This is a genomic window from Mesorhizobium sp. CA14 (assembly GCF_020165195.1).
Classification (GTDB): Bacteria; Pseudomonadota; Alphaproteobacteria; order Rhizobiales; family Rhizobiaceae; genus Mesorhizobium.
Map to the genome: position 1 here is coordinate 1 of NZ_JAIUHR010000038.1, position 41495 is coordinate 41495.

At 63.4% G+C, this 41495-nt stretch carries 52 protein-coding genes and 1 pseudogene; 29 read left to right on the forward strand and 24 right to left on the reverse strand.

Translation table 11 applies throughout. The annotated features are described in order from the left end of the window. Window positions 1–202 precede the first annotated feature (202 nt). On the forward strand, window positions 203–625 hold the full coding sequence (locus LB565_RS27375) for a DoxX family protein (RefSeq protein WP_224589211.1): 423 nt from the start codon (window positions 203–205) through the stop codon (window positions 623–625). 52 nt (window positions 626–677) lie between these two features. Here the strand turns inward: LB565_RS27375 and LB565_RS27380 are convergent, their stop codons facing one another. From LB565_RS27380 to LB565_RS27395, 4 genes are all read right to left on the reverse strand, one after another. Further along, complete coding sequence (locus LB565_RS27380; protein ID WP_224516117.1) at window positions 678–983, reverse strand: hypothetical protein; 306 nt, start codon at window positions 981–983, stop codon at window positions 678–680. A 74-nt stretch (window positions 984–1057) separates the two neighbouring features. Next, window positions 1058–1327 carry a hypothetical protein gene (locus LB565_RS27385; RefSeq protein ID WP_224589212.1) on the reverse strand — a complete coding sequence of 90 codons (270 nt, stop codon included), beginning with the start codon at window positions 1325–1327 and terminating at the stop codon, window positions 1058–1060. A 236-nt stretch (window positions 1328–1563) separates the two neighbouring features. Next, window positions 1564–2052 (reverse strand): hypothetical protein, encoded by a 489-nt coding sequence (locus LB565_RS27390; RefSeq protein WP_224589213.1) that lies wholly within the window; start codon window positions 2050–2052, stop codon window positions 1564–1566. Between the two features lie 141 nt (window positions 2053–2193). Beyond that, window positions 2194–2517: a hypothetical protein gene (locus LB565_RS27395; RefSeq protein ID WP_224589214.1), complete on the reverse strand. Its 324-nt coding sequence runs from the start codon at window positions 2515–2517 to the stop codon at window positions 2194–2196. Window positions 2518–2870: 353 nt separating this feature from the next. Between LB565_RS27395 and LB565_RS27400 the strand changes: the two genes are divergently transcribed. The 6 genes from LB565_RS27400 (at window position 2871) to msrA (ending at window position 7147) form a co-directional block, all read left to right on the forward strand. Further along, window positions 2871–3239 carry a hypothetical protein gene (locus LB565_RS27400; RefSeq protein ID WP_224589215.1) on the forward strand — a complete coding sequence of 123 codons (369 nt, stop codon included), beginning with the start codon at window positions 2871–2873 and terminating at the stop codon, window positions 3237–3239. Next, on the forward strand, window positions 3220–3648 hold the full coding sequence (locus LB565_RS27405; RefSeq protein WP_224589216.1) for a hypothetical protein: 429 nt from the start codon (window positions 3220–3222) through the stop codon (window positions 3646–3648). The genes LB565_RS27400 and LB565_RS27405 overlap by 20 nt, the downstream gene beginning before the upstream one ends. Further along, entirely contained in the window at window positions 3596–4336 is a 741-nt protein-coding gene (locus tag LB565_RS27410; protein ID WP_224589217.1) for a terminase large subunit domain-containing protein, read from the forward strand. The genes LB565_RS27405 and LB565_RS27410 overlap by 53 nt, the downstream gene beginning before the upstream one ends. 191 nt (window positions 4337–4527) lie before the next feature. Further along, a complete protein-coding gene (locus tag LB565_RS27415) occupies window positions 4528–4881 on the forward strand; it encodes a hypothetical protein (RefSeq protein WP_224589218.1) in 354 nt (117 codons plus the stop codon). 264 nt (window positions 4882–5145) lie between these two features. After that, the gene (locus tag LB565_RS27420) at window positions 5146–6144 is read left to right on the forward strand and encodes a bestrophin family protein (protein ID WP_224589219.1); all 999 of its coding nucleotides are present in this window, start codon (window positions 5146–5148) and stop codon (window positions 6142–6144) included. Window positions 6145–6625: 481 nt separating this feature from the next. Continuing rightward, complete coding sequence (gene msrA / locus LB565_RS27425; protein WP_224589220.1) at window positions 6626–7147, forward strand: peptide-methionine (S)-S-oxide reductase MsrA; 522 nt, start codon at window positions 6626–6628, stop codon at window positions 7145–7147. 105 nt (window positions 7148–7252) lie between these two features. Here msrA and LB565_RS27430 read toward each other — a convergent pair whose 3' ends face one another. Continuing rightward, complete coding sequence (locus LB565_RS27430; RefSeq protein ID WP_167498612.1) at window positions 7253–7429, reverse strand: hypothetical protein; 177 nt, start codon at window positions 7427–7429, stop codon at window positions 7253–7255. A gap of 187 nt (window positions 7430–7616) precedes the next feature. Between LB565_RS27430 and LB565_RS27435 the strand changes: the two genes are divergently transcribed. After that, entirely contained in the window at window positions 7617–7877 is a 261-nt protein-coding gene (locus LB565_RS27435; RefSeq protein ID WP_224589221.1) for a hypothetical protein, read from the forward strand. A gap of 26 nt (window positions 7878–7903) precedes the next feature. Here the strand turns inward: LB565_RS27435 and LB565_RS27440 are convergent, their stop codons facing one another. After that, window positions 7904–8470 carry a PAS domain-containing protein gene (locus LB565_RS27440; RefSeq protein WP_224589222.1) on the reverse strand — a complete coding sequence of 189 codons (567 nt, stop codon included), beginning with the start codon at window positions 8468–8470 and terminating at the stop codon, window positions 7904–7906. A 133-nt stretch (window positions 8471–8603) separates the two neighbouring features. On the opposite strand from LB565_RS27440, the gene LB565_RS27445 reads away from it, so the two are divergent. After that, a complete protein-coding gene (locus tag LB565_RS27445; protein WP_224589223.1) occupies window positions 8604–8744 on the forward strand; it encodes a hypothetical protein in 141 nt (46 codons plus the stop codon). A gap of 244 nt (window positions 8745–8988) precedes the next feature. On the opposite strand, the gene LB565_RS27450 is transcribed toward LB565_RS27445, so the two are convergent. From LB565_RS27450 to LB565_RS27460, 3 genes are all read right to left on the reverse strand, one after another. Beyond that, window positions 8989–9429, reverse strand: a complete 441-nt coding sequence (locus tag LB565_RS27450; protein WP_224589224.1) for a GFA family protein — start codon at window positions 9427–9429, stop codon at window positions 8989–8991. A 119-nt stretch (window positions 9430–9548) separates the two neighbouring features. Further along, window positions 9549–9752, reverse strand: a complete 204-nt coding sequence (locus LB565_RS27455) for a hypothetical protein (RefSeq protein WP_318012196.1) — start codon at window positions 9750–9752, stop codon at window positions 9549–9551. A gap of 146 nt (window positions 9753–9898) precedes the next feature. After that, window positions 9899–10066 carry a Thivi_2564 family membrane protein gene (locus tag LB565_RS27460; protein WP_224589226.1) on the reverse strand — a complete coding sequence of 56 codons (168 nt, stop codon included), beginning with the start codon at window positions 10064–10066 and terminating at the stop codon, window positions 9899–9901. 205 nt (window positions 10067–10271) lie between these two features. Between LB565_RS27460 and LB565_RS27465 the strand changes: the two genes are divergently transcribed. Continuing rightward, window positions 10272–10436 carry a DUF3309 family protein gene (locus LB565_RS27465; RefSeq protein ID WP_095768421.1) on the forward strand — a complete coding sequence of 55 codons (165 nt, stop codon included), beginning with the start codon at window positions 10272–10274 and terminating at the stop codon, window positions 10434–10436. A gap of 558 nt (window positions 10437–10994) precedes the next feature. Next, entirely contained in the window at window positions 10995–12218 is a 1224-nt protein-coding gene (locus LB565_RS27470) for an anion transporter (protein ID WP_224589227.1), read from the forward strand. Between the two features lie 214 nt (window positions 12219–12432). On the opposite strand, the gene LB565_RS27475 is transcribed toward LB565_RS27470, so the two are convergent. From LB565_RS27475 to LB565_RS27495, 5 genes are all read right to left on the reverse strand, one after another. Next, a complete protein-coding gene (locus tag LB565_RS27475; RefSeq protein ID WP_224589228.1) occupies window positions 12433–13512 on the reverse strand; it encodes an HPP family protein in 1080 nt (359 codons plus the stop codon). A gap of 321 nt (window positions 13513–13833) precedes the next feature. After that, window positions 13834–14142, reverse strand: coding sequence for a cupredoxin family copper-binding protein (locus tag LB565_RS27480; protein WP_224589229.1), 309 nt, complete (start codon window positions 14140–14142; stop codon window positions 13834–13836). Further along, complete coding sequence (locus LB565_RS27485; RefSeq protein ID WP_224589230.1) at window positions 14139–14663, reverse strand: DUF4142 domain-containing protein; 525 nt, start codon at window positions 14661–14663, stop codon at window positions 14139–14141. The genes LB565_RS27480 and LB565_RS27485 overlap by 4 nt, the downstream gene beginning before the upstream one ends. Window positions 14664–14771: 108 nt before the next feature. Then, window positions 14772–15470 (reverse strand): RNA polymerase sigma factor, encoded by a 699-nt coding sequence (locus LB565_RS27490; protein ID WP_224589231.1) that lies wholly within the window; start codon window positions 15468–15470, stop codon window positions 14772–14774. Between the two features lie 137 nt (window positions 15471–15607). Beyond that, entirely contained in the window at window positions 15608–16780 is a 1173-nt protein-coding gene (locus LB565_RS27495) for a cystathionine beta-lyase (protein ID WP_224589232.1), read from the reverse strand. 465 nt (window positions 16781–17245) lie between these two features. Here LB565_RS27495 and LB565_RS27500 point away from each other — a divergent pair, with 465 nt between their 5' ends. From LB565_RS27500 to LB565_RS27520, 5 genes are all read left to right on the forward strand, one after another. Then, window positions 17246–18274: an amino acid ABC transporter substrate-binding protein gene (locus tag LB565_RS27500; RefSeq protein WP_224589233.1), complete on the forward strand. Its 1029-nt coding sequence runs from the start codon at window positions 17246–17248 to the stop codon at window positions 18272–18274. 62 nt (window positions 18275–18336) lie between these two features. Beyond that, complete coding sequence (locus LB565_RS27505) at window positions 18337–19524, forward strand: amino acid ABC transporter permease (RefSeq protein WP_224589234.1); 1188 nt, start codon at window positions 18337–18339, stop codon at window positions 19522–19524. Window positions 19525–19528: 4 nt separating this feature from the next. Further along, window positions 19529–20686: an amino acid ABC transporter permease gene (locus LB565_RS27510; RefSeq protein WP_224589235.1), complete on the forward strand. Its 1158-nt coding sequence runs from the start codon at window positions 19529–19531 to the stop codon at window positions 20684–20686. Between the two features lie 131 nt (window positions 20687–20817). After that, entirely contained in the window at window positions 20818–21567 is a 750-nt protein-coding gene (locus LB565_RS27515; RefSeq protein WP_176477089.1) for an amino acid ABC transporter ATP-binding protein, read from the forward strand. 173 nt (window positions 21568–21740) lie between these two features. Continuing rightward, window positions 21741–22409 carry a TIGR02117 family protein gene (locus LB565_RS27520; protein ID WP_224589236.1) on the forward strand — a complete coding sequence of 223 codons (669 nt, stop codon included), beginning with the start codon at window positions 21741–21743 and terminating at the stop codon, window positions 22407–22409. Window positions 22410–22466: 57 nt separating this feature from the next. On the opposite strand, the gene LB565_RS27525 is transcribed toward LB565_RS27520, so the two are convergent. Together LB565_RS27525 and LB565_RS27530 are read right to left on the reverse strand one after the other, a co-directional pair. Further along, window positions 22467–23696 carry an FAD-dependent monooxygenase gene (locus LB565_RS27525; RefSeq protein WP_224589237.1) on the reverse strand — a complete coding sequence of 410 codons (1230 nt, stop codon included), beginning with the start codon at window positions 23694–23696 and terminating at the stop codon, window positions 22467–22469. A 15-nt stretch (window positions 23697–23711) separates the two neighbouring features. Further along, complete coding sequence (locus LB565_RS27530; RefSeq protein ID WP_224516141.1) at window positions 23712–23957, reverse strand: zinc-finger domain-containing protein; 246 nt, start codon at window positions 23955–23957, stop codon at window positions 23712–23714. A gap of 251 nt (window positions 23958–24208) precedes the next feature. On the opposite strand from LB565_RS27530, the gene LB565_RS27535 reads away from it, so the two are divergent. Then, window positions 24209–26404 (forward strand): RNA degradosome polyphosphate kinase, encoded by a 2196-nt coding sequence (locus tag LB565_RS27535; RefSeq protein ID WP_224589238.1) that lies wholly within the window; start codon window positions 24209–24211, stop codon window positions 26402–26404. Continuing rightward, complete coding sequence (gene ppx, locus LB565_RS27540; RefSeq protein ID WP_224589239.1) at window positions 26401–27936, forward strand: exopolyphosphatase; 1536 nt, start codon at window positions 26401–26403, stop codon at window positions 27934–27936. The genes LB565_RS27535 and ppx overlap by 4 nt, the downstream gene beginning before the upstream one ends. Window positions 27937–27943: 7 nt before the next feature. On the opposite strand, the gene LB565_RS27545 is transcribed toward ppx, so the two are convergent. The 4 genes from LB565_RS27545 to LB565_RS27560 form a co-directional block, all read right to left on the reverse strand. Further along, window positions 27944–28366, reverse strand: a complete 423-nt coding sequence (locus LB565_RS27545) for a DoxX family protein (RefSeq protein WP_224589240.1) — start codon at window positions 28364–28366, stop codon at window positions 27944–27946. Between the two features lie 139 nt (window positions 28367–28505). Next, the gene (locus LB565_RS27550; protein WP_224589241.1) at window positions 28506–28928 is read right to left on the reverse strand and encodes a DoxX family protein; all 423 of its coding nucleotides are present in this window, start codon (window positions 28926–28928) and stop codon (window positions 28506–28508) included. Between the two features lie 269 nt (window positions 28929–29197). Further along, complete coding sequence (gene fumC, locus LB565_RS27555) at window positions 29198–30595, reverse strand: class II fumarate hydratase (protein ID WP_224589242.1); 1398 nt, start codon at window positions 30593–30595, stop codon at window positions 29198–29200. 105 nt (window positions 30596–30700) lie between these two features. Further along, a complete protein-coding gene (locus LB565_RS27560) occupies window positions 30701–31180 on the reverse strand; it encodes a cupin domain-containing protein (RefSeq protein WP_224589243.1) in 480 nt (159 codons plus the stop codon). A 105-nt stretch (window positions 31181–31285) separates the two neighbouring features. On the opposite strand from LB565_RS27560, the gene LB565_RS27565 reads away from it, so the two are divergent. Further along, entirely contained in the window at window positions 31286–32257 is a 972-nt protein-coding gene (locus tag LB565_RS27565) for a LysR family transcriptional regulator (protein ID WP_224589244.1), read from the forward strand. Window positions 32258–32330: 73 nt separating this feature from the next. Here the strand turns inward: LB565_RS27565 and betI are convergent, their stop codons facing one another. Together betI and LB565_RS27575 are read right to left on the reverse strand one after the other, a co-directional pair. Continuing rightward, window positions 32331–32945, reverse strand: coding sequence for a transcriptional regulator BetI (betI, locus tag LB565_RS27570; protein WP_224589245.1), 615 nt, complete (start codon window positions 32943–32945; stop codon window positions 32331–32333). Window positions 32946–33063: 118 nt separating this feature from the next. Beyond that, the gene (locus LB565_RS27575; RefSeq protein WP_224589246.1) at window positions 33064–33816 is read right to left on the reverse strand and encodes an NIPSNAP family protein; all 753 of its coding nucleotides are present in this window, start codon (window positions 33814–33816) and stop codon (window positions 33064–33066) included. Between the two features lie 227 nt (window positions 33817–34043). Between LB565_RS27575 and LB565_RS27580 the strand changes: the two genes are divergently transcribed. Beyond that, a complete protein-coding gene (locus tag LB565_RS27580) occupies window positions 34044–34703 on the forward strand; it encodes a TetR/AcrR family transcriptional regulator (protein WP_224589247.1) in 660 nt (219 codons plus the stop codon). Between the two features lie 42 nt (window positions 34704–34745). Here the strand turns inward: LB565_RS27580 and LB565_RS27585 are convergent, their stop codons facing one another. Further along, window positions 34746–35366 carry a hypothetical protein gene (locus tag LB565_RS27585; protein WP_224589248.1) on the reverse strand — a complete coding sequence of 207 codons (621 nt, stop codon included), beginning with the start codon at window positions 35364–35366 and terminating at the stop codon, window positions 34746–34748. A 189-nt stretch (window positions 35367–35555) separates the two neighbouring features. Here LB565_RS27585 and LB565_RS27590 point away from each other — a divergent pair, with 189 nt between their 5' ends. Beyond that, complete coding sequence (locus LB565_RS27590; RefSeq protein WP_224589256.1) at window positions 35556–36686, forward strand: metallophosphoesterase; 1131 nt, start codon at window positions 35556–35558, stop codon at window positions 36684–36686. 52 nt (window positions 36687–36738) lie between these two features. On the opposite strand, the pseudogene LB565_RS27595 reads toward LB565_RS27590, so the two are convergent. After that, window positions 36739–36896, reverse strand: a pseudogene (locus LB565_RS27595) (CsbD family protein); the annotation flags it as partial. 163 nt (window positions 36897–37059) lie between these two features. On the opposite strand from LB565_RS27595, the gene LB565_RS27600 reads away from it, so the two are divergent. From LB565_RS27600 to LB565_RS27635, 8 genes are all read left to right on the forward strand, one after another. Next, entirely contained in the window at window positions 37060–37734 is a 675-nt protein-coding gene (locus tag LB565_RS27600; protein WP_224589249.1) for a glutathione S-transferase family protein, read from the forward strand. A gap of 104 nt (window positions 37735–37838) precedes the next feature. Then, window positions 37839–38594 carry an SDR family NAD(P)-dependent oxidoreductase gene (locus LB565_RS27605; RefSeq protein ID WP_224589250.1) on the forward strand — a complete coding sequence of 252 codons (756 nt, stop codon included), beginning with the start codon at window positions 37839–37841 and terminating at the stop codon, window positions 38592–38594. 70 nt (window positions 38595–38664) lie between these two features. Beyond that, window positions 38665–38985: an ArsR/SmtB family transcription factor gene (locus LB565_RS27610; RefSeq protein ID WP_224589251.1), complete on the forward strand. Its 321-nt coding sequence runs from the start codon at window positions 38665–38667 to the stop codon at window positions 38983–38985. Next, on the forward strand, window positions 38982–39764 hold the full coding sequence (locus LB565_RS27615) for an SRPBCC domain-containing protein (protein ID WP_224589252.1): 783 nt from the start codon (window positions 38982–38984) through the stop codon (window positions 39762–39764). Before LB565_RS27610 ends, LB565_RS27615 begins: the two co-directional genes overlap by 4 nt. A 441-nt stretch (window positions 39765–40205) precedes the next feature. Continuing rightward, entirely contained in the window at window positions 40206–40448 is a 243-nt protein-coding gene (locus LB565_RS27620) for a hypothetical protein (RefSeq protein WP_224589253.1), read from the forward strand. Further along, window positions 40448–40855: a hypothetical protein gene (locus LB565_RS27625; protein ID WP_224589254.1), complete on the forward strand. Its 408-nt coding sequence runs from the start codon at window positions 40448–40450 to the stop codon at window positions 40853–40855. Before LB565_RS27620 ends, LB565_RS27625 begins: the two co-directional genes overlap by 1 nt. 1 nt (window position 40856) lies before the next feature. After that, on the forward strand, window positions 40857–41027 hold the full coding sequence (locus LB565_RS27630; protein ID WP_224589255.1) for a hypothetical protein: 171 nt from the start codon (window positions 40857–40859) through the stop codon (window positions 41025–41027). Window positions 41028–41067: 40 nt separating this feature from the next. Continuing rightward, window positions 41068–41397 (forward strand): YkgJ family cysteine cluster protein, encoded by a 330-nt coding sequence (locus LB565_RS27635; RefSeq protein ID WP_224589257.1) that lies wholly within the window; start codon window positions 41068–41070, stop codon window positions 41395–41397. The last annotated feature ends 98 nt before the right edge of the window (window positions 41398–41495 follow it).

Below are 41495 nucleotides of genomic sequence, written 5' to 3' on the forward strand. Positions count from 1 at the left end.
GACGGAAAACCGCCGTCTTACGGGGCATGCGCATGTGGCATTTCGATTCACCCCTCTCTTTCCCCGGACAGCCCTGCACAACAAGGGGAGAAGGCGAGGCGCCGCGTCCTCGCCTCGAACAATTTTTCCACCGCCTGTCGGAACCTTCTCCCTACGTCCGTCCTTGGGGCATCGACCACTTCAACCATCCGGAGGGACACTCGTGGAAAACACTCAATCGACCTGGCAGACCGTCGCCATTCTCATTGCCCGCCTGATCCTCGCCGCCATGTTCGCGATGGCCGCCGCCTTCAAATTCATGGATATGGGCGCCACCGCCGGCTACATCGCCGCCGCAGGCTTTCCATCCCCGCTGTTTCTGGCCTGGTGCGCGGCGATCCTCGAGGCGCTGCTGGTGATATCCTTCCTCACCGGCGCTTATCTGACACCGTTGGCGCTGATCGGCGCCGTCTACGTCACCTTCCTTGGCTTCGCCTTCCACGGCCCGTCGCACTGGGCCGGAAACCAGGCCGAATTCGGCGCCTTCATGTCGCATTTCCCGTTCGCCGCCGGCCTGCTCTACGCCGCCGTCCACGGTCCGGGCAACGTGCTCGCGCTGCGCCAGCGCTGGCCGGGCCGGGTCTGAACCTTCCTTCTCCTTGTTCTACGGGGAGGGCGGCGCCTTCGAGGCGCCCGCCTCACATCTGATCGTTATACGGCTCCTTCATCTGCCCGACCATGCGCGCCAGCTTGGAGAAGGACGGCATGTCCGCTTCCGGCTGGCACTGGTTGGCGAGCTCAAGCAGCCGGATCGGGAAATTGATGGCGTCGCGGTTCGAGGCCGAGATCGCCTCCGAACGCTCCTCGCCGGTCTCGCCGGCTTCGGCCTTGCGCAGCGCGATGTCGATTTCCTCGACCGTGAGCACGCCTTTCTTGACGAGCACATGGTTGACCGCGGCGACGGCCATCAGCAGGCCCTCGAGTTGGAGATTGGCTACGTTCATGGCGTTCTCCCATTGACCTCGCCTCAAGAACGCATGAGCGGCGTTTCCGATCCGAGCGGGGATGCCGGCGCGGGCTAAGCCTCCATCCACCGCTGGCCATACTCGCTCCAGAGCTGCCTGATCTCGCGGTTGCCGAGCGGCGGCGTCTGACGGTCGCCATAGAAAACGGCGACGGCGCTGAGATCGTATTGGCCCTCGGCCTGGGCGATGAAACGGATCGCTTCGCCGAGTGGTCTCGAATGGAAAATCGGATCGGCCTGGCCCCGGCCCAGGCTGCGAACGCCCGAAATGCTTGCAGGCACATGCCGCATCCGAAAGACGGATGCCATGGCAGGTCTGTCCATGCTGCTCTCCGCGATTCCCTTAGGGAATGATTCCATAAGCTCCGGCTAATGACCAGCCCGGGACAATCGGACACAGCCGGAGGCAGGGAACAACACAACTTTGAACTGGAAAAGCCTGCCACGAAAAGAAGAAGGCCGGGCGCGATGGCCTGGCCTTTCCTTCCGGGTGGCCTCCGCAAGGCAGCCTGCGTGTAGCACCGTTCATCGGTTCGGCCACTGCGGCCGGACCGGAATGTCTATCTGTGCCAGCGGTGCAGCCAGTCCGGCTCGGGGTCGGCGTTTCGGCTGATCGCCATGCCGGCCAGCAATCCGACCAGGCCGCCGATCAGCATCGCCGTCGAGAAGGTGCCGGGATTCTGCTGCACGGTTTCCGAAACGCTATGCGCCTGGGTGCGCAACTGGCTCGCCGCGCGCGATGCGCGATCGGAGGCGCCGCTGTAGAGGGTCGAGGCTCGATCGGCCGCGCTTCGGTACCAGCCCTGCGCGGTCTCGGCAGCTTCCTCGGCCTGTTCGGACAGCGCGCGGTTCAGGCGATTCACCTCGCGCTTCAGCTCGGCGATCTGCTTCCTCATCGCGTCTTCGGAAGCCTTCGCGGTCCGCGTGTTGCCACGCGACGCGGCGCTGCCGCGCGACGCGCTGCTGCGCGATGCGCTGCTGCTGCGCGCGGCTGTGGTTTTCGCGTTGCCGTTGGCTGAATTGGCGGTGCTGGTGTCATTGTCTGCCATCGGTCTCTCCTTTTTGCCTCCTGGGAACGAACGGCCAGGCCGTGTCATTGTTCCCTGCGGTTCCCGCACGCGCGCCGCCAGACCAAAAGACGAGGGCCGCGGAGCACGCGCTCCACGGCCCTTGGTCCAAGCCCGATGCCCTTACTTGCCGCAGTTCTTGTCGTTCACATTCGGCTGAACCGTGGTGGCGGTGCTGTTGTTGGCATCGCCCATCGCGCCCTGCGGATTGTTCGCGCAGTTCTTGTCGGCGTTCGAATTCATGTCGCCGCCTGTGATGCTGCCGGTCGTGCCTGTGTCCGGCGGCCCCATCTGGTCAGGCGATGGCGTGGCCGGCGTCTTCGGCTCGACGGTAATGGTCTGGCCGCTACCCGCGCCGTCATTTCCGGCCGTGCCGGCGCTCTGGGCCATCGCCGCCGTGGCGAGGCCGATGGTCAGCGCCGAAGCTGCAAGAATCTTCGTAAGCATGATCTTTCTCCTCTATTGCGAGACGGTCGTCCGTCACGTTGCGACTAAGGGTGGAACCCGTCGGACCAAGGTTGGTTCCGACAAAATTTGCTGTAATCTGGCCTGGCGTTTCAATTTATGAGTGTGGCGAGCGGGCGCTCTGCCGCCGCAATTTTGAGAAATTTAGGAAAATGTACCTAGAAGCCATTGCCCGGTGAGGGCAGCTATGCTACTATTTTGTCCATGGTGCTGATTTGCGCCGACGACCCGCCGCCCGGCGGGTTTTTTGTTTTTCGCGCCATCCATTCTTTCGAAGCGCTGGCGGCACCCTCTCTGTCCCGCGGCGCTTTCAACATTTTTTGCCTGAGGCCCAGATGCCACGCTATGCCACTATCGTCACCGCCGATGACGGCGCCGAGATTGTCAGTGCCATCGGCGAATTCGAGAGCGCAAGCCTGCCGCACCGCTCGGGCCGCGTCGAGCAGGTCGCGCCCGGCGTGCGCATCGGCATGGTGCGTGGCGGCACGGTCGATGCCGTCGCCGGTTTCGGCTTTCCGCCCCGGGGCCTTGGCCCCTCGGCAGCCCGCGCCGCCGTCGCGACATTGAAGGCAATGGCCGCGCCGGCGGCCGACGGTGAGCGCGCCAAGCCGACACGTCCCAAGCCGCGCAGGAAACCTGCGCGCAAGCTGCGCAAGGCTAAGGCAGCAAAGGTCGCGCCATCCGATGCGGCTGCCCATGGCTGATGAAAACAAGGCCGTGCGGCGCAAGCCCGCTGGCGCGAAGCGGGCAGGGCGAAAGCCACAGGCTCCCCGTGTCGATGCCGCTTTGCCCAGCCGCCCGAAGCGCCCGCGAAAGACGCTCGTCGACGACTTCGCGACCGCCCTTCGCGCCGACTTCCGCGCCCATGGCGCCGGCGTCATCGCCGCGGTGCGGGCCGAAAAGCCCGAGCAGTATCTGAAGGTCGTGCTGACGCTGCTGCCCAAGGATTTCTCCGAAAGTGTCGATGCCAAGCAAACCAGTCTCGAGCAGTTGAGCGATGAGGAGATCCGCAGCCGCATCCGCAGCCTCGAAACGAGCCTCCGGCCCCTCCTCGACAGCGATGCAGGCCTATCTGGCGCTGCTCGAGGAGCTGGACCGGCGAACGCGCCGTAACCGTCTAGCCGACTACAGGCCGTACGACCGCCAGGCCGACTTTCACGCGGCAGGCGCGATCCACCGCGAGCGTCTGTTCATGGCCGGCAACCAGCTCGGCAAGACCAGGGCAGGGGGCGCGGAGTGGGCCATGCATCTCACCGGCCGCTATCCCGACTGGTGGGTGGGCAAAATTTTCGACCATCCCGTGCGGCTCTGGGCCGCCGGCGTCACCGGCGAGGGCACGCGCGACAATCCGCAGCGCGTGCTGGTCGGCCCGCCGCAGCAGCAAAGCGAGTGGGGCACCGGCATGATCCCGGCCAATGCCATCGCCGACACGGTGATGGGCCGCGGCGCGCCCGGAGCGCTGGACAGTATCGTCGTGCGCTGGGGCGGCGGCGGCGACGTGCAGGCCGGCGAAAGCGTGCTTTCATTCAAGAGTTACGAGAAGGGCCGCGAGAAATGGCAGGGCGAGACGCTGCACGGCGTCTGGTTCGACGAGGAACCGCCGCTGGATATCTATTCCGAAGGGCTGACGCGCACCAACGCGACCGACGGCATTACGATCGTGACATTCACGCCGCTGCTGGGGATGAGCGATGTGGTGCTGCGGTTTTTGAGCGCGGCGGCGGTTCAGGGTTTGGGTTCCTCGCCCCCGCAAGGCGAGGGAGAGGTGGCCGCGCAGCGGCCGGAGAGGAGGGATTCGTAGGGCGACTGCGTCTCCGAGTGATCTCGTGTCCGTTCATCCAGGTTGGCGCCGCCCCCGCTCCGTCGCGGCTTCGCCGCGCCACCTCTTCCCCACTCGCGTGGGGGCGAGGAACTGGGCTTCGGGAAACCGCGCCGAAACCATGATTTGCGATGTCGCTTTGGCCGCAACCGAAGGTCGAGTACGGAGCCGACATGCGCCCTATACCGAACCTGCTTCTTGCCTGGGCGCTGCTTTCGGCCTGCTCCGGCTCCAGCGGCGACTGGCGCGCCGATGCGATCGCTTCCGCCGAAGCCAGGATGCGCGGCCTGATCAACGACCCGGCGGCGAGTTTCTCGCATCTCGATCTCACCGGCGACAGCGCGACCGGCCAGACCTGCGGCGTCATCGCAAGCAAGGTCGGCATCTTCACCAAGGAAGCGCGCTTCATCGTCTATATCGATGGTGCCGGGCCTTATGTCGAACCGGGCCTCGGCTCGTCCATGTCGCAGGCCGACTTCGACTGGGCCTGGAAGAACGATTGCGTCAATGAGGGCTACAAGGGCTGAGCGCTGGTTCCTCGCCCCGCGCGAAGCGAGGGGAGAGGTGGCCGCGCAGCGGCCGGAGAGGGCTCTTCGCAGGGCGGCAGCATCTCCGAGTGATCTCGTATCCGTTCACCCAAGTAGGCGCCGTCCCCTCTCCGTCGCGGCTCCGCCGCGCCAGCTCTCCCCGCTCTCGCGGGGCGAGGAACTGGAGCTTTCAAAACGATTTCCACCCCTTATGGTGCGCGAATGCGCGGTCGCGCGATTTGCATGCTGTCAGGGATTTCGAGAATGTATGTAGGCCGTTCTTACAGGTTGCTGGACTTCGCGCTCTGGTCGCGGCGCAGCGTCATCTACATGGTCGTGGTGAGCGGGTTGGCGATCGCCGCCTACCGACTTCCGGCGACGGCGGGCTTCTCGGTGCCATGGTCGGTCGTGCTGGTGCTCGGCACCACAGTGTCGCTGGTCACCGGCTTCAAGAATTCCCAGGTCTTCACCCGCGCCAACGAGGCCCTGCAGGCTTTTTCGCAGATCACCGCCGGCAGCCGGATGCTGTCCGGCTTCTGCCGGGATTTCATGGATGCAGCCAACGCCCGGCGGCTGATCTACCGCCATCTCGCCTGGCTGACGGCGCTGCGTTTTTCGCTGCGGCGGCCGTTGCCTTGGGAGTCGCTGGCGAAAGCGGCCAACATCGAGTTCCGGCGCCGCTATCAGATCCAGGAGGATAAGACGTCGCTTGCCGAGGAACTGCGCAGGCTGCTGGGCGAGGAAGCCGCAAGCGTGCTGAAATCGCCGCAGCCGGCGATAGAACTTCTCGACAGGCAATTGACCGCGGTCAACGACTTGTTGAAGAGCTCAGCCATTCCGACGCAGGTCTATTCCGAATTGACCAAGCTGATACGCGACTTCCAGGACCAGCAGGCGCGTTGCGATCGCATCAAGAACAATCCCTATCCCCGGCAATACGCGATCGTGAGCTCGATGTTCATGATCATCTTCTGCACCTTGCTGCCCTTCGGCGTTGTTCCGGTCTTCGCCGACATGGCCAAGCTGGGCGGCTTACTCGGCTGGATCTCGATCTGGCTGACGATCCCGTTCAGCGCGCTGCTGGGCTGGGTCTACATGTCGCTGGACCTGGTCGGCGAAAGCAGCGCCAATCCGTTTGAGGGCAACGCCAACGACGTGCCGATCTCGCAAATCTGCCGCGACATCGAGATCGAGCTGCGCCGTGGCCTTGGCGAGACCGCGCTTCCCGCGCCGCTGGCGCCGGTGAACGACATCGCGACGTGATGGCTCCAGTTCCTCGCCCCGCGAGAGCGGGGAGAGGTGGCCGCGCAGCGGCCGGAGAGGGGCCGTCGTAGGGCGATCAGCCTCCCGCTCTTGTGTCAAAAGCCAACGCCGTCCCCTCTCCGTCGCGGCTTCGCCGCCCCACCTCTCCCCGCTCACGCGGGGCGAGGAACTGGAATTGCCATGTCCCGCCACGTTACCTTCATGACCATCGACGACGCCGGACATTACACGCCTGAGCAGCGCGCCGAAATCGTCGCCGCCTATCGGACATCGTTTTCGAGGTGGTGGTGCGAAGATTCAAGCAAGCACCGGATTCCTAGTCTAAGCGCGGCGGAGGCGAAGCCGCGCAGGCGTTGACCGGCAGATCGTCGACTCCGGATACGACAACGCTTCGATCCCGGTGTCGGCATTCGCCCGTTCGAACCGCTGGAAGAATCCAGGCGCAGCGCCTATCTATGAAGCAATCCAAAGGAGGTATGACATGGCTTCTTCCACCGAGCGCGCGGTCCTTGCCGGCGGTTGCTTTTGGGGCATGCAGGATCTGATCCGACGCTTGCCCGGAGTGATCTCAACGCGAGTGGGCTACAGCGGCGGCGATGTCCCCGACGCCACCTACCGCAACCACGGCACCCACGCCGAGGCGATCGAGATCATCTTCGACCCGGCCAGGACCAATTTCCGCACGCTTCTTGAATTCTTCTTCCAAATCCACGATCCGACGACGAAGAACCGCCAGGGCAACGATATCGGCGCGAGCTATCGTTCGGCGATTTTCTACACCAGCGATGAACAGAAGCGGATCGCCGAGGACACGATAGCCGACGTCGACGCGTCCGGCCTGTGGCCTGGCAAGGTCGTCACCGAGCTCGCCCCGGTCGGGCCTTTCTGGGAAGCGGAGCCCGAGCATCAGGACTATCTCGAGCGCTATCCCAACGGCTACACCTGTCATTTCGCGCGGCCGGGCTGGAAGCTTCCGGTCCGCCAACAGGCGGTCGCGTCATAATCAGGGCTGTTTGATATAGCCTTTACGCGCTTTGATCCGCCCGCCATGCCGCAAGGCATGGCGGGCTTTTTTGCGTTTCCGGCCTGCCGCCCGCAACAGGCAGGCTCAGCCCTTGGCGCGGCGGCCTTCGTGTTCGTGGCTGCCGATCCAGTGGGCGCGGATGCGGTCGCTGGCTTCGAGGTAAGCCATGTCGATCAGGTACGTCAGAAGCTTTTCGCCATCAGCCTCGGCCTTCTGGCGAAGTTCTCGCAAAATCCCCTGCGCAAACTGCAGGTTTTCCATTTTGCTAGGCTGATCCATGGGTGCCCCCCAAATGCATGCGCGGTAAGTTTGGCTCATTATGCTTGTATGAAGATTGTGGCCCCGCTCGCGGCGAAGCTGTACTCGGTTGCACCGATGCCCAATCAACGAACCTGTTGGACATTGGGCGGAAATGTCGATATTTTAAGCGCCCAATCGGATAGTGACCATGCGCGAAGACGAGGGCAGCACTCCTGACAAGTTGCAAGTCATGCTTGACGTGATTGCCAGGAGCGGGCCTTCGACCGAGAGCGGGCAGGCCGATTTCGGCCGGTTGAGGGCCGATGCCGCCAAGGCCGCCGGCATGCTGATCGAATTTTACGGCGATGCGGCCCTGGAGCGGGCCAGACTCATCGAACGCCGATCGCCCCAGTCGCATTTCGCACGCATGGTCACGGCCGAGGTCGGCAGGCGCGGCAAGCGAAGCTAGCCTCGAAACAATCGGCGAAAGCGGCTTCAGGACCTTCGCCTCCCCAGCCTTGGGCCAAGCCGTTGCTCGACCTCTTCCTCGATATTATCCAGAAGATAGGACACCAGGTCGTGTCCGATCGATCGCGCTATGTCCTTGGCCTGCCCGACATGGTTGTGGATCTCGCGCAGCGCCTGCTCCTCGCCCGCGGCATCGTTCGTTAAATCAATGAACCAGCCAGGATAGAGGGCCGGCTCACCTGCATCGTCGGCGTAACATTGGCCGACGGCCAGGATCTTGCGCAATCCCATCTTTTCGGAACGGACCCTATAGACCTCCCGGAAGCCGGACCTGCGCTCCACGGCCTTGCGGATAGCCAGCCGAACCCTTGAGCGGTCGTCCTGGTCGATGCTTTGCATGCATCGCTCCAGCGGCGCGCCGTGCGAGAATTCGTCGAGTGTCAAACCGAAATAGTCTGAAAGATTGGCGTCGCCATAGACACGGTCACGTTTGATGTCCCAGGTCCAGAACCCGTCGATCGGTGGATACCGCATATGCATGGTGCGGCCGTATTCAGGCGCCGACTTCACGAAAACCGCCCCGTCCGGTTTCAAAATTCGCCAGTACTATGTAGCAAAAAAGGAAAGAAACAAAGATGGCCTTTTGTACAAGGTAGGAAGTTATGAGGCTTGCTGCGGGTGAAAATTCGGGATGTCCTATTTGATATGACCAAAAAAGGCGAATTTCTTGAGCGAAAGAATTTTCACTTTGGTATTGCAACCGCAGCTTAGTATTTCACATGATAAACGCAACGGATGGGCTGGCGAAAAAATCCTGGAAGTTGTATTGCCGAAAGAAGCATGGTTGAAAATTTTTTATATTTTATGAAACGAGTAAAACTTTTGCGTGGAGTGCCTGGACCCCATCCGGTCCATGGCCTCATGTTCTGCCGCACTGCAAACGCTAGCGACAGCCGATTGGCCGGCAAACCAACCGCTGGTTGAAAAAAGCAAGACTTCGAGGAAAGTCCGAGCATATCAATCCGCAGCCGAGCGCTTTTCCGGATTGCTCGGTAGCGGCCGCTAGACTGAAGGTCGTTGTCGTTCCGACCAAAGTCCGCCAAGAGCCCGACCTAGGCTGACCTTTGCTGTGGATCCACGTCGGGTTCATCACCTGCAGCCGAATCATCGGCGACCCGGTCATGCTCGAACTGACGCGCCGCAGGCAGGGGTTGCAACCAGGGCTCGCGGCGTCCGATCCAGAGTTCGTAGCCGGGCACCAACCCTTCGGTTGGCGCAATGTCTAGGCTGCCGATCGTGACCTCGGCCTCGTCATCGCTGACGAACGGAACGCGGCTTCCGCAGGTGGGGCAAAAGCTTCGAGTGCCATAGCTGCTGGTAATGCCGGTAGTTTCGAATGCTCGTAGCGGCCATACGGCGTAAGCATGAAAGGCCGATCCGCTTGTCTTGCGGCAGTCCTTGCAGTGACAGAGGCCGACCCGGAGCGGCTCGCCAGTGACGCGGAACTGCACGCCGCCACACAGGCAACTGCCGCTGCGCGCGATTTCAGGCATTGCCGTTCCTCCTGCGGTTATGCGCAGAGCCTAGTTTTTCCCCGCGCCCGGGCCCGCCACCGGCTGCTAAAACCCGCAAGAGCTTGTAATGGTTCCCCCGCCGGAGCAAGGAGCGAGGGTCAGTCGGGAACGTTGATCGGCTCCTCGCACCGATAGGCGCGGCACTCGCCGTCCTTGGTCGGAACCGTCGTCGATACTGGCACTTCCGGCCAGTCGCACTCGTTGCCGAACTGCCGAACGAACCGGTCATAGGTGTTCGGACCCGTGGTCAAGACTGCGGCATGATCGCTTTTGATCAGCGCCTGCGTCTGCGCGCAAGTCATTGCGCGCGTGTCTGGCCGGGCGTAGGCGGCGCTCACGTTGCACAACATTGCGCCGGCCCACACGATTTTAGCTGCGGTAGATGCGATCGACGGGGTTCTCATGGGACACCGGCTTTTGAAGTTCCGGTGTCGAATATGGATCGGGGCTAGAACACCGCAAGATATTTGAGCAGCGAGATGATGCCGATGATGATGACGATGGTCTGCGCGATCTGGCGCGCGCGGGCGTCGAGTGGCAGGCGGTGCACGAGATAGAGCACCAGGATCACCACCAGGAAGGTGATCAATATGCCGATAAGAACGGATGCGCCCATGTGCCTGCCTCCTTCCCAATGTGCCCGGATGGGCAGGCCCCAACGTTGCAAGCTGCGAAATCGTTCCGCGCGGCTTAGGCCCGCCGAACGCGTCGGCGCAAACAACGGGCGGCCGCCAGCGTCGGGCGGAACATGCGCGCAGTTCGGGAGTTCACTTCCTCAATAGCGAAGCGCGGGACCGCACAGTCAGAAAGAGGAAGAGACCATGGGCCTCGGCACGATTCTCATCATCATTCTCATTCTCGCCTTGCTTGGCGGCTTCAGCGGCCTTGGCGGCGGACCTTTCTACGGAACCGGTTATTATGGCGGCGGCGGCCTCGGGCTTGTCCTGGTTATCGTGATCATCCTGGTGCTGCTCGGTCGGATCTGACAGCCCACGGCGCGAGCGGGCCTCAGATATCGCGAGGTCTGGCTACGTCAGAATTTAATCACAGCGGGCTCGGGCGATGCCGGAAGTTTCCGCAGCTGCGGCGTTTGGCGGTCGACCGGCACTCCACGATCTCGCTAGCCCTGACGCCCGCTGCATTCGAGGCAGACGATGCTGTGTCCAGGACAATTCAGCCTGTGCGTGCCTTCCGGGCAGCAATGGCCGTTCGAGCTCAGCCAGCGCGCGCAAACGAAAACCTTCTTGGCCCCGTGACAGCGGGAGCATTCCTGCGGACGCACCAATTCCTCCTTTGACGGAATGCGATGTTCCGCTTCAACGACCGTGTTCATCCGTTTAGTCCCCAACGCCTGGATTATCGGTCAGATATGTTAATTCACCATTCTTTACATTAGGGTTTATGAATGTGAAACCCCACGAAAGCGTTATCGCACTTCACGTGCTTGCGCGCTTTCCCTTTGCGCTGCCCTTGCTAAATGTGGGGCCGCTCCACGCAACGGCAGATTCTGCCGGACAGGGCAGGCAACGGGAACTTTCTTAGCAATGACATGGACAGGCGCGGGCGCGCTTTTCATCCTGGTAGCCACCTATGCCGGCGTCGCCGTCGGCCGCATCCCGGGCCTGCGGCTCGACCGCGCCGGCATCGCGCTGCTGGGTGGCGCGGCCATGATCGCCATCGGAGCGATCGGCGTCGAGGACGCCTACAAAGCCATCAATTTCGACACCATCACGCTGCTGCTCGGCATGATGATCGTGGTCGCGCATCTGAAAGTTTCAGGCGCGTTTCGCGCGCTTGGCGGCTTTGCTATCGAGCATGCCCATGCGCCTTTCATGCTTTTGGTGATGGTGACGCTGTTGACCGGCGTGCTTTCTGCCTTCCTGGTCAACGACGCGATCTGCCTGGTGATGGCGCCGATCGTGGTCCATGTCACACGGGTCATCAATCGCAACCCGGTGCCTTACCTCATCGCCACCTGCACGGCCTCGAACTGCGGCAGCGTCGCCACCATCACCGGCAATCCGCAGAATATGGTGATCGGCGCGCTGTCGGGCATTTCCTATCCGGCTTTCACGCTGGCGCTCGCGCCGGTGGCGCTGTTCGGCCTGCTCTGCGTCATCGTCATCGTGCGCATCGTCTACCGCGCCGAATTCTCTCGCCCTGCAGAGCTCAGCCCGGAAGTCTATCGCGGCCGCATGTTGCCCGGGCAGGTGCTGAAGGCCACCATCGTCTGCTTGTTGCTGGCGCTCGCCTTCTTTGCCGGCGTCCCCGTTGCCAAGGCGGCGCTGATTGCCGGCGCCTTCCTGCTGGTCACCCGGGCAATCAAGCCGCGGCGCATCTACCGCGAGATCGACGGGCCGTTGCTCTTCATGTTCGCCGGCCTGTTCGTGGTGGTGGCTGGCGCCGAGCGCACGCTGCTCATGCCCGATATGATCGCCTGGGCGAAGAATATCGGCCTCGACGATGTCTGGCGGCTCTCCGGCTTCACCGCGGTGCTTTCCAACATCATGAGCAATGTGCCGGCGGTGCTGGCGCTCCGGCCCTTCATCCCCGGCTTGGAAAATCCGGAGCGCGCCTGGCTCGTCGTCGCGATGAGCTCGACGCTTGCCGGTAACTTCACGCTGCTCGGCTCGGTCGCCAATCTGATCGTCGCCGAGCAGGCAAAAGCGGCCGGCAAGGAGCTTTCCTTCTCCGCCTTCTTCAAGGTCGGCCTGCCGCTGACGCTGGTGACGCTTCTCGCCGGCACCGCTTGGCTGGCCTGGTCCTGAAAGGCGCAGTCCCGGCCGCGGATAGCATTGATCGGGAACGTCGAGGTCTAAGCACCGTCTTTGCCTGCCATCGTACCCGCACCAGCGTTGCGGCGGCGCAAGCCGATCTATGATGGCACATGGACGCATGTCACCCGGCCGGCCGAGACAAGACGAACGGCGCGGCGGCTCGATCGAATGGCGCGCGGGGACATCCTGGGTGATCAGTCTGGCTCTATGCCACCGCTTTGAGCGGCGACGGTGCCTGCACGCGCGCGGCCGCCGCCAGCAGGTCGGTCTGGGTGATCAGTCCGAGGATATGCCGCTCGCTATCGACGATCACCACGGCATGGCTGCGGCCGTCGGTCAGCACCGGCAGCAGGCTCATCGCCGGCGTGTCGGGCGAGGCTGTGCCGGCTTTCGACATCACCTCTTTCACGGTCTCGGTCGCTCGTGTCAGCTCGCGCAAGCCGACGGCGCCGGTGAGGCGGCCGCTCGTGTCGAGCACCGGTAGGGTGCGGATGTTGTGGTCGATGAGCTGTTTGCGCGCCTCGTCGGCGGAGGCTGTTTCCGTCACCGAGATCACATCGCGGGACATGATGTCCCGGCAAAGCAGCGTGCGCTGCGAGCGCACCATCGCCTGCAGTTCAACCTGGCGCAGCAGGCGCTCGAGGTCGTCACGGTCGATATCGAAGGTCTCATCGAGCGCCGAGAGCGCGGCGTCGACATCCTCGGGCCGGAAGCCGACGCGCTCTGCCGGCGGCCGGTCGGCGGTACCGTGCCCGCTGGCGGCGGGCACATGCGCATGCGGATAGTTGCGTCGCGACAGCTTATGGAAAAGGAAGCCGAGCGCCACCAGGATGGTCGAGTTCAGCGCCACCGGCACGAAGGGAAACAGGAAGCCGGTGGCGGCAACCGCCGGCCCGCCGAGCACGCCGGTAAGGGCCGCGGCCCCGCCCGGCGGATGCAATGAGCGTGTGAACGACATGGCGGCGATCGCCAACGCTACCGCAAGGCCGGAGGCTATCACCGCGTCATGCACAAAATGAGCGACCGTCACGCCGACCAACGCCGAAATCGTATTGCCGCCGACGATCGACCAGGGCTGCGCCAGCGGGCTCGACGGAACGGCAAAGAGGAGCACGGCGGAAGCGCCCATGGGCGCCACCAGCATAGCCACAAGCGGGCCGCTGCCCATTGCAAGCCCGCTGATCATACCGGTGAGCGCGATGCCGATGGTCGCGCCGATGCAGGCAAGCAGCCGTTCGCGAAGCGTCGCGCCGGCAAGGATCGGAACGAAAAGGCGAAACGCCATGGCAGGCCCTGGATCGAAGAGGTGGAATTGCGTTGCCCGCAATGCCGCTGAAGCCACGGATTTGAAAGCCAAACCAATCCGTAGATTCGCGGCTGAAGAGAATATTATTGCACAGCGATCCGCGCAGGACGCGCCGCCAGCGGCCTCGGCTTTCTCAATCGCGCCAAGCCTTTACGACGGTTTGCAGGTTCGGTTCGGCAATTCGCCGGAATGTTCTGGCCTCGGCGAAAGTGTGCGAGTGCGGCGCGCGGCGCTGCTTTCGGCATGGGAGGATTGCTGCAAGGTCAAGCGAGGCGCTGTGCGCGCCTCGCGCTCGGATGGCTAAGGCGCCACCTCGATACGGCCCTTCATGTTGGGATGGAAGCGGCAGAAATAGTCCACTGTACCCGCCGCTTTGAGCGTGACCTTGCCCCTCGACTTTGCCGGGATCATCACATCCCAACCGCCTTTGACCGTGGCGGTGTGGGCGAGAATATCTTTGTTTGTCCACTCGATCGTGTCGCCGATCTTGGCCTGGACGCTTGCCGGCGAAAAGACCAGCTTGTCGATCGTCACCTCTATCGTCGCCGCGAGCGCTGGCGACGCGATGAGCACCGTCGCCAGCATCGGCGCAAGAAGCAACGGCCTCATTTCAGCATGCCGGCGACATGTTCGGCATGCTGCTCATGTCCCTGGAAGATCTTGAGACCGGTCTCCAGCAGGCTCTTCAACTCGGCATTGCTCGCCGAAGGGATGAGCAGGGTTTCGAGCGCGCCGTCGACTTGCTTGTGATAGGCCACCTCGTTGTCGATATAGGCCTTGTCGAAGGCAGCCCCTTTCAGCTTCGCCAGCTTGGCGCGTTCTTCCTTCGCGGCCTTGGCCAGCGCCTTGCTGGTGTCGTTGTCCTCGGGTGTGACCTTCAGCTTCTTCACCAGGTCGAGCGCCTGCTTGTTCACCGCCTCATGGTCGCGCTCCATGTCCTTGGCGAAGTCCACGACTTCCTTGTTCTTGGACTTCTTGATCGCCAGCTTGGCCGCTTCGATGTCGATCGTGCCGGCCGTATAGGCAATGTGGGCGATCTGCGGGTCGGTGGGCTTTTCGGCGGCTAGCGCCAGCGGGGACGTGCTCACGAAGAAAAGGGCGGCGAGGGCGGCGGTCGGTCGCATAAGCATGGCATCTCCTTTGCCCGGTGGCGCTGGCCACGGGCTTCATCTGGTGTTGACTGCTATTGGATGCGGGCGAGAACGAAACGTTCCCGGGAAAAGATCGGGAGATCGAAATTAGGGCTCGAATCCCAGCCTTTTCATCACCGCCTGCGTCAGCCGCTCGCAGCGACGACCGGCGAAGGGGAAGGCGTCGAGCAAAACCGGACCGATCTCGTCGTCCAGCGCCTTTCGCACCAGTGCTCGCGCCCGGTGCAGCCTGGTCTTCACCGTCTCGGGCTTCACGCCCAGCAGATCGGCGGTTTCCTCTATGTTGAGGCCCTCGATGACACGGGCAACGAAGACGGTGCGATACACGTCGGGAAGGCTGTCGGTCGCCCGTTCGACAAGCCCGAGGATCTGCCGCTGCGCCATCGTCCGCTCCGGATCGCCGCTAGGATTCAAGTCCTTTTGGTTCAAGGGAAACCGGATGATCTGCGCCTCCGGATTTCCGGGCATCGCCACGGTGCGCCTGCGCTTGCGCAGCCGGCCGAGCGCTTCGTTGATGACGATGCGCGACAGCCAGGTGGCAAGCGAAGCCTCGCCGCGAAAGCTGCTGAGACTGGCGAAGGCGCGCATATAGGCCTCCTGCACGATGTCCTCGGCCTCGGCGTCATTGCGCACCACGCCGCGCGCGATGCGGTAGAGCCGCTGGTTGTGCGTCTTGATGATGGCGCGGAACGCACCAGGATCGCGCGCAAGCGCCCGGCTGACCAATGCCATGTCGCCGGCCTCCGCCGCACCGATTTCGGCGGCTTCAATAGCAGGCTGTCTCATCTCGCCCCGATCTCCCGGCAACGTTACATGCGCGATTGGATGCGCCTGCCGACAAAAAGTTCCCGAACGGTTGCACCGGCCATGCTACCGCTTGGGCAGAGGCTTGTCTGGTCGGAAATTTTCCGCTGATCAGGCCGTCACTCGGCGGCAGCCGCCGCGGCGAGGCCGCGGAGAATGTCGGTTTTCAGGTCCTCGACATCCTCCAGCCCGACCTGCAGCCGGATCAGTGGGCCGGCATACGAACCTTTGGCAAACGTGCGGTCGCCAAGGAAGACCGGAACGGCGAGACTCTCATAGCCGCCCCAGGAATAGCCGAGCCCGAAAATCTTGAGGGCATCGAGAAAAGCGTGCTGCGCCTTCTGTCCGTCGCCCTTGAGCACGACCGAGAAGACGCCGCTCGAGCCGCAGAAATCGCGTTTCCAGAGTGCCTGGTCGGGATGGCTTTCCAGCGCCGGGTGCAGCACTTGCGCGACGCCCGGCTGCCCCTCAAGCCACCGCGCGATATCGAGCGCGCTCTTGCGGTGATGCTCGAGCCGCACTCCCATTGTGCGCAGGCCCCGCAGCACCTGATAGATGTCGTCGGGTCCCGAACAGCAGCCCAGCGTGCAGAAACTCTCGTATAGCTGCTTCCAATAGGTTTCGTTGGCAGAAACTAGGCCGAGCAGTACATCGGAATGGCCGGCCGGATACTTGGTCGCCGCGTGGATCGAGATGTCGACGCCATGGTCGAGCGGCTTGAAATAGAGTGGCGTCGCCCAGGTGTTGTCCATCATAACGATAGCGCCCGCGGCATGCGCCGCCTGGGCGATCGCCGGGATGTCCTGCACCTCATAGGTGTTCGATCCCGGCGATTCGGTGAACACCACCTTGGTGTTGGGCTTGATCAGTGATGCGATGCCGGCGCCGATGCGCGGCTCGTAATATTCAACCTCGATGCCGAGCCGTTTCAGCATCGTATCGGCGAAGTGGCGCGTCGGGTGATAGACGCTGTCGACGATCAACAGGTGATCGCCTGCGGCAAGGAAGGCGAGCAGCGGCACCGTCACCGATGCCAATCCCGAAGGCACCGCGATCGTGCCGGCCGAGCCTTCCAGCGCATCGACCGCGAGCGTGAGCGCATCCATCGTCGGCGTGCCGCGCGTGCCGTAAGTGTATTTCTGGGTGCGCCCTGCCATCGAGGCGGCGTCGGGATAAAGCACCGTCGAGGCGTGCACGACCGGCGGATTGACGAAGCCGAAATAGTCGCGCGGGTTGTTGCCGGAATGGGCAAGCAGCGTGTTGATGCCCATTTCGATGCCGTCTCTAGCCATGGTTCGTCGCCTATCGAAGAATGTCTGGGGACCAGCCATAAAGCGGCGGCAAAGCCGGCGCAACCGCGCCGGGGCCGCCAAACGCCGGTCTTCCGCTGGGCCAATCCAAAGGCGTGCGCGCCCAATAATGCGCCGCTATTGCCGCAGCGGATTTTGCTGCCCGGCCGAGGATTCGCGGCGATGCAACTTGACTGATTTGTTTGCATGGCCTGCCGGTTTCATGGCGCTCCTGTGCGCAACTCAGGCATTCGCGGCAATTGCTTTTCAAACCCGCCGGGATTCGGTCATTTCCCTTGACCTCACAGGAATAATCGCCTTCGATGCGTTTCGTGAATGGGAGGCAGCGCATGGTTACCGATGCGGGTCCGGGAGTGGGCCTCAAAGTGGGAGCTGCGTTCACAAACGAAAAAGATCAAGCGTCGCCTGGCAGCAGGGGCGCCTATGACAGAAAAGGGTCTGTGGGTCATGAAACACATTGCAATCGGCATCCTTGGCGTCGCCGCGCTCGGGTTCATGGCGTCCGCCGCTTCGGCCGGCACGCTCGATACCGTGAAGCAGAAGGGCTTTATCCAGTGCGGCGTCTCGACGGGTCTGGCCGGCTTCTCGGCGCCGGACGACAAGGGTGAATGGAAGGGCATCGATGCCGATTTCTGTCGCGCCGTCGCGGCCGCCGTCTTCGGTGACGGCTCCAAGGTTAAGTTCACGCCGCTCAGCGCCAAGGAGCGGTTCACCGCCCTGCAGTCGGGCGAGATCGACATCCTGTCGCGCAACACCACCTGGACCAGCAACCGCGACAGCGCGCTCGGCCTCGATTTTGTCGGCATCACCTACTATGACGGTCAAGGCTTCATGATCAACGCCAAGAAACTGCCGGGCGTGAACTCCGCGCTGCAGCTTTCGGGCGCCGCCGTCTGCGTGCAGAGCGGCACCACGACCGAGCTCAACCTCGCCGACTACTTCAAGAAGAACAAGATGGAATACAATCCCGTCGTGTTCGAGAAGCTGGAAGAGGTCAACGCCGCCTATGATGCAGGCCGCTGCGATGCTTACACCACCGACCAGTCCGGCCTTTACGGCATCCGCCTGACGCTGTCCTCGCCGGCCGACCACGTCGTGCTGCCCGAGATCATCTCCAAGGAGCCGCTCGGCCCGGCCGTGCGCCAGGGGGACGACCAGTGGGCGCATATCGCGCGCTGGACGTATTTTGCGCTGCTCAACGCCGAAGAAGCCGGCATCACCCAGGCGAATGTCGACGAGATGAAGACGTCGGCCGACCCGAACATTCAGCGTATCCTCGGCACCGAGCCCGACGGCAAGTACGGCGCCGATCTCGGCCTCTCCAACGACTGGGTCGTCAACATCATCAAGGCTGTGGGAAACTACGGCGAAATGTTCGAGCGCAACGTCGGCTCGGGCAGCCCGCTCAAGATCGCGCGCGGCATCAACGCGCTATGGACCAAGGGCGGCCTGCAATACGGTCCGCCGATCCGCTGATTGAAACGTGATCCGGGAGGCAGGTCGTCTGCCTCCCGGCTTCTCTTTCCAGAGGACGGTCCATGGCTTCGCAGGAAATACTTCGCGAGGAGCCGAGCCGCGGCTCCTTCATCAATGACCCGAGAATACGCAGCCTGTTCTTTCAGACGCTGGTTGTAATCCTGCTGTTCAGTTCGATCTGGTGGATCGTCCACAACGTCATCGAAAACCTCCAGCGTCTGCACATCGCGTCAGGCTTCGGTTTCCTCAGGAGCAGGGCCGGCTTCGACATTTCCGACACGCCAATCGCGTACACGTCCGACTCGACCTATTTCCGCGCACTGGTCGTCGGCTTGCTCAACACGATCATCGTTGCCGTCGCCGGCATCGTGCTCGCCACGATCGTCGGCTTCACCATCGGCATCGGCCGCCTGTCGCGGAACTGGCTGATCCGCAAGATCTGTACGGTCTATGTCGAGATCTTCCGCAACATCCCGCCGCTGCTGGTCATCTTCTTCTGGTATTCCGGCGTGCTCGCCGTGCTGCCGCCGCCGCGCGAAAGCATCCATCTGCCCTTCGGTTCTTTTCTCAACCAGCGTGGCTTCTACTTGCCGCGAGCTGTCTGGGGGGACGGCTCCTGGCTGATCGGCGTCGCATTGCTACTGGCCATTGCAATGGCTTGGTTCGTTGCCCACAGGGCGCGGCAGCGGCAGAAGGCAACCGGTCAGCAATTCCCGGTCTTCTGGACGTCGGTCGCTCTTATCGTCGGCCTGCCGGTGCTCGCCTTCCTGCTCGGCGGCATGCCCCTGACCTTCGATTTCCCGAAGCAATCGACCTTCAACCTGACCGGCGGCTTCTGGATCAAGCCGGAATTCCTGTCGCTGCTGCTGGCGCTTTCCTTCTACACGGCGGCCTTCATCGCCGAGATCGTACGCGCCGGCATCCGGGGTGTCAGCAAAGGACAGACCGAGGCGGCGGCGGCGCTCGGCCTGCGTTCCGGCCCGATTCTGCGGCTGGTGGTTATCCCGCAGGCGATGCGCATCGTCATTCCGCCGCTGACCAGCCAGTATCTCAACCTGACAAAGAACTCCTCGCTGGCGATCGCCATCGGCTATCCCGATCTCACCGCGACCGCCGGCACGGTGCTGAACCAGACCGGACAGGCGGTGGAGGGCGTGTTCATCATGATGATCGCCTATCTGGTGCTGAGCCTCGTGACGTCCTTTGTCATGAATATCGTCAACGCCAGAATGGCGCTGGTGGAGAGGTAGGGCCATGCAGGAACACGACATGTCCTGGGTGCGCACCGAGATGGTGCTGGCGCAGCCGGCGCCGCCGGAAGAACGCGGCGCCTATGCCTGGGTGCGCAAGAACCTGATCGGCTCGGTCGGCGACACCATCCTCACCGTGCTGGGCATCGCCATCGTGCTGTGGATCGTGCCGCAGGTTATCAACTGGGCCTTCATCAACGCCCAATGGAGCGGGCCGGACCGCACGGTCTGCACCACGGCCGCGCAAGGCGGCATCCAGCCCGATGGCTGGACTGGCGCCTGCTGGGCCTTCGTCAACGCCAAGTTCGGCCAGTTCATGTTCGGCACTTATCCCATTGAAGAGCGCTGGCGGCCGATCCTGGTCGCCATCCTGTTCGTGGCGCTGCTGGTCCCGATGCTGATCCCGCGCGTGCCGCGCAAAGGGCTGAACGCCATCCTGCTCTTCGTGGCGCTGCCGATCGTCTCCTTCTTCCTGCTGATCGGTGGCGTGTTCGGCCTGCCGTATATCGAGACCGCGCGCTGGGGCGGTCTGTTGATTACCCTCAGCCTCTCCTTCGTCGGCATTGCCGTATCGCTGCCGCTGGGCATCGTGCTGGCGCTCGGCCGCCGTTCGAAGATGCCGATCGTCAAATGGCTGTGCATCGTCTTCATCGAGATGGTGCGCGGCATTCCATTGATCACCGTGCTGTTCTTCGCCAGCGTCATGCTGCCGCTGTTCCTGCCGGAAGGCGTCACCTTCGACAAATATCTGCGAGCCTTGATCGGCGTGTCGCTGTTTGCCGCCGCCTACATGGCCGAGGTGATCCGCGGCGGCCTCCAGGCGATCCCGAAAGGGCAATATGAGGGCGCCGACTCGCTCGGCCTCGGCTATTGGCAGAAAATGGGCCTGATCGTGCTGCCGCAGGCGCTGAAGCTGGTCATCCCCGGCATCGTCAACACCTTCATCGGCATGTTCAAGGACACCAGCCTGGTGCTCATCATTTCGATGTTCGACCTGCTCGGCGTGGTAAAGCAGAATTTTGCCGATGCCAACTGGGCGACACCGCAGACCGCGAAGTCCGGCCTAATCTTTGCCGCCTTCGTATTCTGGCTGTTCTGCTTCGGCATGTCGCGCTATTCAATGTACACCGAACGCCGGCTCGACACCGGTTACAAACGCTGATGCATGCCGCCGCCCAAAGTGTAGCGGTTTTGGGGTAACGACATGCATCAAATCAAACGATAAAAGGGGAACCAGCCATGGCCACCGAAAACGCCGTCAGCGCGGAAGAGATCAAGGTCAACGCCGCCAAGATGCACATCTCAACCACCGATGTCGCCATCGACATCGTCGGCATGCACAAATGGTATGGCGAGTTCCATGTGCTGAAGGACATCAACCTCAAGGTGATGCGCGGCGAGCGCATCGTCATTTGCGGTCCCTCCGGTTCCGGCAAGTCGACCATGATCCGCTGCATCAACCGGCTGGAGGAGCACCAGAAGGGCAAGATCATCGTCGACGGCAAGGAACTCACCAACGATCTGAAGAAGATCGACGAGGTGCGCCGCGAGGTCGGCATGGTGTTCCAGCACTTCAACCTGTTCCCGCATCTCACCATCCTGGAGAACTGCACGCTGGCGCCGATCTGGGTGCGCAAGATGCCGAAGAAGCAGGCCGAGGAAATCGCCATGCATTTCCTCAAGCGCGTCAAGATACCGGAACAGGCCAACAAATATCCGGGCCAGCTCTCCGGCGGCCAGCAGCAGCGCGTGGCGATCGCGCGTTCGCTGTGCATGAATCCGCGCATCATGCTGTTCGACGAGCCGACATCGGCGCTCGATCCGGAAATGATCAAGGAAGTGCTGGAGACGATGGTGGGGCTGGCGGAAGAGGGCATGACGATGCTCTGCGTCACCCACGAAATGGGCTTTGCCCGCAAGGTCGCCAACCGCGTGATCTTCATGGATCAGGGCCAGATCGTCGAGCAGAACACGCCGGCCGAGTTCTTCGACCATCCGCGCCATGAACGCACAAAACTTTTCCTGTCGCAGATCCTGCACTGAGCGGGCGCAATCGCTAAATTTTCGGAAGCCCGGCTGGAAACAGCCGGGCTTTTTTTGCATTCGGGCGATCGGACAAGGATCGGCTCATTTTTGGTTGACGCTCCTAAATCGTCGAGCCTGATCGTCCAGGCCTTCCTAAAATCGCCCCAGACAAGATGGAACCATCGCATCCGATGAGACGAGTTCTGCGATATCTGGTGATGCTCTTGGGAGCGGTGGTATTTGCCGCCGCGCTCGGCACGCTGGTGCCGCGCCCGCTCTGGCCGGCTGCGCGGGCCGAAGGCGAGGGGACGCGGCACATATTGGTGTTGAGGAATCCGATTCACACCGACATTGCGATACCGGTCGATGATGACGTGCGCCGGCGATTTGCCTTCCTGGCCGATGCCGGCCTGCCGACCGACGCGGCGGAGGCGCGGTATCTCATCTTCGGCTGGGGCGGCCGCGCCTTCTATCTGGAGACGCCGACCTGGTCGCAACTGAAGGCCATGCCGGTGCTGAAGGCGCTTACGCTCGACGCCGCGGTGATGCATGTCGATGTCGCGGGCGCTATTCTTGAGCCGCATCCGGATGTCGCCGGTTTTGACATCGATGAGGAACATTTCTCGGCGCTGCTCGACTATATGGCGGCAGGCTTCCGGCAGGGGCCGGGCGGACCGGTGCCGATCGAAAATGCGGGCTATTCAACTTACGACCGTTTCTACGAGGCCAACGGCCATTTCAACGCGCTGGTCGGCTGCAACACCTGGACGGCGGCGGCATTGCGCACTGCCGGCATCCGGACAGGTTTGTGGAACCCGCTGCCGGTGTCGTTGGGTTGGTCGCTGAGCCTGTACAATTAGCAGCGCCTCATTCCTTTGCCTCCTCTATCCCGCCAGTCTATCCGGCCGTCGGGCGCGCTACCGCCTCACTACCTTCCGCTCTTCCCAGCCATAGAGCCAGTCCAGGTCCGCCGCGAGCTTGTCCGCCGGCAGCGCCGCCAGCACCAGGTTGCGCGCGATCGCCACCGGTCCCCGGGCATGCCAGGCCAACCGATTGAGAGCGCCGCGCTTAAGCACCTTTTCGACGCGTGGGCGTCGAAGATTCTCCCATACAGCAAGGCTCTGCTTCAGGTCCGGAAAATCTGCGATCAGATTGGCGAGCATCGCGGCGTCCTCGATCCCCATGGCCGCACCCTGCGCCGCGAAGGGCATCATGGCGTGCGCGGCATCGCCGATCAGTGCCACTCCCTCCGACATGGTCCAGCGCCGCTGCGCGACCGTGTGGATGGGGAAGGCCGTCCACGGCCCGGCAAGCGCCGCCAGCTTCGCCAGCGTTGCCGCCGTACCCCTCATGGCTGCTGAAAGTATGGCGGGATCGGCATGCCCGGACCAGCCTTCGGCGATGCGCTCGCCCCTGGTGAAGGCGGCAAGGTTGAAGGCGCTGCCCCTGCTCACCGGATAGGCGACCATGTGGAAGCCGGGATGCAGGAAGGTGGTGACGCAGTCGGTGGCTCCGATCTCGGCAAAAGCGCTGCCGGCGGCGCTTTCCGCCGGGACCGTCGCGCGCCAGGCGAGCTCGCCCGAAAAGCGGCTTGCCGCAAAACCGGTCGTCCGGGCAAGCTGGGCGCGAACCGACGACCAGACACCATCGGCCGCGACCAGCAAACCGCACGCGACATCCGTCGCTTTGCCGTCGATTTCGACCGTCGTGGTAACGCTGTGCGGGTCGAAGGCAATGCCGGTGACGCGCCCGCCGGTGACAAGCTCGATGTCCGGCCGCAGCGCCACCGCCGCCATCAGCGCCGTCTGCAGGTCGGCGCGGTGCGCCACGAGATAAGGCGCGCCCCAGCGCTTTTCTGCCGCTTCCCCAAGCGGCACGCGCGCCAGCTCTCGCAGGCTTCTTGCATCCTTCAGCACCACCGCTTGCGGCCGGATCGCATTGGGCAGCAGGCGGTCGAGCACACCGAGTCGCCGCAGGATGCGGGTTGCGTTGGGGGAAAGCTGGAGGCCGGCGCCGGCCGCTTCGAGTTGCCTGGCCTGCTCGAACAGTTTTACCGGGAAGCCACGCTCGGCAAAGGCAAGCGCCGCCGTCAGCCCGGCAATACCAGCCCCGGCGATGACGATCTGCCGGGACGGTGTTTCAGTCATGGTCGAAAGCGACGATCAGGCGGCCTGGTCGACATAGAGGCAGCCGGCCGGCTGCGTTTCCGTTGCCTTCAGCGACGGCGAATAGCGGTAGAGCGTCGAGCAGTAGGGGCAGACCTTCTCATCGTCGTCGCCCATGTCGAGGAACACATGCGGATGGTCGAAAGGCGGGTTGGCGCCGGTGCACATGAATTCCTTGACGCCGATCTCGATGACCGGATGGCCCGCGTCGTTCTGGAAATGGGGAATGCTGCCGCCTGCCATCGTCGTCTCCAATTGGGTTCGGCCAGTGGGTGTGACCAGCCTGCATCTGGAGCATAACAGCCAAGTTTGCAAGATCGATGAAATCAAACTGTCGCAAAAGCCTGCCAGAGGATAAGTTGAGCCGGTTAAGCGCGTGAGGCCGGCGTCGGAGCGATTCCGTGACGATCGTGCGTCACAAAGACATGCTAGAGCGTCGCCGAACGCCAATATGCGGCGCTCCCAAGGACGGTTGCGGGCAAGAGCGGGAAACTATGAACGAACTGAAGCCGGTGCAGAGCGAGTTCATCACCGTCGAGGCGGCCAGCCCGGACGGCGGCAATCCCGACCGTTTCGTCAACCGCGAATTCTCCTGGCTGCAGTTCAACCGCCGCGTGCTGGAAGAATCGCTGAACGAGCATCATCCGCTGCTCGAACGCGTGCGCTTCCTGTCGATCTCAGCCGCCAATCTCGACGAGTTCTTCATGGTGCGTGTCGCTGGCCTTGCCGGCCAGGTGCGCGAGGGCATCGCCTTGAAAAGCCCGGACGGCCGCACGCCCGAGCAGCAGCTCGAGCAATTGCTGCGCGAGGTCGAGCGCCTGCAGGAGGACCAGCAGAAGAGCCTCTCGGCGCTGATGACGTTGCTCAACAAGGAAGGCATCGAAAGCATCACCCGCGACGCGCTCACCAAGGATGAGAAGGCCTGGCTGGAGGAACATTTCCAGGAGCAGGTTTTCCCGGTGCTGACGCCGCTGTCGATCGACCCGGCGCATCCGTTCCCCTTCATCCCCAATCTCGGCTTCTCGATCGCCCTGCAACTGCGCCATCGCAAGAACGGCGAGGAGATGAGCGCGCTGCTGCGCCTGCCGGTGGCGCTCCGGCGCTTCATCCGCTTGCCCGACCGCAAGCACCATGTGCGCTTCATCCCGCTGGAGGAAGTGGTCGGCATCTATATCGGCAAGCTTTTCCCCGGCTATGAGGTCAAGGGCTCCGGCACGTTCCGCATCATCCGCGACAGCGACATCGAGGTCGAAGAGGAGTCGGAAGACCTGGTGCGCCTGTTCGAAACGGCGCTGAAGCGGCGCCGCCGCGGCTCGGTGATCCGCATCGAATTCGATACGCTGATGCCGGCCGCGTTGCGGGATTTCGTCGCCGGCGAGCTCGGCGTCTCGTCGAGCCGTATCAGCGTGCTCACCGGTCCGCTGGCGCTCAACCAGATATCCGAGATTGTTGCCATTCCGCGCGACGACCTCAAATTCACGCCCTACAATCCGCGCTTTCCCGAGCGCATCCGCGAGCATGGCGGCGACTGCTTCGCTGCCATCCGCGAGAAGGACATCGTCGTCCACCACCCCTACGAGTCGTTCGACGTGGTGGTGCAGTTCCTGCGCCAGGCCGCCGCCGACCCGGAAGTGGTGGCGATCAAGCAGACGCTCTACCGCACCTCCAACGACAGCCCGATCGTGCGCGCGCTAATCGACGCCGCCGAGGCCGGCAAGTCGGTCACGGCGCTTGTTGAGCTCAAGGCGCGCTTCGACGAGGAAGCCAACATTCGCTGGGCGCGCGACCTCGAACGCGCCGGCGTACAGGTCGTGTTCGGCTTCCTGGAGCTGAAGACGCACGCCAAGATGTCTTTGATCGTGCGCCGCGAGGATGGCCGGCTGCGCAATTACGTGCATCTCGGCACCGGCAACTACCACCCGGTTACCGCCCGCATCTACACCGACCTGTCCTTCTTCACCACCGACCCGACGATCGCGCGCGATGTCGCGCAGCTCTTCAATTTCATCACCGGCTATGCCGAGCCCGCCGAGGAGATGCGCCTTGCCGTATCGCCCTTCACATTGCGCAAGCGCATCCTGAAACACATCTCGGACGAGATCGTCCATGCCCGCGACGGCCGGCCGGCGCGCATCTGGATGAAGATGAATGCGCTGGTCGATCCGACCATCATCGACGCGCTTTACGACGCCAGCCGCGCCGGCGTCGAGGTCGACCTCGTCGTGCGCGGCATCTGCTGCCTGAGGCCACAGGTGCCGGGCCTTTCCGAGAACATAAGGGTCAAATCGATCGTCGGCCGTTTCCTCGAGCACAGCCGCATCTTCTGCTTCGGCAACGGCCACGGCCTGCCGTCGGACGAGGCGATCGTCTATATCTCGTCCGCCGACATGATGCCGCGTAATCTCGACCGCCGCGTCGAAACCCTGGTGCCCATCACCAATCCAACTGTGCATGAACAGGTGCTTGGCCAGATCATGCTGGGCAATGTCATGGACAACCAGCAAAGTTTCGACGTATTGGCTGACGGCACCTCCCGGCGCGTTGTGCTGGAGGAGGGCGAGGAGCCGTTCAACGCGCAGGAATATTTCATGACCAATCCGAGCCTCTCCGGACGGGGCGACGCGCTGAAATCGCATGCGCCCAAGCGCATTGCCCAGTTCAAGCGCCGCAAGAAGAACGCCGCCGCGTGATTGCAGTTTCCCAGGGCCGGCTTCAGGACCGGCGGCCGCTGTCGATCATCGACATCGGATCGAACTCGATCCGCCTTGTCGTCTATGAGGGGTTGGCGCGCTCGCCCACGCTCCTGTTCAACGAGAAGATGCTGGCGGGTCTCGGCCGCGGCATCGTTTCGACGGGCAAGCTCGACCCCGAGGCGGTGACGCGCTCGATGGAGGAATTCCGCCGGTTCCGCGCGCTGTCGGACCAGGCGGGCGCCGAGCATATGTATGTGCTGGCAACGGCCGCGGCGCGAGAGGCCGGCAACGGCCCCGATTTCATCCACCGCGCCGAAGATGTGCTGAAGACCGAGATCCGTGTGCTCACCGGCCGGCAGGAGGCCTATTATTCGGCGCTCGGCGTCATTTCCGGCTTCCATCCGGCCAACGGCATCGCCGGCGACCTTGGCGGCGGCAGCCTCGAGCTGATCGACATCAATCGCGAAACGATGGGCGAGGGCATCACGCTGCCGCTCGGCGGCCTGCGCCTGCAGGATATGGCGAAGAACTCGCTTGTCCAGGCGCAGAAGATCGCGCGCCAGGAGCTGTCGCGGGCAAAGCTGCTCAAAGGCGGGCAGGGCAGGGTCTTCTATGCCGTCGGCGGCACTTGGCGAAATCTCGCCAGGCTGCATATGGAGATGACCAACTATCCGCTCGGCGTCATGCATCACTACGAGATTTCGGCCGACAGCGCGCAGGCCTTCCTCAAGCAGGTGGCCAGGGGCGAGGTCGAGAAGGTGCGCGGCATCGAGGGCGTATCCAAAAACCGCCGCTCGCTCCTGCCTTACGGCGCGGTCGTGCTGCAGGAGATCATGGCGGCGATGCAGCCCTCGAAGACCGTCGTTTCGGCCCAGGGCGTGCGCGAGGGCTTCCTCTATTCGCTGCTCGACGCCGAGGAGCAAAAGGCCGATCCGCTGATATCGGCGGCCGAGGAACTGGCGCTGTTGCGCTCGCGCTCGGTGCACCACGCACATGATCTGGTCGAATGGACCGGGAAGGCGTTCAAGGCGTTCGGCATTGACGAGACCGAAGACGAGGCGCGCTACCGTCATGCCGCCTGCCTGCTCGCCGATATCGGCTGGCGCGCCCATCCGGAATATCGCGGCAGGCAGTCGCTCAATATCATCGCGCATGCCTCCTTCATCGGCGTCGATCATCCCGGCCGCGCCTATCTGGCCCTGGCCAGCGCCTATCGCCATGACGGCATCTTCAACGACGGCATAGCTCCCGAGATCAAGGCGCTCGCGCCGCCGCGCCTGCTCGAGCGCGCCCGCGTGCTGGCGGCGATGATGCGTGTGGTCTATCTCCTCACAGCGGCGATGCCCGGCGTGATGCCGAGGCTGAAATGGGAGAGTCGCGGCAACGGCGCGCTGGTGCTGGTGCTGCCGGCCTCGCTCGCCGACCTTTATGGCGAGCGCCCGGCCGGCCGGCTGGCGCAGCTCGCGCGCATCACCAACCGGCGTCTGGTGCTGGCGGTCGAGGGCGGACCAAGTGTGTCGGTGAAATAGGGCCGGCTCAGGTCACTTCGGCGCCGAGGCCGAAACCGCGCCCGTCCGCCGACCATGCGCCGGCGCCAGCCATGGCGAGCGCCAGGAAGCCGCCGGCAATGGCGATGTCCTTCATCAGCATCTGCTGGTGCAGGAAGGCGAGGGTCGCATCGTCGCCGCCCTGGCCGTAGTGACCGATGAAGCCGGCGGCGATCGAGAAGGCGGCAAGCAAGAGCGCCACGATCCGCGTCTGGAAGCCGACCAGGATCAGCAATCCGGCGATCAGCTCGAACAGGCCGGTGCCCCAGGCTGCAAGAGTCGGAAGCGGCAGGCCGAGGCCGGCGAAATAGCTGGTCGTGCCGGCGATGTTGGTGAGCGCCTGGAAACCGGAGGGCACGAACAACACGGCGAGCAGGAGCCGCGAGACGAGAAGCAATGCGTTGCGGGGCATTGGTCATCTCCCTTGCCGGAATCAGGCCGGCTGCCGGCGCAGTCTACGCCTACAACCGGAAAACGAAAAAGCGGTGCGGAAAATTCCGCACCGCTTTCGTTTCGGTTTGGGAGGAATGCTTCAGTGTGAGAGGAAAAGATCAGCCGCGCTTGGCGTCGATCGAATAGGCGCCGGCGCCCGAGGAGGCGAGCAGGATGAAGCCGCCGGTGATGGCGAGGTTCTTGAGGAACTGGATCATCTGCATCTGGTCGGCCCAGCCGGTGTGAGCGACCAGCCCGGTGGCGATCGTGAAGATCGCGAGCACCCATGCGGCGATCCGCGTCTGGAAGCCGACGAGAATGGCAAGGCCGCCGAGCAGTTCGATGAGGCCGACTACCACCGCAGTCACGGTCGGCAACGGCAGGCCGAGGGCGCCGAAGTATCCGGCGGTGCCGGAAATGGCGGTGAGCTTGCCGAAGCCAGAAAGCAGGAAAATAACGGCGAGCAGGATGCGGCCGAGCAGGATCGTGGTGGAGCTGTTGGACGCGGCGCTCGTACCGGCGGCGGAAGTGTTGATGGACATGGCGAGTCTCCGATTGGCGTTTGAATGCCCAGCCAGATAGACGACGAAGACTGTTCACTAAAGTCGCCTATGCGGCGACACATTGTTCACAGAAAAATGTTCCTGCCTCCCGCTCACGCACGCGAAAATCGTGTGGCCAGGTCCAGTTAGGGAGCAAATTGTGCTGTCACAAAATCTCCGTCACTTTGTCATCCACGGGCGGAGCAAGGAGCGAAGCGACGCGCGCAGACCTGGAATAGCGGCCTCGTGCGCCTTCCCGCGTCGTGAAATTACCCCGGATGCGTCATGTCCTCCGGCCGCACCAGCCGATCGTAATCGGCTTCGCTGACCAGCCCGGTGGCCAAGGCTTCCTCGCGCAGGGTGGTGCCGTTCTTGTGCGCGGTCTTGGCGATCTTGGCGGCGTTGTCGTAGCCGATGGTCGGCGCCAGCGCCGTCACCAGCATCAGCGAACGTTCGAGCGCCGCCTTGATGTTGTCCTCACGCGCCTCGATGCCCACCACGCAATTGTCTGTGAAGGAGACAGAGGCGTCGGCAAGCAGCTGCACCGACTGCAGGAAATTATAGGCCATCAGCGGGTTGTAGACATTGAGCTCGAAATGGCCCTGGCTGCCGGCGAAGGCAAGTGCTGCATTGTTGCCGAACACCTGCACGCAGACCTGCGTCAGCGCCTCGCACTGGGTCGGGTTGACCTTGCCGGGCATGATCGAGGAGCCCGGCTCGTTTTCCGGCAGCGAAAGTTCGCCGAGGCCCGAGCGCGGGCCGGAGCCGAGCAGGCGGACGTCGTTGGCGATCTTGAACAGCGCCGCGGCCGCCGCGTTGATCGCGCCATGCGAGAACACCATGGAATCATGCGCGGCCAACGCCTCGAACTTGTTTGGCGCGGTGACGAAGGCGATGCCGGTGATGGCGGCGATGCGGTCCGCCACCTTTTCCGCGAAGCCGACCGGCGCGTTGAGGCCGGTGCCGACGGCGGTGCCGCCTTGCGCCAGCTCCTGCAGGCCGGGCAGCGTCAGCTCGATGCGCTTGATCGAGGAAGCGACCTGCGCGGCATAGCCGGAAAATTCCTGGCCGAGCGTCAGCGGCGTGGCGTCCTGGGTGTGCGTGCGGCCAATCTTGATGATGTGGTTGAAGGCGCGGGCCTTGGCGTCAAGCGCCTTGTGCAGGTGGTGCAGGGCAGGGATCAGGTGATGCGCGACCCGCTCGGCGCAGGCGATATGCATGGCCGTCGGATAGGTGTCGTTGGACGACTGGCTCATATTGACGTGGTCGTTCGGGTGCACCGGCTTCTTCGAGCCCATCACCCCGCCGAGCATCTCGATCGCCCGGTTGGAGATCACCTCGTTGGCATTCATGTTGGACTGCGTGCCCGAGCCGGTCTGCCAAACCACCAGCGGGAAATGATCGTTAAGCTTGCCGTCGATCACTTCCTGCGCCGCCTCGACGATCGCCTTGCCGATGGCCGGATCGAGCCGTTTCATCTCCATGTTCACTTCGGCGGCGGCGCGCTTGACGATGCCGAGCGCGCGCACGATCGAAGCCGGCTGTTTTTCCCAGCCGATCTTGAAATTGCCCAGCGAACGCTGCGCCTGCGCGCCCCAATAGCGGTCGGCCGCCACCTCTATGGGGCCGAACGTATCGGTTTCGGTTCTGGTCTTTTCAGCGCTCACGGCAAGTCTCCGATCTGTCGATTTGGGCAACGGCGTATCGCGTTGCACAAACGGCATCAAGCGGAGATTGCGGGGGTGAAAGATGCAAATCGGTTGAAGGGAAGCTCACCCCATCGGCGGCCCGACAATGTCGATGCCGTTCTCGGCGCACAGTCTCGTCAGCGCCTCAATCATCTCTGGCGTCGGCACCGCCGCCGGCGGCAGGTCCGGCCGTTCGGCCGGGCGGCTAGCCTTTCGCACCATCGTCTCGAAGTCCGAACCGCGCGTCACCGTGAGCGTGCGCGCGCCTTCCGGAGACTCCACCCGGTAAGCGTGCGGCAGGCCTTTTGGCGCGAGCACCGTTTCGCCGGCGTCGGCAATCCGCTCGCGGCCGTCAAGGACGAAACGTATCCGGCCTTCAAGGATATGAAACACCTCGTCCTCATTGTGATGCACGTGCAGCGGCGCGGAATCGCCGTAGGGCTGGCGGTGTTCGATGACACAGATGCCGTCCTCGCCATCGGCCGACGAAACCCGAATGGTGACGAGCGTGTTGTTGAACCAGAGGAGTTCCTTGCCTGCGATCGTTGTGTTGATCATTGTCATCAGTGCTCTCCTTGTTGGGGACCGACAAAGCGGCTTCGAGGGCGACTTAAAGCAAGGGCGAGCCGGCGATGGAAATCGAATGATCGTATGGGGCGGATTGATGCGATGAATTTGAACGCGCTCGACCTCAATCTGGTGAGGGTGCTCGATGCGCTTCTGCGCGAGAAGAGCGTGACGCGCGCCGGCGAGCAGATCGGCCTTAGTCAGCCTGCGGTGAGTGCGGCGCTCAACCGACTGCGCCATGCGTTGAACGACCAGCTCTTCGTGCGGCGCGGCAACGACATGGTGCCGACACCGCGCGCCGAAAGCCTGGCGGAGCCGGTGCGCGCAGCGCTGCGCGAGATCGAGCGCGCCTTTCAGCCTGCGACCGATTTCGATCCGGCAAGGTTGGAACGAACCTTCACCTTCATGGGCGCCGATTTCTTCTCCATGCTCCTGATGCCGCCCTTTGCCGCTCGCATCGCGGCGGTGGCGCCTGGTGTCTCGTTCCGCTTCCTCGACAGCGCCATAGGTGACGTCTCGAAGCTGCTGCAGGAGGATCGGATCGACCTCGCGCTGGAGCGCCCGCTTGAGGTCGCGGAGTGGGTCTCGAGCGTGGCGCTGTTCGGCTCGCCCTTCGCCGTCGTCGCGGCGAAAGACAATGCCGCTCTCGGCCGGGCGGGCATCGCCGAGGGCGAAGAGGTGCCGATAGAACTCTTTTGTGCGCTGCCGCACGCGCTGCGCTCCATCGATGGCTCGATGTCGGGTTTCACCGACGATGCGTTGGGCAGAATGGGCCGGGCGCGCCGCGTCACGCTTGCTTTGCCGCATTTCCAGGCCGTTGCGCTGGCGGTGGCGAGCGGGCCCTATCTGGCGGCCGTTCCAACGCAGTTCGCGGTTCAAGCTGCAAAATCCTTGCCGATTGGTATCTATCGAGCACCGATCTCGATCCCGTCGCCGGCCGTCAGAATGTACTGGCACGCGCGCCGCGACGATGAGCCACCGCATCGCTGGATCCGGGAGCAGATACTCGATGAGGTGGGAAAACTCGGCTTCAAGGACTGGGACGCTCCCGCGAGTGCTCACCCAGCGGTATAGCCGTAATTGGAGCGGAATGCAGCGCCGAGCAACGCGGGCGGTCAAGCGCGGGAGCTACCACCGAGTATGAGCTTTATCCGGCCGAGGCTAACCCGACCGGCCCGGGATGGCGCAGCGCCAGCCGGCCCGCGACGAAATCCTTGACCTGGCGCACGGCCTGCTCGCGCGTGACGCTGCCTGGCTGCAGGCCAAGCCTGAGCCACAGTCCGTCGATCAGGGCGGTGACGCCGAGCACGATCTCGTCGGCCGCTTCCGGCAAAGCGAGGCCGCGCAGGCTGGACAAGAGGTTCGAGCGCATGCGCGCGTGGATCACCTTCTGGATGCGCGCCAGCTTCTCGTCGCGCGCCACCTCGGCGCAGAGCGACAGCCAGGCGTGGCAGAGCGGCGGCAGGAACAGGTGCTCCTCGAAATCGCCCTCGATCACGGCGTCCACCCGTTCCATCGGAGACCGCGCCCGCTGCAGCCTGGCGACCACGGCGTGACAGAGCACGGCGTTGGCTTCGCGCATGGCGTGCTCGAACAGCTCCTGCTTGTTGCGGAGATAATGCAGCACGATGCCCTTCGAGGCGCCGCCCTGGGCCGCGACCTTTTCCAGCGTCGCGCCAGCGATGCCTTCGCGCTCCAGAACAGCGAAGGCCGCCTGCCGCAACTCCTTGCGGCGTATGTCGCTGAGGCGCGTGAGTTTCACCGGACCGATCTCTCCGGATCCCGTCTGGTGGTGGGCGCAGGACTGCGGCCACAACCCGCATTGGGAAGACCCGGCCTTTGTCGCCGCGGCCATAGCGGGTATGTTGCCTCGCGGCTGACTATCTCAACAGCGACCGGGTCGTCGGCGTCAGGCGCAACGTCTCTGCTGGCTTCGTCGAAACAGCTTGCATGGTTTCACGAACCGCTTGCCATGCCGGCGAAGCGGCGAGGGCGGCCCGATAGCTCGCATGGGCGTTGCCATCGTCGAAATCGATGACTGCGATGAAGACGTTGTCGGCGGCACGCACAGGCAAACGCGGAAATGTGTTTTCGGCGTGCTCGCTGATGAACGCGCCGAGCAGCCGGGCACCGTTTGCCGCAAGCTGAGGAACCGCCTGGAAACGCTCGCCAAAACCGGCCTCGGCACCCGGCTGCAAATGATGAATTGAGATCTCAACAAAGCCGGGCAAGCGGCTCCGGTCGCTCATAGTTTCGGCCTCGGCAACTGTCGGCCGAAGCAACCCTGAGAGATCGAACGCCGCATCCGGCCAGGCCGGCTTCAGCAACAGCACGTCGTCGGAATCGATCATCGTCGCATTGGCGGCATCGCGATGCGCGGCCCAGACCGGCCCGCCATAGAAGGCACTCAGCGCGTCCTTCCTTGTCTCCATATCCGCGAAGCCGCGCAGCCAGACGAACATGTCGGGTCGATCGAGATCGCGGAACTGGCCGATGACGGTCAGGCCGGTCGCTTCCTGCGTTTCGACGAGCTCCCGGTCGAACAGCGCGATCAGCGTTTCGCGCTGCCCGGGCTTCAGCGTGTATTGCCTAAGCTCGACGACGGGTGAGGCAAGGCGGGAAGGTCGGTTCATGGCCAGAATCTCAAAACAGGATGATTATCCTGTTTATAAACAGACCGGTTGTCCTGTTTTGTCAATCTGCTATTTTCTTCCCTTCTCCCCTTGTGGGAGAAGGTGGATCGGCGCGCAGCGCCGGGACTGATGAGGGATGGGTGACGGATCGCCGTCATTGCCAAGCTGGAGCACCCTCATCCGTCGCCTTCGGCGACACCTTCTCCCACAAGGGGAGAAGGTGGGAGATGGCGATAGGCAAAAAGCGCACCAACAATCCGGACGGCATGCGCCGACGCGTCCTCGACGTGGCGGAAGACACCTTCCAGGCGCGCGGCTACCACGCCTCGAGCCTCGGCGATCTGATGGCGGCGGCCGGCGTCACCGGCGGCGCGCTGCACCATCATTTCCCGACCAAGAAGGCGCTGGCGCTGGCGGTGATCGAGGAACGGGTAGCGGCAGCGGTCCGGGAAACCTGGATCGACCCGGTGCTGGCGGCGCCTTCGGCTCGCGAAGGCGTGCGGGCCGTGTTCGAGGCCGTGGCCGAAGAGCTCGAGCAACAGGGCTATGTGCGCGGCTGCCCGCTCAACAATCTGGCGCATGAACTGTCGCTGGCCGACGACGAGTTCCGCCTGGCGCTGGCCAGGATCTTTGCCGATTGGCGGCGGGCGATCGCTGACAAGATCCGGGCCGACCAGCTGGGCGGCGGGGAGAGCGCAATCGATCCGGAGCGTTATGCGGCGCTCACCGTGGCGGCCTATTCCGGCGCCATGTCGATGGCCAAGACATCGCAGGACGCCGGAGTGTTGCGGGAGTGTTTGAAGGGGGTCGAAAGTTTCGCACTATCGCCACCGCAGGGCAGGTTGAAGCGCCGGCGTCGCGTGTTGCCACGGCCGAAGGTCAGATAATGCATGCGGTGAGGGAAGGATCGCGTCGACGACAATGACGCCTCACTCCCTCAACGGCTTGATCGTCTCGAACCCCACCTCGCTCTGTGCGCTCGTCCCTTCATCATACCGCCGCGCCAGCACCGCCTGCAGGTCGGGCGAATAGAGCGCGGTGAAGGTGTCGATGACATTGCCATTATCGCCGGTGATCGTTTCGCCGACCACGAGCACGTTGTATTTGCAGTCGCCGAGTTTATAGGTGTCCTTGCCCTTGACGGCTAAAGCCAGAATCTCGGTGCCATTCGGCGCCTTTTTTGAGGACAGCCGCACGAATTCGGTCTTGCTCTTGGCGCCCGCCTTCAGCGGGAACAGCTTCTTCAAGTCGCCGAGCGGGATCATCGAGAGCCGCCCAGTGTCGCTGTCGCGGAACACTTCGATCAGCCCGGCATAGAGATACTGCGTCTGCGGTGAGTCTGACTCATATTTGTTGGTGACCGCGACCATGCCGCCGGGCGCTGGGCGGAATTCGCTGCGGATACCGGGCTTTTCGAGCACGAAGCCGGCTTTCGCGGATTTGCCGTCGACGCAATCGGCAGCCTGCGCGGCGCCGGCGAGCATGGCGAACGTCATGCCGATTGTGAGGGTCTTCAGGCCTTCCTCCCCTGGATGCATGTTCCAAAGCAATGACAGACCCCCGCCGCGCTGTCGATCCAACGCTTTCATGCCTTGGCATGAAAAGTCTCCAGCGCGATGGCCGGGAACTGGACGAGGCGGTCCGCAAGAGCTTTTCATGCCTTGGCATGAAAAGTCTCCGGCGCGATGGCCGGGCATTAAACTGGACGAGGCGGTCCGACGGTGTTTAATCGGGTGACGATGAATCGCCCTTCGCCAGCAACCGTTTCGCGCCGCATCTTCATGGCTCAGTTGGGAGGCTTCGCCGCCGCCTGCGTTCGTCCGCGCACGGCCTTCGGCCAGACCGGCAAGCGCATCCAGCCGATCGACGCCACCTTCCTTTTCATCGCCGATATCCATGCCTGCCGCATGGCGAGCGGACTCAGCCCGAACTGCCTGCAGGAAGGCAAGACCGATGCAGCACTTCTGCGCAACGTCGCGGCCTTGAACGCGATTGCCGACAAGAAGTGGCCGGCCGAGATCAACGGCGTCTCCACTGGCCTCCATTCGGCCGGCACCCGCATCGGCACGCCGCTCGGCCTCGTCACCGGGGGCGACATCACCGACGACGGCGGCGGCCAGGTCACCGAGCCCAGCGAAGGCACGCAGCTTCTGCAGTTCTCCCAGCGCTATCAGGAAGGCATCGGGCCCGACCGCGTCCATATCCCGGTCTATGTCGGGCTCGGCAATCACGATCTCGACCAGAACGGCTCACCGCCGCATGTCGAGTGGTATCGCCGCGAATTGCGCGACTACGTCGAGGTCAATCATCGCCCCGGCGTGTTCTTCAGGCCGCCGGTGCCGGCAACCGAATACGATGTCGACACCGACTGCTATTCCTGGGACTGGGGCGGCTTGCACCTCATCCAGATGCACCGCTTCGCCGGGGACACCGGCCACGGCGTACCGAGCAGCCTGCCCTGGCTGAGGCAGGACCTCGCCACCTATGCCGGCGACGGTCGTCCAGTTGTCCTGTTCCAGCATTATGGCTGGGACACTTTCTCGACCGAGCGCTGGGACCCGGTGAAACGCACCTATGACGACGAGGGCGCCGGCCGTCCGCACTGGTGGGGCGAGACCGACCGTCAGGCGCTGCTGGCCGCAATCAAGGGCTACAATGTCATCGCCGTCTTCCATGGTCACCAGCACCAAGTGCCGATGATCTACCAGCGCGACGGGCTCGATATCGTCAAGCCGAAGGCCGCGTATCTAGGGGGCTTCGCCCTGGCGCGGGTGACGGCCGGCAACATGGATGTGGTATTGGGCGAGGCGGTCGGCGATCACGGCGAGATCGTCTTCACCAACGCCTTGGCCAAGCAATTCCAGACATGAAACGGCCGCCTCCTGGCGGCCTCTTGCGACCAAAACCAGAACACCTTGCGGACTTATCCTTCACGTCGCCACAGGTCTTCTGCACCTTGCCGGCGAGCTTGTCGGCGGCGCTTCAGATCTGGGTTCGCCGGCGGTGGCCTTGCCGGCCGCCTGCTTGACCGAACCCTTCATTTGCTTGGCAATGCCGGCGACCTGATCCCTGTTCACCATGCGCGCATCTCCTGGGTCTGGATGAGAGCTGGATGCGAGAGCCGCATCCGGCAGCCAAACGAACAGAGTTTGTGGTTCCACAAACCGGCGTTGCGACAATGACTTTCGGCACGAAGGTGAAGCGGCTAGGTTGGGCCGCAACCTGCATGAGGAGAGGTCAGTCTTGGCTGAATTCACACTCTATATCGGCAACAAGTGCTTTTCCTCCTGGTCGTTGCGGCCCTGGGTGGCGATGAAGCACCTGCAGATACCTTTCGAGGAGGGTTTCGTGCGCCTGCGCACGCCGGAGACCGCCGCCAACCTCGCCAAGATCTCGCCGACCGGCCTGGTGCCGGTCCTGGATCATAAACTGCCGAAGGGAGGAGGCAGGATCGTCTGGGAGACCCTGGCCATCCTCGAATATCTGGCCGATCTCTATCCAGAAAAAAGGCTCTGGCCGGAAGAGCTCGGCGCCCGAGCGCTGGCGCGTTCGGTGGCGACCGAGATGCACTCCGGCTTCCGCGAGGTCCGTTACGGCTGGCCGATGAATCTGCGCCGGCCGAAATCCCACAAGCCGCTCGATGCCGAGGGCGAGGCGCAGCGGGCCAGGATCGAAGCGATCTGGCGCCGGTGCCGCGAGCAATATGGCGAAGGCGGCCCGTTCCTGTTCGGCCATTTCACCGCGGCCGATGCCATGTATGCGCCTGTGGTCACGCGCTTCGACACTTATGGCGGCGGACTGGCGTCCGTCACCCGCGCCTATGTCGACGCGGTGTTGGCGACGCCGGCGATGCAGCACTGGTATGCGGAAGCGGCCAGAGAGCCCTGGCCTGAACCCGGGCCGCACGAACAGGATTGAGCGCGAGCCCCGTCCGCAAATTGCATCAACTGCTCGGATGGGGGACTTCAAGCCTTAGCTGCGCGGCCTATGTGATGGGACGGATCGGGCTCTGGAGATTCCTCATGACAACTGCAAATTCACCGCTCACGGACAAGGTCGCGCTTGTCACCGGCGCTTCGTCCGGCATTGGCGAGGCCACCGCAATGGTCCTTGCCGCGGCCGGCGCGAAAGTCGCGGTCGCCGCCCGTCGTGCCGATCGCCTCAAGGCGATAGTTGCGCGCCTCGAAAAGGCGGGCGGCAAGGCACTCTCCATCGAAGCCGACCTCGCCAAGGGCGGCGATATCACCGCGATGGTCGACAAGGCCGTATCCGAATGGGGACGGCTCGACATCCTCGTCAACAATGCCGGCGTCATGCTGCTTGCCCCCGCGGCCGAAGCCGACCTCGACGATTGGCGGCACATGATCGAGCTCAATCTGATTGGCCTCATGGCAACCACCAAGGCGGCGCTGCCGCACCTGAAGACTTCCAAGGGTCATGTCGTCAACGTCTCCTCGGTGGCCGGCCGGGTCGCCAATCCCGGCGCCAGCGGCTATGCGGCGACTAAGTTCGGCGTCGTCGCCTTCTCGGAGTCGCTGCGCCGCGAAGTCTATGCCGACAAAGTGCGCGTCACGGTCATCGAGCCCGGCCTCGTGCGCACCGAACTCGGGGACCACATCACCAACGCGCAATCCAAAGCCGGACTCGAACACCGCCTCGCCACGATGGAAGCACTCACTGCCGAGGATATCGCCAACGCGATCCTCTATGCCGTCAGCCAACCGCCGCGCGTCAACGTCAACGAGATCCTGATCCGCCCGACCGACCAGGAACGCTGAGGCGGCAGGTCAAGCAGAAATTGACGGGAGCCGTCGTTCGGCATAATATGTAACCGAATGGATACGCATTATGCCGCAAGCTGAGCAAGACCGTTCCGTCTTCCGCGCCATCGCCGATCCAACGCGGCGCGCCATCCTCGACCGCTTGCGAAAAGGCCCGGCGCCGGTCAACGAGCTGGCGTCCGCCTTCGCGCAGAGCAGGCCTGCCATTTCCAAGCATCTGAGAATCCTGCGTGAACTCAATGTGGTCTCCGAGCGGCGGCAGGGCCGCGAACGTGTCTACCAACTGGAGCCGGCGGAGTTGAAGGACGTCGCGGACTGGATTCTGCCTTACCGCGGTTTCTGGCAGCAGAGCCTCGGCAACCTGAAATCCTATCTGGAGAACGAATGATGGCCGTCAGCGACAGACCGCGCGCAATCGCCGACGTTTCCACGGGCACCATCCTTGCCGCGGTGACGATCGCAGCGCCGCCGCAGCGCGTATTCCGCGCCATCACCGCCGAGGATCAGATCCCCCTCTGGTGGGGCGCCGACAACATGTATCGGACGACGAAGCACGTGGCTGATGTCCGGCCGGGCGGCGCGTGGCGCTCCGAGGGCAAGGGCTCCGACGGCCAGGAATTTCACGTCGGTGGCGAGTATATCGAGGTTGAGCCGCCGCATCGGCTCGTCATGACCTGGAAGGCGCCCTGGGACGGCGACAACATCACAACCGTCAGCTATACGCTGGAGGCGGTCGAAAACGGCACGCGGCTTACGTTGCGCCACGAGGGCTTCGGCCAGCGCCACGACTCCTGTCGCGATCACGGCTCGGGCTGGGAACGGGTGCTGGACTGGCTTGGCGACTTCCTCGCCAAGGAGACCGGTGCCAAGCCGCTTTCGGTCTTTCATTGCCGGCTGATCCCGCCGCGCCCGGATTTCGCTTTCACCTTGACGGAAGAGGAGCGGGCGCTGATGGCAGCGCATGCCGATTATCTGCGTGGCAAGCTCAACGAAGGCGCGGTGATCCTGTTCGGTCCTGTCGCCGATCCGGCAGGTCCCTGGGGACTTGGGATTGTCCGCGCCAGAGACGAGGCCGAAGTCAAGGCTCTTACGGATGCCGACCCGACAGTGCGCTCAGGCCGCGGTTTTCGCTATGAAATCCTGCCTATGATGAGCACGATCATGTGACGCAAAAACGCCTCTCGCGCTTTTTACGGTGCGGGAGGCGTCTTTTGTCAGCTCTCGTGAGATTGCTCTCTTGGATTGCTGACCATATTCCAATGTGCGGATGCCGGATTGGTTCCGGCCGTTCGCGTTTTTTTTTCGGAAGCTGGCGGCCATTTTTCGATATCAGTACCGGCACGATAAAGCTCAACGTCACCGCGGCAGCCCGCCGACTGCTAGGCCGACGTCTTTGTCGCTAGAAGCGCGGCTACGAAATGGCTGCGGACACGTCCGCCGACCAGTTGCAGGTTGCCTTAGCGAAACCCACTTAGCCGTAACCAGCGATGTAACTGGCATCGCCAATTGCGAAAGAAGGTCGGGCCGATGTCTGACTTTTTCGTTTCCAGGAGTGGATTGTTCGTCACGGCTTGATTGCGATGTGCTAAGCAGCCCGCAGAAATGTGAATGCTCCGAACCAGGAAGAAGATTTTGTCCCTAATTCCGAAAACATCGCGCGATCAGGCCGAGTCCCTTTTCAGCAAGTCGCGGACCCAGTCGATGTCGCTCAACCGCATCATGTCCGAACGGGATGCCGTCGGCCAGGCGAGGGAGGCCAAGACCGCGCGCCTGCGCGAACTGCGGCTGGAGAAGGAAGCAGAGACGGCTGCCCTCGCTGCCCCCGCCTCGAAACGCGCAAGCAAAGCCTGATGGCCACCAAACGCATCCCGCCAAGGCCGATCGCGGCCGACTCGACCATTGCCGATATGGTCGATGTTCTGGACAAGCCAGTCGAATATGTCCGGCGCGTCTTGGAGAAGCTGGAGCGCTGCAGGCGCGTCCATGGCGATGCCCAGGTGCGGCTTGGTGTGCGCAGCCGTGCCGAATGCCCGAACTATCTGATCGAATATGTGCGAGAGGATCGCAAGACCCACGAACGCGTGGCCCATTGCGATGCGGCCTATAGCGGCAGCACGCATCGCGAACTGGCGCCGCATCACATCGAGGAGACCAGGAACTGGTCACCGGAGGAAATGAACATTACGGCGGTTTCGGCGCTGATCGGCCGCCTGCGCAATCCGCGTGCACCGTCACCGCATGTCGCTGAAGAGAACTGATATGGCCATAAGATACTCCGCCAAGGGTCAGCCTGCCGAAAAGCCGACCAAGCCGTCTGCCGCAAAGCCGGGCCAGCCGGTCGCAGCTCCGAAGGCCGACGGACCGGTCGCGACCGATCTATTCGAGAGATCGGCAGAAGCGCCGCCGCGCAAGACGGGCAAGAAGAAATAGCGCCTTGCGGCACGACTCCGGCCACAGCCGCTTTCCTTGGCTGCCGGATCCGGCGGCCAAGGCAACAGCCGCCTTCGATTGCCAGAGCTGCGGCGCCTGCTGCGCCTATTCGGCCGAATGGCCACGCTTTTCGACCGAGGAGGATGAGCAACTCGATCGTATCCCGGCCGAACTGATAGCCGCCGACCAGTCCGGCATGCGCTGCGAGGGCGCGCGGTGCTCGGCGCTCACCGGCGAGGTGGGCAAGCATACGGCCTGTGGCATCTACGACCTGCGCCCCGATGTCTGCCGTGCCTGCATGCCCGGCGGCGACGACTGCCTGATGGCGAGGGCAGCGCATGGGCTGGCGCTCGCTAATCTCCCCCCTTGAGGGCATATGCGCTAAGATAGCTTTGGCATGGCTTGAAACTTGCGCTTTCGTGGTGGCTCGCGCCAACGATGTCGCAAGGCATGGAGATTTCGGCGCAG

Coding starts and splice junctions, on each gene's coding strand:
- LB565_RS27565 (WP_224589244.1), top strand. CDS start 31,286: ATGAATTTGAACGCGCTCGACCTCAATCTGGTGAGGGTGCTCGATGCG.
- LB565_RS27510 (WP_224589235.1), top strand. CDS start 19,529: ATGCAGGAACACGACATGTCCTGGGTGCGCACCGAGATGGTGCTGGCG.
- LB565_RS27410 (WP_224589217.1), top strand. CDS start 3,596: ATGCAGGCCTATCTGGCGCTGCTCGAGGAGCTGGACCGGCGAACGCGC.
- LB565_RS27395 (WP_224589214.1), bottom strand. CDS start 2,517: ATGCTTACGAAGATTCTTGCAGCTTCGGCGCTGACCATCGGCCTCGCC.
- LB565_RS27405 (WP_224589216.1), top strand. CDS start 3,220: ATGCGGCTGCCCATGGCTGATGAAAACAAGGCCGTGCGGCGCAAGCCC.
- LB565_RS27530 (WP_224516141.1), bottom strand. CDS start 23,957: ATGGCAGGCGGCAGCATTCCCCATTTCCAGAACGACGCGGGCCATCCG.
- LB565_RS27615 (WP_224589252.1), top strand. CDS start 38,982: ATGATGGCCGTCAGCGACAGACCGCGCGCAATCGCCGACGTTTCCACG.
- LB565_RS27525 (WP_224589237.1), bottom strand. CDS start 23,696: ATGACTGAAACACCGTCCCGGCAGATCGTCATCGCCGGGGCTGGTATT.
- LB565_RS27515 (WP_176477089.1), top strand. CDS start 20,818: ATGCACATCTCAACCACCGATGTCGCCATCGACATCGTCGGCATGCAC.
- LB565_RS27545 (WP_224589240.1), bottom strand. CDS start 28,366: ATGCCCCGCAACGCATTGCTTCTCGTCTCGCGGCTCCTGCTCGCCGTG.
- LB565_RS27455 (WP_318012196.1), bottom strand. CDS start 9,752: ATGACTTGCGCGCAGACGCAGGCGCTGATCAAAAGCGATCATGCCGCA.
- LB565_RS27480 (WP_224589229.1), bottom strand. CDS start 14,142: ATGAGGCCGTTGCTTCTTGCGCCGATGCTGGCGACGGTGCTCATCGCG.
- msrA (WP_224589220.1), top strand. CDS start 6,626: ATGGCTTCTTCCACCGAGCGCGCGGTCCTTGCCGGCGGTTGCTTTTGG.
- LB565_RS27535 (WP_224589238.1), top strand. CDS start 24,209: ATGAACGAACTGAAGCCGGTGCAGAGCGAGTTCATCACCGTCGAGGCG.
- LB565_RS27460 (WP_224589226.1), bottom strand. CDS start 10,066: ATGGGCGCATCCGTTCTTATCGGCATATTGATCACCTTCCTGGTGGTG.
- LB565_RS27520 (WP_224589236.1), top strand. CDS start 21,741: ATGAGACGAGTTCTGCGATATCTGGTGATGCTCTTGGGAGCGGTGGTA.
- LB565_RS27475 (WP_224589228.1), bottom strand. CDS start 13,512: ATGGCGTTTCGCCTTTTCGTTCCGATCCTTGCCGGCGCGACGCTTCGC.
- LB565_RS27485 (WP_224589230.1), bottom strand. CDS start 14,663: ATGCTTATGCGACCGACCGCCGCCCTCGCCGCCCTTTTCTTCGTGAGC.
- LB565_RS27630 (WP_224589255.1), top strand. CDS start 40,857: ATGGCCATAAGATACTCCGCCAAGGGTCAGCCTGCCGAAAAGCCGACC.
- LB565_RS27605 (WP_224589250.1), top strand. CDS start 37,839: ATGACAACTGCAAATTCACCGCTCACGGACAAGGTCGCGCTTGTCACC.
- LB565_RS27380 (WP_224516117.1), bottom strand. CDS start 983: ATGAACGTAGCCAATCTCCAACTCGAGGGCCTGCTGATGGCCGTCGCC.
- LB565_RS27435 (WP_224589221.1), top strand. CDS start 7,617: ATGCGCGAAGACGAGGGCAGCACTCCTGACAAGTTGCAAGTCATGCTT.
- LB565_RS27620 (WP_224589253.1), top strand. CDS start 40,206: ATGCTCCGAACCAGGAAGAAGATTTTGTCCCTAATTCCGAAAACATCG.
- LB565_RS27465 (WP_095768421.1), top strand. CDS start 10,272: ATGGGCCTCGGCACGATTCTCATCATCATTCTCATTCTCGCCTTGCTT.
- LB565_RS27450 (WP_224589224.1), bottom strand. CDS start 9,429: ATGCCTGAAATCGCGCGCAGCGGCAGTTGCCTGTGTGGCGGCGTGCAG.
- LB565_RS27575 (WP_224589246.1), bottom strand. CDS start 33,816: ATGAACCGACCTTCCCGCCTTGCCTCACCCGTCGTCGAGCTTAGGCAA.
- LB565_RS27385 (WP_224589212.1), bottom strand. CDS start 1,327: ATGGACAGACCTGCCATGGCATCCGTCTTTCGGATGCGGCATGTGCCT.
- LB565_RS27390 (WP_224589213.1), bottom strand. CDS start 2,052: ATGGCAGACAATGACACCAGCACCGCCAATTCAGCCAACGGCAACGCG.
- LB565_RS27610 (WP_224589251.1), top strand. CDS start 38,665: ATGCCGCAAGCTGAGCAAGACCGTTCCGTCTTCCGCGCCATCGCCGAT.
- LB565_RS27505 (WP_224589234.1), top strand. CDS start 18,337: ATGGCTTCGCAGGAAATACTTCGCGAGGAGCCGAGCCGCGGCTCCTTC.
- LB565_RS27500 (WP_224589233.1), top strand. CDS start 17,246: ATGAAACACATTGCAATCGGCATCCTTGGCGTCGCCGCGCTCGGGTTC.
- LB565_RS27400 (WP_224589215.1), top strand. CDS start 2,871: ATGCCACGCTATGCCACTATCGTCACCGCCGATGACGGCGCCGAGATT.
- LB565_RS27490 (WP_224589231.1), bottom strand. CDS start 15,470: ATGAGACAGCCTGCTATTGAAGCCGCCGAAATCGGTGCGGCGGAGGCC.
- LB565_RS27580 (WP_224589247.1), top strand. CDS start 34,044: ATGGCGATAGGCAAAAAGCGCACCAACAATCCGGACGGCATGCGCCGA.
- LB565_RS27420 (WP_224589219.1), top strand. CDS start 5,146: ATGTATGTAGGCCGTTCTTACAGGTTGCTGGACTTCGCGCTCTGGTCG.
- LB565_RS27560 (WP_224589243.1), bottom strand. CDS start 31,180: ATGACAATGATCAACACAACGATCGCAGGCAAGGAACTCCTCTGGTTC.
- LB565_RS27550 (WP_224589241.1), bottom strand. CDS start 28,928: ATGTCCATCAACACTTCCGCCGCCGGTACGAGCGCCGCGTCCAACAGC.
- LB565_RS27590 (WP_224589256.1), top strand. CDS start 35,556: ATGAATCGCCCTTCGCCAGCAACCGTTTCGCGCCGCATCTTCATGGCT.
- LB565_RS27415 (WP_224589218.1), top strand. CDS start 4,528: ATGCGCCCTATACCGAACCTGCTTCTTGCCTGGGCGCTGCTTTCGGCC.
- LB565_RS27495 (WP_224589232.1), bottom strand. CDS start 16,780: ATGGCTAGAGACGGCATCGAAATGGGCATCAACACGCTGCTTGCCCAT.
- LB565_RS27470 (WP_224589227.1), top strand. CDS start 10,995: ATGACATGGACAGGCGCGGGCGCGCTTTTCATCCTGGTAGCCACCTAT.
- LB565_RS27430 (WP_167498612.1), bottom strand. CDS start 7,429: ATGGAAAACCTGCAGTTTGCGCAGGGGATTTTGCGAGAACTTCGCCAG.
- LB565_RS27625 (WP_224589254.1), top strand. CDS start 40,448: ATGGCCACCAAACGCATCCCGCCAAGGCCGATCGCGGCCGACTCGACC.